This window comes from Pseudotamlana haliotis (assembly GCF_008806375.1).
Lineage (GTDB): Bacteria > Bacteroidota > Bacteroidia > Flavobacteriales > Flavobacteriaceae > Pseudotamlana > Pseudotamlana haliotis.
The window spans coordinates 215-57,885 of sequence record NZ_WAAT01000004.1 but is presented as its reverse complement, the minus strand read 5'-3'; the positions used below and the strand labels follow the sequence as shown (position 1 = coordinate 57,885).

Below are 57,671 nucleotides of genomic sequence, written 5' to 3'. Positions count from 1 at the left end.
TTGTAGAACGCTTGCTCTATAATTACTCCAAAACAATAGATTCTACACCAATTAAAATCACAGAACTACGTCTTGGCGAAAAACTTCATGAAGATATTTTATCTAATTCAGAATATTTAATTCCAACAAAATTACATGATGTATTTATGGTTAAAACTAAAACCGATCATCGAGTAAAACCAATAGATTTCAAAAGCTTAAAAACCATAACAGCAAATGATTCTCTAGAGGAGATAAAATCAATTTTGCTTGAGTGTCTATAAATATCTGCATTTTATTTGAAATTTCTTGTAAATAATATTGAACTTTCAGTTAAATATTATCACAGCTTAATTACCATTTTATCTAAAATCTCCTTAATTTCACCACCTTAAAATATAATAAACATTTATGGACTCTATTACTGCAAATGATAGTCTTATTCATTTCAATAACACTTGCTATTCCTCATTAAACGATTATTTAGCTGAACGTAATTTTTCTAAAATCTTCATTTTAGTTGATGAAAATACGCATCAGTATTGTTTACCTATTTTTTTAGAAAAATTAGAAACAGAAACAACACTTGAAATAATAGAAATTGAATCTGGAGAAATTAATAAAAACATTGATACTTGTGTTGGGGTTTGGGATACGCTATCAGAATTAGATGCAGATAGAAAAAGTTTAATGATTAATATTGGTGGCGGCGTGATCACCGATTTAGGAGGTTTCGTGGCTTGTACCTTTAAACGTGGTATTTCTTATGTCAATGTACCTACTACCCTACTTTCTATGGTTGATGCTTCTGTGGGTGGAAAAACTGGAGTGGATTTAGGGCATTTAAAAAACCAAATAGGAGTTATTAGTAATCCTGATTTAGTTTTAATTGATACCCAATATTTAAATACTTTACCCAAAAATCAAATGCGTTCTGGATTGGCTGAAATGCTGAAGCACGGACTTATTACTGGTCCTGTTTATTGGAGTAAATTTGAAGATTTATCAAAACTATCTCTAGATGATTTAGATGGCTTAATTCATGAGTCAATAGAAATTAAGAAAAATGTGGTTGAAGAAGATCCTTTTGAAGATGGACTAAGAAAAACCTTGAATTTTGGGCATACTTTGGGCCATGCTATTGAATCCTATTTTTTAAGTAGCCCAAATAAAACAACATTATTACACGGCGAAGCAGTAGTAGTAGGCATGATTTTAGCGTGCTATATTTCTAGTGAACTTACCGGATTTCCTATGGAAAAAACAAATGCTATTAAATCTTTACTTACAAGTTATTATGGCAAGGTGAGTATTGATAAAAGCGAGTATGGAACAATTACAGAATTACTTAAATACGATAAAAAAAATAACCACGGTAACATCAACTTTGTTTTATTAGAAGACATTGGAAAACACAAGATAGATTGCCTTGTTGATAACCAAATCATTATTGATGCTTTTGATTATTATGCTAAATAATTACCATAAATCTTATATAAAAAAACGGACTAAACTTAAAGTTTAGCCCGTTTTTTTTATCCCAAATTAAATATCATAATAAATTCATACTAAGCTTTCTTTTTACGCTTAAAGAACCCTTTCTTTTCTGGTGCACCGTAATAACCATATTTAGCGCCGTACCCAAAATTAGACTCCTTTACATCATTAACAATAAGCATCATATGATTTAATTTTTTGTCTTCATTTAATTCCTTCGCAAAATTTAAAATTCTTTTCTCTGTATAACCAGCACGTGTAACATAAATTGTATGTCCGGCATACTTATGCATTAATAAAGTATCAGTAACTAACATAGAAGGTGCTGTATCAACAACGACGTAATCATATTCTTCTGAAACTGTATCAAACAAAGTTTCCAACCTTGGATCCATTAATAACTCCGCAGGATTAGGTGGTATTTGACCAGATAATAACATGTCTAATTTAACTTTGTTAACTTCTTTTGTATGAATAATTTCATTTAAAGTTATATCGTAATCAGACAAGTATTCAGAAAGACCAATTTTTGACCTTTCTTCTTTCTTAGACGTATTTATAGCTGTGAAAATTTGTGGATTTCTTAAATCAGAACCGATAAGAAGGACTTTTTTACCTGTATTAGCAATGGTTAATGCCGTATTTAAACTAATAAAAGATTTACCCTCTCCGTTTATTGTAGATGTAACGAAAATAACATTACGATACTTTTCAGCTTTAACATCCCTATTGAGGAACTCAAAATTTGTTCTAATAATTCTAAAAGATTCAGATAAAATAGAACGGTCATTAAATGTAATTAACTTATCTGCATTATTTTTAATTCTTGGAACTTCACCTAAAACAGTCATGGTTCTAATCTGGTTTTCTAAATCTTCTTTGTTATGAATTTTAGTATCCATTAAATTTAGAATGTATATCACTCCAAATGGTAATAAGAAGGCAAACAACATAGATCCAAAATACAATACACTATTACTGTTTTTTACTACCCCTAAACTATAGGCAGAGTCTATAATTTTAGCACTAGGCAATGTAGTAGTTTGAGAAATCTCTGCTTCTTCTCTTTTCTGTAATAAATATAAATACAGTGATTCCTTTATACTTTGTCTTCTTTGGATTGAAATTAATTTACTTTCTTGTGCAGGTACATAAGATATTTTTGAATTTAAACTACTTAATTGACCTTGAATACTATTAACTTGAATGGTTAAGGTCCCAATATTATTATTTACACTGGCTATTAAGTTTTTCTTAATGGCGTTTAAGCTTTGATCAAGTTCCAAAACAACAGAGTTATTTTCACCTGCACTTTTAAGTAAAACACGTCTGCGTTCTAGTAGTTCATTATAGCGAATTGCTAAGGCACTTATGGAGGCATCACCAACTCCTAAATTAGACGGAATCATTTCATACGAATCGTTATCCAATAACCCTAACATATAATCTAACATATTACGTTTGGTACGTAATGTTTGCAATTCTTGTTGGCTCGACATACTATTTGTTGACAGTAAACCACTTTTGTTTGAAATATTGGTTATTTGGTTACGCACTTTAAATTTAACAATACTATCGTCAACACTTACTAAATCTGATGTTAAGGACTCAACACGATCATCGATAAAATTTGAAGTAAATTCAGCGCGCTCTTTATTCTTTTTAATCGTCGCTAAATTATATTCATCAACAAGTGTATTTATAATATCAATTGATTTATTGACATTTGGGGCACTCATAAAAATATCCACTATTTTTGATCCTTCTCCTGATTGCGCTAAAAAAACCCCACCATTTAATTGAGCAATGATATTCTCTATTGAAGTAATAGTCACTCTTATATTAGAATCAAGAGCCCCTTTTATATTACCTTTAGGGGTTATAATTATTTCTCCAAATGAAGTTGATATTGATTCTCCAAAAGCATAATTTTTAGGAACATCTTCTTCAAATATTTTAAATTCAAAATTTGAGTCTGAAATGATATGGATATAAAACTGACTATTAGTTTTTTGAATAATCGAGTCGGAAGCTAAAAAATTGATATCTATAGGGTTGTTTTTGTAAAGTTCATAGGCATTAACTCTTCCTAGAACGTGATAACTAACATTAATATTTAATTTTTTGGCAACACTACCTAATAACTTCCTAGATTTAATGACCTGTATTTCATCATTAACCATAGAGTTCTCTTCGTTAGACATTAAAGACAAGTCTTTTAGCACAGGGTTGCCTCCACTAGACTCATCATTAAGCATTATTTTTGCTGTAGCTGAATATAATGGAACTCTATTTTTAGCGGTATAAAAGGCATAAGCACCAAATATTATTATACTTAAAAGAAACCACTTCCAATGCTTGAGATAGGTTAAAGCTGCCTTTTTAAATTCAAATTTATTACTGTCGTCTTTTGAGTTAAAATCCTTCTTTTCTAAACCCATAATTAGTTCTGTATTAAAAGTCCAATAGTTATTGCTAAACCTAATAAAGATGCCACTAGTCCAATTCTGGCATCTCCAGAACCAGCACTAATTCCTTTGGTATTTGGTTCAACGTAAACAACATCATTTTGAGTTAAAAAATATACAGGCGAACTAAAAACCTCTTTATTGGTTAAATCAATTCTGGTATATGTTTTGGCACCACTGAAATCTCTAATTACCAAAATGTTATCCCTTCTACCGGTTATTGATAAATCACCAGCACTGGCAAGAGCTTCTAGGATAGTAACTCGCTCACCATCAATTGGATAAACACCAGGTTTGTTTACCTCCCCTAATACTGAGATTTTATAATTTTTAATTCTTATAATAACAACAGGGTTTTTGAGTAATTTTCCATCCTCAAATTTCTTTTTCATTACCTCTTTTGCTTCTTCAATAGTTAATCCCGCCAGTTTGACTTTTCCCAAAACAGGATAATCTATATTTCCATCTGCATCAATTAAATAATCAAGAGCAGCCCCCTCTCCTCCTTGACTGTTATTAGTAGATTCAACAAGGTTGTAAGGTTTAGTAACAGATAAGTCAAGTGTTGAAATAAAAATATTAAGGATGTCTCCTGTTTTTAGTTTAGCATTGAATGTATTGGTATCAACTATACTTTCAAATTCTTGAGCGTTTTGAAAGTAAACAACATCTTTTTTTGTTGTACAGGATGTGCTAACTACAATAATCAATAGAATAACTATCAATTTACTTAGCAAAGACGATATTTTCATAAGATCGATAATTTGGGGTTAATGAGGTTTACAGATTTCTGTATGTTTTGTTAGTTGCATTATCTAAAATATTTTTAGAACTTTTATACTGCTGAACTTGCTTATCAAATCGTTCATAATCTGAATTATTTGATTTGTACTCTGGAATTAATCGTTTCATTTTCAAAACTATATTATTGTTTTGAAACCGATTTATCATACATAATTCTTCAATTTCAGCTTTAATCTTTGTGTATTGCAACGCCCTGGTTCTACTAATCATAATCTTTTTGTGATAAGTAGATAATGTGTTTTCACCATTAGCTAATAACTCCTCATACAATTTTTCTCCTGGCCTTAGTCCCGTAATTTTTATATCTATATCATCAGGGTATTTAAGTCCTGATAATTTTATCATGTTTTTAGCTAAATCAAATATTTTCACTGATTCACCCATATCAAAGATAAATATCTCACCACCTTTTCCCATGGTACCTGCCTCGAGAACGAGTTGTGAAGCTTCAGGAATAGTCATGAAGTATCGTGTAATTTCTTGATGTGTTAAGGTTAATGGTCCGCCTTCCTCTATTTGTTTCTTAAATAATGGAATAACAGAGCCGTTAGACCCTAATACATTACCAAATCGCGTCGTAATAAATTTTGTTTTACTTTGTTTTTGTAAACAACTAATATACATTTCGGCCATACGTTTTGTTGCCCCCATAACACTAGTAGGGTTTACAGCTTTATCTGTTGAAATGAATACAAACTTTTTCACATTATAACTTGAAGCTGTATCAGCTAAAAGTTTTGTTCCATTTACATTAATCTTAATCGCTTCATATGGTGTTTGTTCCATTAATGGAACATGCTTGTAAGCAGCAGCATGAAACACCATGGTTGGTCTATATTTTTGAAATATTCCATCAAGTCTTAAACTATCTCTAATATCGGCAACGATGGCAACATAATTATATTTGCCAGCTCTTTTCAATTCCTGTTGAACGTCATATAATGGAGATTCTGCCTGATCTACCAAAATCAATTCTTTAACATTTAAATTTGATAATTGCTTCACTAATTCGCTACCAATAGACCCTGCAGCACCGGTTACGATTACCGTTTCTCCATTAAATTCCTTGATTAATTTAGGGTTATTAATCTCAATTGGTGCTCGGCCTAACAAATCTTCAATCTGTACTTGTTTAATTTGTTTTGTACTTAATTCACCATTAATCCATTGTTCTATTGGAGGTACCTTGGTGATTTTCACATTAGAATCTATTAACTTATCAACTAAATACATTAGTTTATCTGTAGTCATAGATTGTGATGCCACAACAATTTCATCGATCCTATTGGCCTCTACATAGTCATTAGTAATTTCTTCTCCTTTAACTATTGAAATACCATTAATTTTACTGCCTGATTTTTTATGATTATCATCAATAAACGCAACGACATGATATGTTGTATTAGGGTTACCTATTAACGCATTGTAAGTTACAATACCTGAGTCTGCAGCACCATAGATTAACACACGCTTTGAATCACTTAAATTAGAACATAAGTATTTAAAACTAATTTTAAACACCAATCGGCTCGCTGCTAATATTACGAAACTCAATAAAGCATGCATGACAATGATAGACAATGGTATAGTAAAACTTGGCATAACTCCAGTTGTTCTATTCAGGAAAACCAAAGTAATACAGATTCCAGCCATTATTGATATGGACTTAAATAGGTTTATGACATCAGTAAAACCAGTGTGTCTAATAATACTTTTAAAAGAGCCTATCAACATAAAGCTTAAAGAAGCAACTAAGAAAATAAAGGGCAACTGTATTAGTAGGTGTTCAATATCAAAATTTAGTGTGAAATTAAACCTAATAAAATAAGCCGCAATAAACGTCAACAATACTAATGTTAAATCTATACCAAAAACAAGCCATTTAGAAGCGTATTTATGAGAAAGGAGAGAAATGTAATTCTTAATCATAACTTTGGGGTTTTTAAAATGTTTTCCATAATTCTAGCCAAATCATCTGGACTTAAATTTGACCCACTTGGTAAGCACAGCCCTTTATTAAATAAATCTTCAGATACACCATTTGTAAAATGTAAGTTATCCTTGAAAACTGGTTGTAAATGCATGGGTTTCCATAATGGTCGTGATTCAATATCGTCTTTAAGTAAAGTTTGTCTAATAGCTTCTCTTTTTGAAAATGAATCGGTTTTTATGCATGTGATCCATCGATTGGAAAACATACCTTCAGCCTCATTTTGAAATTCAATACTTTCAAATTTTTCTAAATGCTTTTTATAGAATTTAAAATTATCACGTCGGGCTTGAACACGATCCTCAAGAACTTCCATTTGCCCCCTACCAATACCGGCAAGCACATTACTCATTCTATAATTAAATCCTATTGTTGAATGTTGATAATGAGGTGCATTATCACGAGCCTGCGTTGACAAAAAAACTGCTTTATCTTTTAACTTTAAGCTTTTAATAATCAATGCTCCACCTCCAGAGGTTGTTATTATTTTATTACCATTAAATGATAAAATACCAATATCTGAAAGTGTTCCACAAGCTTCATTATAATAAGTACTACCTAAAGCCTCTGCACTATCTTCTATTACCGGAATATCATATTTTTTAGCAATAGCATTGATTTCCTTAGCCTTGTATGGCATTCCATATAAATGAACTGCGATAATCGCTTTTGGTTTTTTGTATTTTTGAATCCTATCTTGAATAGCAATTTCTAACAACTCAGGGCACATATTCCATGAATCTTTTTCACTATCAATAAATACAGGTGACGCCCCTTGATAAATTATAGGATTTGCTGAAGCAGAAAAAGTAAAACTTTGACATAATACTTCATCACCTCTTTTAACATCAAGAAGTTCTAAAGCAAGGTGTATCGAAGCTGTTCCTGAACTTAAAACAGCTACTTCTCTATTGTTTCCTAAAAAGGATTTAATATCATTTTCAAAACCATCAACATTAGGTCCTAATGGCGCGATCCAATTCGTTTCAAAAGCCTCATTAACAAACTTTTGTTCTGTACCTCCCATGTGAGGCGACGATAAATATATTTTTGTTTTCGTTAACATGAATTGTTAATACTTCAAATTAATTTTCATTCACTTTTTTACATAAATTACCTGTCACAGTATTTTTTAAACTATGAAATTTGATAAAATAAAATAATGATTGAATCCCCATTTATATAAAATCAAATCTAAATTTCATTACTAACCTTAATTGTAATTCTCAGAATAAAATAATGTTCATAATTACTTAATACACTATGAAACTTTTGAGAGTTATTTATAAAAACTTGTAAATTACAATTAAACTAACACGCTATTAATCAATTTAATTTTGAATTATATAATGTAAATTTAGCAATTGTTTTAATGCATTAACCTTTGAAATAGTCTTATTCGCTAAAAGCATAATTATAATCGGTTAACTACCTTTTTTTAAAATTTACAACTGAAAAAATAGTTATTTAACGAAATTATCAACATTCTATAAAATTGCTTTTGATAAAATATAACCAGCAATATATTAAGTTTAGTAGAAAAAACCAGGACTGTATATAGGCTTCTTTAAACTTTTAATAAATTAGTGAAACTATTATGGAAATTTAACTTCCATTATATTTTACATGTTAAACGACTATTTTTTCATTTAGATGATGCGGTTTTAGGTCTAATTTAATGAAATATGATGGTAATTTTTCACATCTTTGAATCTTGAAACAATTAAACAAATTGTAAATGAAAATTTTAGTTACAGGTGCTGCTGGTTTTATTGGATACTACGTTTCTAAAGCCTTGATAAACAACGGACATGAGGTGGTAGGTATCGATAATATAAATGATTATTATGATATCAATTTAAAATTCGACCGACTAAAAGAACTTGGCATTGCAAAAGAAGACGCCTCTATATATAATAGGAAAGCCATCAATTGCACTGACGATAAGTTATTTTCATTTGTAAAATTGAATTTAGAAGACCGTGAAAATCTTCCTAGTTTATTTCAACTTGAAAAGTTTGATGTGGTTTGTAATTTAGCAGCACAGGCAGGTGTTAGATATAGCCTAGAAAACCCTGAAGCTTATGTCGATTCTAACCTCGTTGGGTTTCTTAATCTTTTAGAATGTTGTAGAAATTTCAGTATAAAACATTTGGTTTACGCAAGTAGCTCTAGTGTTTATGGATTAAATAAAAAAGTGCCATTCTCAATAAGCGATAACGTAGATCAACCTATAAGCTTATATGCTGCAACTAAAAAAGGAAATGAATTAATGGCACATACTTATAGTCATTTGTTTAAAATACCAACTACTGGCCTCCGTTTTTTTACCGTATATGGACCTTGGGGAAGACCTGATATGGCTATGTTTTTATTTACTGATGCTATTATAAATGATAAAGCTATTAAAGTTTTTAACCACGGAAAAATGGAAAGAGATTTTACCTATGTAGAAGATATAGCAGAAGGTGTTGTTCGTGTTCTAGAAAAATCAACTACAGAAAGAGTTCAAAACAATGCACTTTATAAGTTATATAATATCGGGAATAATAATTCGGTTAAACTAATAGATTTTATTCAAGAAATAGAATCAAACTTAAATATTAAGGCTAGCAAAGAAATGCTACCTATTCAGCCAGGAGATGTAGAACGTACCTGGGCCAATGTAGATGACTTAATTAGAGATTATGACTATCAGCCAAACACCTCAATAAAAGAAGGGGTTAAATCATTTATAGATTGGTATAAGACCTACTACAACAAATAACTTTCGATTTAATGCTATTTTAATCGATTAAAGTTCTATTTAAAATTTAATAGTCACTTTATCGTTAAAAACACCACTTAGTATAATAATATCTTGTAGTAACATATTTTTTTTCATATTTGTTCGAGTTATTAAAAAATACCCAAATTAATGTTTAAAAATCTACAAAATAAAACTGTATTAGTTACAGGTGGAGCTGGATTTATTGGATCTAATCTTTGTGAAGAACTACTCTTTAACGGAATCAAAACTGTTTGCTTAGATAATTTTTCTACCGGAAAAAAAGAAAACATTACCGCTTTCTTAGATAATAAACTATTCACATTAATTAAGGGTGATATTCGAAAGGTTGAAGATTGCCATAAAGCTTGTGAAAATGTAGACTATGTTTTGCACCAAGCCGCTTTAGGATCTGTGCCAAGGTCAATAAATGACCCTATAACCACAAACGACGTCAATGTTTCTGGTTTTTTAAATATGCTTGTTGCTGCTCGTGATGCCAAAGTTAAACGTTTCGTATATGCTGCTAGCTCTTCTACATACGGTGACCACGAAGCTTTACCTAAAGTAGAAGATGTGATTGGTAAACCGCTTTCTCCTTATGCCATTACCAAATATGTAAATGAATTATATGCTGATATTTTTCAAAAAACCTATGGCTTAGATACTATTGGTTTGCGTTATTTTAATGTATTTGGAAGAAGACAAGACCCAAACGGCGCTTATGCTGCTGTTATTCCTCTATTTGTAAAACAATTTATTAAAAACGAATCACCTATTATTAACGGGGATGGAAGTTATTCTAGAGATTTTACCTACATAGACAACGTCGTTCAAATGAATATTCTTGCAATTACTACAACTAATGAAGAAGCATTAAATACAGTATATAATGTTGCTTATGGTGACAGAACTACCCTTTTAGAATTAACAACATTATTGAAAAAACATTTGTCTAATTATGACAAATCTATTGATGATGTAGATATAAAACACCGAGAAAACAGAGTTGGAGATATTCCCCACTCGCTTGCCTCGGTTGAGAAAGCAAAACAATTATTAAAATACAACCCCAAATTCAATATCGATGAAGGCATTAAAGAAGCTATAAAATGGTATTGGAAAAACCTATAGTAACATGAAAATAAACAAAATTTGTTGCATTGGAGCTGGATATGTTGGCGGACCTACAATGGCAGTAATTGCTAAAAAAAATCCGAACATTAAAGTGACGATTGTAGACATTAATGAAGCTCGAATAGCTGCTTGGAATGATACTGATGTATCAAAACTACCAATCTATGAACCAGGACTAGCTGAAATTGTTGGAGAAACCAGAGGGAAAAATCTTTTCTTCTCTACTGAAATAGATAAGGCTATTGATGAGTCGGAAATGATCTTCATATCTGTAAATACCCCTACTAAAACCTACGGTAAGGGAAAAGGTATGGCTGCTGATTTAAAATATGTAGAACTATGTGCTAGAAACATCGCAAAAGTTGCAAAAACAGATAAAATTGTTGTTGAGAAATCTACGCTTCCGGTAAGAACTGCTCAAGCTATAAAAAGTATTTTAAGTAATACAGGTAGTGGTGTTAATTTTGACATCTTATCAAACCCAGAATTTTTAGCTGAAGGTACCGCGGTTCAAGATTTACTAAACCCTGATCGCGTTTTGATTGGAGGAGATTCAGAAGAGGCTATTGATGGTTTAGCTAACATTTACGGAAGCTGGGTACCTCAAGATAGAATTTTAAGAACCAATGTTTGGTCTTCAGAATTATCAAAACTAACAGCGAATGCTTTCCTAGCGCAAAGAGTGTCTTCTATAAATGCGATTTCTGAATTGTGTGAACATACTGAAGCTGATGTAAATGAAGTCGCTAAAGCCATTGGAATGGATTCTAGAATCGGACCTAAATTTTTACAGGCTTCAATTGGTTTTGGTGGTTCTTGTTTTCAGAAAGATATTTTAAACCTCGTTTATATCGCGAGAAGTTATGGACTACATGAAGTTGCCGACTATTGGGAACAGGTTATTATTTTAAATGATCACCAAAAGAGACGTTTCTCTGATCACCTAATTAAAACACTTTACAATACGGTATCTGGAAAGAAAATAGCCTTGCTTGGTTGGGCCTTTAAAAAAGATACCAATGATACTAGGGAGTCTGCAGCCATTTACGTTGCCGATCACTTGCTAAACGAACAAGCTGAAATTACAGTTTATGATCCAAAAGTTTCTGAAGAAAAAGTTCAATCAGATTTAAACTATTTAAACACCCGTTCTCCTGAAGAAAACAAAGCGCTCCTACAATCTACAGATTCTCCTTATGAGGCCTTAGATGATGCACATGCTGTAGCTATAATGACTGAATGGGATGAGTTTAAATCTTATGACTGGGAAAAGATTTACAAACAAATGAAGAAACCAGCTTTCATTTTTGATGGAAGAAACATTTTAGACAAGTCTGAAATGAATAAAATTGGTTTCGAATATTATTCAATAGGAAGTTAAAATATGAATAAAGATAAAATTGCAATTATTGGCTTAGGCTATGTTGGCTTACCACTAGCTCGCTTATTTGCCACTAAATACGACGTCGTTGGTTTTGATATCAACCAAAACCGTATTGATGAACTTTCTCAAGGAAATGACTTTACTTTAGAAGTAGATTCTGATACGTTAAAATCTGTTTTAAAAACAGATTTTAACGATGAGAACGGGTTGTATTTCACAGCTAATTTGGACGACCTTAAAACTTGCAATTATTATATTATCACGGTGCCAACACCTATTGACAAAAACAACAGACCAGATTTAACACCACTTTATAAATCTAGTGAAACTGTTGCTCAAGTACTAAAAAAAGGCGATATCGTTATATATGAATCAACGGTTTACCCTGGAGTAACAGAGGATGAGTGCGTTCCTGTACTTGAAAAAATTAGTGGTTTAAAATTTAATAAAGATTTTTATGCAGGTTATTCCCCAGAGCGTATTAATCCTGGGGATAAACTGCACACAGTAGATAAAATTTTAAAAGTAACGGCAGGTTCTACTCCAGAAATTGGTAAAAAAGTAGATGGACTTTATGCAAGTGTCATTACTGCTGGAACTCACCTCGCTCCTACTATCAAAGTAGCCGAAGCTGCTAAAGTTATTGAAAATTCGCAGCGTGATATCAATATCGCTTTTGTTAATGAATTGGCTAAAATATTCAACTTAATGAATATTGATACCAATTCGGTTTTAGAAGCAGCTGGAACAAAATGGAATTTCTTGCCTTTTAAACCAGGATTAGTTGGAGGACATTGTATAGGGGTTGACCCTTATTATCTGGCACAAAAAGCCCAAGAAGTTGGGTACCACCCTGAAATTATTTTAGCAGGAAGACGTGTGAATGACAGCATGGGCCAATATGTGGCTTCTGAAGTTGTCAAACTCATGGTTCAAAAAGATATTCGAATTAAAAATTCAAAGATTCTTATTCTTGGAATCACATTTAAAGAAAACTGTCCGGATGTTAGAAACACTAGAGTTGTAGATGTTATAAAACAATTAAATAGTTACGGAACAGATATTACCATTTATGATCCTTGGGCTAACCCAGAGGAAGTATATCATGAATACGGACTAAAAACAACGCAAGAATTACCATCAAATAATTTTGATGCCGTAGTGTTAACCGTTGCTCATAAAGAGTTCTTGAATAAAGATTTAAACACTTTAATCAATAAAGATGGGGTACTCTATGATGTAAAAGGGATTTTAAAGGATAAAGTAGATGGTAGATTATAATCCTAAAAATTTACAAAAACAAATAATATTTTGAGTCAACTAAAAAAAGGAGCTGCATTAAATTATATCATCATTTTTCTGACAAATGCAGTTGGACTGTTTCTTACTCCTTTTATTTTGAGTCATATTGGAAAAGAAGAATATGGTATATATACCACAATTGGTGCTTTAGTTGGCACAATTTCCATCCTAGATTTAGGACTTAATAATACAACTATTAGGTTTGTTGCTAAATATAAAGCCGAAGATGACAAAGAGAAAGAAGAAAATTTCCTTGCCATTACATTAATTATTTACGGGTTAATTTCTTCAATCATTATAATTTCAGGACTAGCATTTTATGGGCAAATTGATAGCTATTTCACCAAAATGACTTCTGAAGAGATATCTGTTGCTAAAACCATTTTCGCATTACTTATTTTTAATTTGGCTATAAGCTTACCAGGTAACACTTTTAATGGAATATGCTATGGTTATGAGTCCTTTGTTTTTCCAAAAACAATTCAAATTATACGCTATATATTAAGAAGTTTGGTTGTTGTTGGTGTACTGCTCTTAGGAGGAAAAGCCATTTCTTTGGTCATTATAGATACTATTTTTAATATCATAATAATTGCTATCAATGCTTATTATGTTTTTTTTAAGTTGAATGTTCGTATTAAACTTCATGAATTTTCAGCCAAATACCTTAAAGAAATTTTTGGTTATTCCATCTGGATTTTTGTATTCTCTTTTGTTGGCATTATTCAATGGAAGGTTGGGCACTGGATTTTAGGTAGAATTTCTGTTCCTGAAGTCCTAACAATTTATGGTATAGGAATTATGCTAGGGACTTACTATGGTGCATTTTCATCAGCCATTTCTAGCGTGTTCTTGCCTAGAGCAACAAAAATGACCGTAGGTAATGCCTCCACCGAAGAACTCACCTCCATGATGATTAAAATTGGTCGGATATCCTTTATTATCCTTATGTATATTTTGGGCGCTTTCTCCTTATTTGGTTATCAATTCGTATTACTTTGGGTTGGTGGTGAGCTCGGTCCTACTGCAAGCCGTGAAGTTTGGTTAATTGGCTTATTAATCATGATCGCTTATACTTTACCATTAATTCAAGGTTTTGGAAATTCAATTTTAGAAGCCAAAAACAAACTAGCTTTTAAAGCTATTATATATTTAGTATTTCTAATAACAGGGGCTGTATTAGGAGCTTATTTAGCAAGATCTTATGGGGCTTTAGGTATGATTATAGGTTCACTTTCTGGGTGGATCATCGTTCAAAATGTTATGAATTTCTATTACAATAACGTTATCGGTCTAAACATACCAAGATTCTTTAAAGAACTATTTAACAAGACATTACCCGCCCTTTTATTCGTTTCTGCTTTAGGTTATATCATAACTTTTATACCTGGCGAAGGCTGGATTAATTTTGTCACAAAAGCAACCTGTTACTCGTTAGTATATTTTGTTGTGATTTATAACTTAGGTATTATTGGTTTTGAAAAACAACTCTTCAAGGATGCTTTAAATCCTTTCCTTAATAAAATGAAATTAAAATGGTAAAACTTAAAGATATATCATTTGAAGAAGGAAACACAAAAATCTCTTACGATTATGAAGTTTCCAAAGGAATTTCAGAATATTTCAATTCCAAAAACCCTTATTATGTATGCTATGATAAGAGTATTGAAAATACGCCACATAGCATCGCGGTCATTCCGTTTTTAGCCAATATCATGCCTATCTCTTGGTTTGTAGGTTTTGATGTTTTTATTGATGAAATTGATGAAACCTTTTATAATTCATTATTGAAATTGAAAGAACAGTTCCAAAAATATCATCCGGAAAAAACAATTTCTGGTGAACTTCATTTCAATAAGAAAATAAAAAATACCATTCAGGGTAACGAAACTTCCTTGTTATTTAGTGGGGGTCTAGATTCTTATGACTCTCTGACGAGACATTTTCATAAAAATCCATACTTATTTTCTATTCATGGTGCTGATGTAGAAATTAATGATACTAAACGTTGGAATGCCTTTAAGAGCTTTAACAATTCTGAAGAGGTACTTAAAGCATCACGATTACACTATATTGAATCTAACTTACGTGAATTCTACACTTATAAAGTAGATTTGTTAGTTGATCACCTAGGTTGGTGGGGTGCTGTACAACATGGCATGGCATTAATAGGTGTTTTAGGACCAGTATCTTTTATCTTCGGAATTACCGATATTAATATCGCAGCTTCTGCTACACATGAGATAAAATACAGTTGGGGCTCCTCCCCTTATATTGATGAAAACATGAAATGGGCCAACACTAAAGTCACCCATGAGGGTTTTCAATTTAAAAGGACTGATAAAACAGACCATGTTGTTCAATTTGTAGAGAAAAACAAAAAAAACATCACACTACGTGTTTGTTATGCCGATGAACGTGAAGGTGCAAATTGTAATACTTGTCATAAGTGTCAACGTACAGCCCTAAGTTTAATCTTGTCTGGCGCTAATCCAAAAGATTATGGTTTTGATTTACCTGATAATTTTTATGACTTAATATTTTACAACTTTGGAGATGATTGTATCATGACTGAAGGGATTAAATACCAATGGCAATGCATTCAGGATAAAGCAAAAAGTGTTGATAGTTTTTATGTACTAAAAGATGAAGATGCTGAAAAAAAAGCTATCGAAAAATTTATCAATTTGAATTTAGATGAGATTGTTAATAAGAATCAACAAACGGTTCAGGAAAATAAAAAACGTAAATATATACTTAGAAATAAATTCCCTAACCTATACAAGGTGTACCAAAAAATAAAATCATTATAATGAAATACGGACTACTAACTTACGAAGAAGGTAAAGAAAAATACAATGTTGGCGATTATGTTCAAAGCTTAGCTGCAAAACAATTTTTACCACAAACCGATGTATTCATGAACCGAGAAAAATTGGAAGAATACAACGGTAATGACGTTAAATTAATTATGAATGGTTGGTTTACTCACAATATTCATCATTGGATTCCTGCTAAACAAATAGATCCGCTTTTTGTTTCTTTTCATATGAATTCTACCGCTGCCCCTTTTATGCTAACAGAAGAAGGCATCGCTTATTTAAAGACCCATGCCCCTATTGGTTGTAGAGACAAATACACAGTTAAAATTTTAAAAGATAAAGGAATCGAAGCTTATTTCACCGGTTGCTTAACACTTACATTAGATAACTATAAGGTAGATGACGCATTAAGAGGTGATGATGTTTATATTGTAGATCCGTTTTACAATTATCCTACTACAGACAAATTGTTTAAATCTACAAAAGATTTAGTTAAAGGCATTTTAAAAGGAGATGCCTTTCAGCTAAACCGCATTCAAAAGCAACTAAAGAAAGTAATTGACAAGGATTTACTAGAAGACGCAAAATATGTGACTCAAATACTCCCAATTGGTAAGCAAACCGATGAAGAAAAATTTGAATATGCCGAAGATTGCTTAAAAAAATACGCAAAAGCAAAATTAGTCATAACATCTCGAATTCATTGTGCACTACCGTGCCTAGCAATGGGGACACCTGTAATATTTCTAAATTCATTTAACACCTTTGTAGACACTTGTAGATTTAACGGTATCATAGATTTGTTCAATCGTATTGATATTGCTGATGATGGTTCTTTTACAAACAACTTTGGATGGAAAGGTAAAATCACTAAAGACACCATGGTTACCAATTTAGGTTTACATCATGAGTTAGCTGAACCTCTAAAGGAAAAATGTAAAGCATTTATTATTAAATAAAATGATATCAAAAAAAATCCATTATTGTTGGCTTAGCGGCGATGAATATCCAGAACTCATTGAGAACTGTATAAAATCGTGGAAGAAATATCTTCCTGATTATGAGCTTGTTTTATGGGACTTAAATAGGTTTCCTTTAGATAAAAATATATGGGTTAAACAAGCTTTTGAAGCAAAAAAGTATGCGTTTGCAGCAGATTATATAAGGTTGTATGCGGTTTACACTGAAGGTGGTATTTACCTTGATGGAGATATAGAGGTACTAAAAAGTTTTAATGAACTCTTACATTTACCATATTTTATTGGCTCAGAAGGACACGGTATCATTGAAGCAGGCGTATTTGGTGCAGAAAAAGGTACAAAATGGGTTAAAGACTGTTTAGACTACTACGATAACAAATCATTTGTTAGAAAAGGTGGGGCTCTAAACACATTGACTCTACCTAAAATAATGATGCAACAAATACATAAAAATCATAGCGTTATTGAGCTCGAAAAACCTATTATTAATGATCTTTCATATAGCAAATATGACCTTTCTTTACCAATGTTTCCAAAGGATTATTTCTGTGCTAAAGATCATGGAACCGGGGTTATTGAAAAAACAGTCAACACCTTTTGTATACATCATTTTGCAATGTCATGGGTTCCAAAAGAAAGAACACGTCTACCAAATATAAAAAGAAAAATGATGAGTATTTTTGGTGTAAAAACCATTGATAATTTTATCAAATTGTTCCAATTAAAAAAAATCAACTCGTTTTTTTCAAAAAAACAAAATCAATAATTAAGAATGCTATTTAATTCATTTGAATATTTATTTTTTCTTCCAACAGTATTTATACTCTACTGGTTTATTTTCAATAAAAAATTAAGCTGGCAAAATTTATTATTACTAATTGTTAGTTATGTCTTTTATGGATGGTGGGATTGGAGATTTTTATCCCTTATAATTTTTAGTTCTTTCTTAGATTATTTTGCGGGAATTCAAATAGAAAAGAGTAAAAATCACACTAGAAAAAAAGCATGGTTAAGTCTTAGTATGATAGCCAATTTAGGCTTTTTAGGATTTTTTAAATATTTCAATTTCTTTTCAGCCTCTTTATCTGAAGCTTTTTTATCTATTGGATATGAATTAGATGCCATAACTTTAGACGTTATACTTCCGGTTGGTATTAGTTTTTACACATTCCAAACCATGAGCTATACCATAGATGTTTATAGAGGAAAATTAGAACCTACAAAAAAAATCATTGCTTTTTTTGCATTTGTTAGCTTTTTCCCTCAACTCGTAGCAGGCCCCATTGAACGCGCCACTAATTTATTACCTCAATTCTATAAAAAAAGAAAATTTGAATATCATAAAGCAGCAGATGGTTTAAGACAAATACTTTGGGGCTTATTTAAAAAAATTGTTGTTGCAGATAACTGTGCTATAGTGGTTAATGAAGTTTTTGGAAATCATTCAGATCTCAATGCTAGCTCATTGATTATAGGTGCTGTGTTTTTTGCCTTTCAAATATATGGTGATTTTTCAGGGTATTCTGATATCGCCATAGGTACTTCGCGATTATTTGGTTTTAATCTCATGCAGAATTTTTCATTTCCTTACTTCTCTAGAGATATAGCAGAATTTTGGAGGCGTTGGCATATTTCTTTATCAACATGGTTTAGAGATTATTTATACATTCCTCTAGGTGGCAGTCGTGTAAATTTATCCAAAAAAATAAGAAATATTTTCATAATCTTCATAGTAAGTGGTTTTTGGCATGGAGCCAATTGGACCTTCATTGTTTGGGGTGCACTTAATGCAATTTATTTTATGCCATTAATGCTTCTTGATAAAAACCGTGTCAATACTAATGTAGTTGCTGAGGGTAAAATGTTTTTTAACTTTAAAGAGTTTACTCAAATACTAACAACATTTACCTTAACTATTTTAGCATGGATATTTTTTAGAGCTGACAGCCTTACTCATGCATTTAGCTATATTTCAAATATCTTTAATAAATCCATATTACAATTTCCAACTGTTGATATCAAGCCCTTCTTATACGTCTTTATTTTAATTTTTGTCGAATGGATACAAAGAGAAAAACAACATGGTCTTGAACTAAATCATGTCAAATTAACGCCAGTAAGATGGACCATATATACCATAGTATTTTGTTTGATTTTAATTTTTGGTGCGCAATCTCAATCATTTATTTATTTTCAATTCTAGAATATGAAAAAATTTATAATAAAATCTTTCGCATTTTTTACTGTTGTAATAGGAGTTGTGTCCTTTATCTTAATGAATTATGGGGGAAATGTTGATTATTTTTATGAAAAATTTACTACAAAAAAAGCCCATTCAATCATACTAGGAGACTCTCGAAGTTTTCAAGGAATTCAACCTTCAATCGTTGACTCATATTTTGAAAATTTTCCATTACAACTGCCTATTTTAAACTATAGTTTTACCTTAAAGCAAACCGCTTACGGTCCGCCATATTTAGAAAGTGTAAAACGTAAATTAAATTCAGAAACAAAAAATGGTTTGTTTATAATTTCGGTACATCCATTTTTATTAGCAAATAGATCGGGAAAGGAAGAAGAGAAACAAGGCGAGTTTTTCGAAGCAGATATGCCACCTCATAACATGAGGTTTGTAAATAATAGCCCAAATTTTGAATACCTCCTTAAAAATTTCGATTATTTTCATTTTCGTGGAATTATTAAAAAATCATCAAAAACTCATAAAGACGGTTGGCTTGAAGAAACGAACCTACCAGACGACAAAGCCCTATTAAAAACATGGAAGGATAATCAAATCACACTTTATAATGGTTTTCAAAAAAAATGGCTCAAATCTGAAATTAGACTAGAGTATTTAGAAAAATTAATTCTGTATTTAAAAAATCATGGACATGTAGTTCTTGTAAGACTCCCCATCGATAAAGAACTTATAGCAATAGAAAATGAATTTTGGAATACATTCAATATTGATATGCGAAACATGTCCAACAAAAATGACATTGAATATATAACATTCTCTGAAGTTGAAAACACCTTTAATACTTATGATGGAATTCATATTGATAAATTTGGAGGGGTTCCATTTACTAAAGCACTTTGTGATTCAATTAACGTTAAACTTGAAATCCAAAAGCATTAAACTATTATGATAAATAGTAAAAAAAATATCTTATTAATAATGCCGTACGGTAGTGTTGGCGGTATGGAGCGCCTGGCTTTAACCTTTTATGATTATTACAAAGAAAAAGGACATCAAATAAAAGTTCTTAAATTAATACAACTACAAAATGACATCATAAATTTTGGTGAAGATGAATTGTATTTAAGTACTGTTGATTTTTCCGAAATGAAGGCCTCTAAACGTTTATTATTTTATGCAAAATCACCTATACATATTAGGAAAATAATAAAAAAGTATAATATCACCCATTCGATTGCTTTTGGGGACATGGCCAATTTATTTAGTTCTTTAACACAAACCAAAGAATTTAAAATAGGAAGTATTCATGCTCTTAAAAGTGTAGAATTAATTACAAACACCTTTTTTAATAAACTTACTCGATTTGGATACAAACACCTTTACGGAAAGCTTAACAAGTTAGTTTGTATTAGCAAGGCTATTAAAGAAGATTTAATTGCTAATTGTGCTTATAAATTTTCCAACTTAGAAGTTATATATAACCCACATAACACCTCTGAAATAGTTAAACGTAGCCAAGAAACAATTAAAGACCCTTTAGAAAAAGAGTTGTTTTTAAAAAAAACAATTCTCTTTTTGGGTAGATTATCTGTTCAAAAATCACCTTGGCATTTGCTAAATGCATTTGCTGAAGTCATTTCAACAGATAAAAAAATTAATTTAATTTTAGTAGGAGATGGTGATTATGCCGTGCAACAAATTGTATATTCAAGAATAAAAGACTTAAATTTAAGTAATAATGTACATTTATTGGGAAGAAAAAGTAACCCATATAAATACATCCATGCCTCAAATGTGTTGGTCTTATCTTCACTTTACGAAGGTACACCTAATGTTATTGTAGAATCAATAGCGGTAGGTACTCCTGTAGTTAGTTCTTTTTGTACAAAAGGAATAATTGAACTCATGAGCACTAAAGATTATAACGAAACAGATTCTAATATAGAGGTTGAAGCCGGAATAGTAACTCCAAATTTTTTTAATGGAGAAATTGGAATCCCCAAATCGTTTTCATTGATTTATGAAGAAAAATTATTAGCCAAAGCCTTGCTTAAAGTCATAAACAATTCTGAAGAATACAAAGAAAAATTACACCTTAATAAACAAGAACTATTAAAAAAATTTAATTTAGAATATGTAGCAAAACAATACTTAAAACCTGTAAACTAAAACCAACCCTCTCCACAATGATTAACTTTATTCCATTAGATCTTTATTATGTTTATTTTATAAATGTATCGTTAGCTATTGTCCTGTTTACTCTCATTCATAGTTGGACATTGGAACTAGATGATCCAAAAAATCTTATCTACACAAAATCTGTGGGGTATATTTTTCTCATTTTAATTATTCTTTATATCGGATTGCGCCCCATAAGTGGAAGGTATTTTGCCGACATGCGTACATATGCTAATACTTTTTTATATTATGCTAAGGGGGGCGAGTTAAAAACAGAAAAAGATCTTTTCTTTGAGATATTCATTAAGCTTTGTACCTCAATTATGACCGTTCAAAACTTCTTTCTTGTTTGTGCTATCTTGTACATTTATCCCATGTATCGTGTTTCTAAAACATTTTTTAAAGAATATTGGTTTTATTCCTTTTTATTATTTGTTGTTTCCTTTTCGTTTTGGCCATATGCTGTTAACGGGATTCGTAATGGGATTGCTACTTCCATATTTCTATTAGCAATTTCATTTTACAAACAAAAACCAATTATGATTACATTCTTGGTTCTCTCTGCTTTGTTTCATAAAACATTATTATTACCCATTTTTGCTTTTGCTATAACATTATTGTATAGCAACCCTAAAACATACTTGATTTTATGGGTATTAGCTATTCCGCTATCTCTTGGTTTAGGTAGTTTTTGGGAGGCAATATTTACCTCTTTAGGTTTTGCTGATGATAGAATTGGTGGTTACCTTTCAAATGGAGGAGGAGGTTCTAAGTTTAGATTTGATTTCTTATTTTATAGCTCCTTTCCACTTATTTCAGGATGTTATTATGTTTTTAAAAAGGAGTTTCAAGATAAATTATATAATCAACTATTTTGTACCTACTTAATTTCTAATGCCTTTTGGATATTAGTTATTAGGGCTGCTTTTTCCAATAGATTTGCATATTTGTCGTGGTTTTTAATGTCGTTAATTATTATTTACCCACTTTTAAAGGAAAAACATCATATCAATCAACATATTGTAATTGGGCAAGTAGTTCTAGCCTATTTTGGGTTTACCTATTTAATGTATTCCTTTTATTATATCGAATAAATTATTATAAACCATGAAAGACCTTAGTGTAATCATACCAATGTACAACGTCTCCAAATATTTAAACAAATGTGTGGACTCTGTTTGTATTCAAAACTTTGATTCGGAAGCTATTGAAATTATTATGGTCAATGATGAGTCCCCTGATAATAGTCTTCAAGTTGCAGAAGAACTTGCTAAAAAACATCCTTTTATTAAGATTATTTCTCAACAAAATAAAGGTTTAGGAGGTGCTAGAAATACAGGAATAAACAATGCCCAAGGGCGCTATTTGTTATTTCTTGATGCTGACGATTGGTTTTTACCAAACCGTATTAAAGAACTCATTAAGATTGCAGATAAGGACCAATTAGATATTTTAGAGTTTGGCGCACAGATAGTCGCTGAAGATGATACTGTGATCAACACTCTTTCAGCTGATAGCTTAGGAGAAGTTTATGACGGCGTAAATTATTATTGGAATATCGCTTACGGTGGATCTGCTTGTAATAAATTATATGCTTTAGATTTTTTAAAAAACAACCAACTATTTTTCTTAGAGAAAATTTATGGTGAAGATTTTGAATTTAATACCCGTGCATTCTATTTCGCAAAACGGGTAAAAGCCATAAATAATGTGTGCACCGCATTTTTACAATCGTCAGATTCAATAACACGAAACAATGACAAGTCTAAAAAAGATAAATATCTAAATGACTTTCATATCATATTAAAAAACATCAATACGTTTCATAACAAAATAACAGGGGTTCCAAACAATCAAGTGGATTCATTTTTTAAAGAACGCTTAACTTTAGTTAATATAAACGCTTTCTATTTAATGTATAGCAATAAGTATTCATTTAAAGAAATGAATAACTTTAAAAGCAAACTGAAAGGAAGCGGCGTATATTCTGTGAATTACCCAGTTATGAATAAAAGAAAAGATTGGTTTAGAAAAGTATTACTTAAAAATTTTAATCTATTCCGATTTACTCAACCAATAAAAAACTTGTACTAATGAAAAAAGAAAACATAGTATTTTTTGATGGTGTTTGTAACCTTTGTAATGGGTTTATAAATTTTGTAATAAGTCGAGATAAAAACGGTACAATTTATTACGCAACACTACAGTCTGATTTTGCTAAATCTACATTAAAAGACGAGTTCATACAGGAGAATACTTCTGATTTTTCAACAATTTATTTTTACACAAATAATACATTATACACTAAATCATCAGCAGTTTTAAGAGTTTTTTCAAAACTTTCACCTAGCTATGCCATTTTTGCTAAAGTATTGATGATTATTCCTGAATTTATTCGTGACGGATTATACAGCTTTATTGCTAAGAATCGCTATGTGTTCTTCGGAAAAAAAAGCACTTGTAGAATTCCAACGGAAAACGAACGCAAACAGTTTATATAATCTAAATTAATTATGAAAAAATATATAAAATACGCTATCCCGTGCATCATGCTATTCTTTTTTGTTAGAAACTTGATTCTTGTTGAAACCGATCACCTAGATAGCTGGATGGGAGGTGGCATGAGAATGTTTGGTAAAATTGATAAAATGCTTTATCGCGTTTCAGGTATAAATATTAAGCATAACAACAAGGTGTATTTTGTAAACCTAAGAGATATTAAAACATTAGAAGATATTTATGTTGAAAGTAGAATCATGCCCAATGATGAACGTTTAACAGAATTTATAGAACAACTTAAAAAGTTTGATTGGTGTTACAACGCTGAAGCCGATAAAATTATGTTTAAAGAGCCAACCACTATTTACGATAATACGATATGTACTGAACCTGTGAATCCAGAAAACATTGTTGATATGGAAGTATACCGAATTGACTACAACAGAGAAAGTGATATGATACAACTAAACCGCATTAACCATGTTGAAAACAATAACCACTAACAGAAATTTTATAGATTTTTTATATCGTTCTTCTCAAAAACATACCTTAAACGAACAATCATCATTAATATTAATATTAAAAATGATTCTGTTAATTATGCTTTTGAAAATGAATGATAACGCTGTTCTGGGTATTTTTATGCCCGTTATCATTGTACCAGCATTGTTATTCCAAAAGGTACTATTAAACAAATTTTTTTGGCTGATCATGGCTTTGATTAGTGCATTTCCATATTTAATCTTTGATTTAGATGGTTATGTACCAAACCATAAGCATATCTACGCTTATGTGTTAGTTTCTATATGCTTATTGTTTTTCTTTTTTAAAGAAGATGAAATCCTATCAAAGCTCAGGGATCAGGCCAAATATATTATAGGCTTGTGTTTTTTATTTGCCGTAATTGGTAAGTTTTTAGCACCAGAATTTTTAAACGGTGGTTTTTTTGAATTCACAAATACAACCGATCCAAGGTTTTTTGGTTTCACCTCCTATGTTGCAGGAGTTAACCCTACCCTACTCCTTGAAAATGCTGCAAATATTGATCATTTACTAAATACAAATAACACCACTTTTTCGTTTAAATTAAATGGGGTTGAAAATTTAAAAACAATCGGACTCATTATATCTTATTGGACAATTTTTATTGAAGGGATGATTGCCATTTCATTTTGTTTACCTAGTAAATTTTCACTCTCAAAATACAGAAATGTTTTTCTTATTGCATTTATAATCACTACTTACCCTATTGCAACAGTTTATGGGTTTGCTATTATATTAGCAGCCTTAGGCTATATTCAGTCTACTAAAGAAAATCAAATTACAAAAGCTTCTATCTTTTACATGTTGGTGTTTATTGCTTTGCCCTTAATAGCCATTCCGTTTGTACGGATATTAGGATATTTTGTTTAACTTAGAAACTAAAGATTTTAAAATAAAAAATGTGCTCCTAAAACTTTAGGGGCACATTTTTTATAGATGAGGATCTAAATCTTTTAATTACAAGAAGTATTGGATTCTTTTATTTGACTCGCCTGAGTACTAGAATCAATACGCACGCATGTTTTCGAGCCAACTGAGATGTTATTCCCAACTAACAACATATTAGTGTTAGTATTTCTAAAACGTATACCGTCATGTCCATCTCTAGAAATTTTATTATTTGTAAAATTTAAGTCATCAGAATCATAAATATGAAGACCGTGATAAAACGTATTATTAAGGAATTCTACTCCAGAAACATCATTAATTCTAGTGTAATTAGGGGAGGTAAAAGTGTTACCTTTAACAATAAACGAATAATCTAAAGCTTCTCCTGAATTGTTACATCTTTCAATTTTAAGAGAATTAGCAAGTGCTGAAATATTATTATTTTCAAATATGACATTATTCATATCAGAACCATAAACATAAATTCCTTTACTTTTATCTCTTGAACTTTTTAATGTATTATTATAAATTTTAGAATCGGATAAATTAATAGGGTAGATTCCGTTTACAAAATCGTCTATCGCATTATCGTAAACCTCTACATCCCTATTACTAACATTTATTCCAGTCTCAAATCCTTTAATAGTGTTTCCCGCAATAATATTGTTATAAATAGATTGAGAATCTGAGTTTTTACCACCTTTTACTCCAACTCCTCCATTACCTGTTGGATCTATAATAGTGTTATTAATAATTTTGGTACCATGCGCATAAGTATAACTTAAGCCACTTTCAGAATAGTTACCTTCCAAAGTTACATCATAACCAATAAACACTATAAAGCCTCCAGCAGCGCTACCGCGTTCAGTATTATTAGTTATTCGAATATCCTCAGCCTTCTGCCAATAGATATATCCACCATTACCATCAGCTTCACGAACTGCTTCTACGTCAAGTCCGAATTTAGGAGCCGCTCCAGTAGAATTAGGAGTATCAACCCCTGCATTTATAATTAAATTATTGTCTATATCAATATTATAACCGTCAACAATAGAAATATTATTTCTTCTATTACTATCAAAAGTGCAATTACGAACCATTAAAGTGTGAGAAGCATTATAATCTGCCTCCCATGCATGCTTTAAGCTAGAAATTCTAAGTCCATCTCCAGAACCATATTTCATTGTTACATTCTCTACGATAGAATTCTTTGCTGCATGTAATTCCATAACGTTACCCCACTCATGAGAACCATGCTGTCCTCCTCCAGAATAATCATGTTGATCACGATCTCCATATAAATTCCCCCCTTTAACTGTAACATTACTAACATCTCTTAAGGCTAATAAGCAATATTGTGGGGCATTATTTGGCTGTACACGTAGGTGGGTATTCTCAGTCATCACTAAATTAAAATCAGAAGGGACATTTATAGCTTCTCTAGTCGCATAAAAATTTTGATTCGATGTGCCGCTTGTTACAAGACCAACCTCAAAGTAAGCATCCATTGCACCTATTTTAAAAGTCGTAAAACCGTTAGATTTGGCTTCCAGCATTATTGATTCTAAAATATCTCTGTTTTTAAGTGCCGTATTAGAGTCTACAACACCTTCAACAATACCCCAACGTTCTGGGATAAAGGTGAATTCCTTTTCATTCAGCTCAATGTCTCCTTTTTCTTCTTCGGTAATTTCTTCTTGATTTTCTTCAAGCGCATCTTCAACAAGTAGTTCTTCAGTATTACAAGATGTCGTGACAAAAAGTAAAATTAAAGCGAGCAACATAAGGTTATAATTTGTTTTCATAAAGGTAATGATTTGTAGTACGTAAATAATTTGGTCTAAATAATAAATAGAAAAATCATCAAAAAAATATCGTTAAAACATTCTATTTCATCGACAAAATACATAAATTAAACTAAAAAATCGGTGAAATGTAAATTAATTAGCTGAATTACACTATTTTTTGAATCTTTTCACTCTTAGAGCTACGTACTATTCTATATTTTGGATTTTATTTATTTAAAAAAAATATTTTTAACAACATATAACTCATGTAAAACACTATATATCAATAAGTAATATAAACAACCTGTATTATATGTTTTTGTTTTATTCAAATAAGCCTTCCTAAGGAGTAGATATCCATTTAATAAACTGTACATCAAACTATTAAGACAATGACATCTTCTTTTTAAAATGATCGACAAACAACAAACAGCTATAAGACAAAGAATTAAAATAATGTTTAATAAATCTTAAAATGAAACACTGTTTTACTTTTAAATATTAATTAAGTTTTATACTTTCAAACTCTGAATTTCAGGACGAAAAAACATGAAAAAAAAGTTGTTTAGAGTAACAACGGTACCCTACTCATTAAACATATTGCTTTCAGGGCAATGTCAATTTATGTCCAATCATTTTGAGGTCATTGGGGCTTCTTCACCAGACGGAAACGATATAAATGACGTAGCTAAACTAGAGGGAATTCCTATGATACCCATAGAACTCACTAGACAAATAACACCGGCAAAAGATTTAAAAAGTGTTTGGAAACTTTATAAGGTTTTAAAAAAAGAAAAACCGGATATAATACATTCACATACGCCAAAGGCTGGTATTGTTGCCATGTTGGCCGCTAAACTAGCTGGTGTTCCTCACCGTTTACATACAGTTGCAGGTATGCCTTTATTAGAGGCTACAGGTTTTAAACGTACTATTTTAAATAATGCAGAAAAACTAACCTACACTTGCGCAACTAAAGTGTATCCTAACTCTAAAGGGCTTCATGATATTATTTTGGACAATAAATTCACGTCTAAAGCAAAACTCAAGGTCATAGGCAATGGTAGCTCTAATGGGATAGACACGAAGCACTTTTCTCCTGAATTCAATAATGACTTAAAAGACTTAAGAAAGGATCTTGGTTTTACTGAGGATGATTTTGTTTTTGTTTTTGTTGGACGATTAGTAACCGATAAAGGTATCAATGAGTTGATTGCTGCTTTTTCAAAACTATCACAGAAATACCAGCATATAAAATTATTATTAGTTGGAAGTTATGAAAGTCATCTAGATCCTTTAAAACCAGAAAGTCTAAAAGCTATTAAAACAAATAAAAACATCGTTAATCCGGGTTGGAAAAATGACGTGAGACCATATCTTTCTATTTCAGACTGCTTGGTTTTCCCAAGTTACCGTGAAGGTTTTCCTAATGTAGTGCTTCAAGCAGGTGCCATGGAACTCCCTGGAATAGTGTCAGATATTAATGGTTGTAATGAAATTATTCAAGAAAATGTTTCTGGATTAATTATCCCTCCCAAAAACACGGAAGCCTTGTATATGGCTATGGAAACTATTTTAGCTAACCCAGAAAAAGCCAAAACTATGGGTGAAAAGTCCAGACAATTTATAATCAAGCATTTCGAACGCAAAGTGATTTGGGAAGCTTTATTAAAAGAATACCAGAATTTAACCTAACGAAGAAAACTTTTACTAACTATCCAACTGCTCACCATGTACGCTAAATTTATTAAACGTTTTATTGACTTCTTTAGTGCTTTTTTCGGACTTATAGTTTTATCTCCTGTTTTTATTACAGTATACTTGATTCTTCTGTTCACAAATAAATCTAATCCATTTTTTTTTCAAAAACGTCCTGGCTTAAATGAACAGATTTTTAGCATCATCAAATTCAAATCGATGACCGATAAAAAAGATGCCTCTGGAAATTTATTGCCAGACGCCGAGCGCGTTACTAAATTTGGAAATTTCATTCGAAAAACTTCTCTGGATGAGATTCCGCAACTTATAAATGTATTAAAGGGCGATATGTCACTTGTAGGGCCACGCCCATTTTTACCAATTTATCTACCATATTACACTAGCATAGAAAAGAAAAGACATCAAGTAAGACCAGGAATTACAGGTTACGCACAGGTAAATGGCAGAAATTTCTTGGACTGGGATAAAAAACTAGAGTATGACGTGTATTATGTAGATCATTTGTCTTGGCAGTTAGATTTCCAAATTCTACTAAAAACAGCTAATCGTGTACTTTCACCTAGCGATGTTTCTGTAGATTTAAACGAAATTCAGGCCCCACTTCATATTGTTAGAGCTCAAAAGGCATAAACATTAAAACATTATTTCCATAGCCACCACTCGGCTTTAAAGCCCAAATAATAACCCCATCTATTTTCACCCGTAAACTGTAAATAAGGTGAATATAAGCTTTTCATGGCATAATCATTATAACGCGCTACGGAAGCTACAAATCTTAAATGTGGCCTCGCCCAAATATCACGCAACCCTGTAGGCACTAAAACAGGTGCAATACTAAGTTTAGTCATTGAAGCATATGGGTTTGTACCATCCTTTCGTTGAGAGTAATGCAATTCTGCCATTAAATGAAAATAATCAGTAAGAAAAAATTCGTGTCTAGAACCTACCGTAAAATCCGTTTTTCTATTATAAACTTCCTGATCAAAATAAGTTGGCGCAAGATTATCTAAATCAGAGCCTCCTTTACTCTTTGTATAAATAACATAGCCATTAAAGGTATAATTACGTGATATGTTTAATACGGTATGATTTACTAAGGCTAATGAATAAGCACCTTTAAATGTTAAACTATGGTTATCAGGCGCTCCAAAAGTGAGCCAGGTTTTTGATAAACCTCCATCGCCACCATTGGCAATACCAGCACCATACCGCAAAGTAAAATCATTAAAAGAACCTGATTTTAGTTTTTTAAAATTCCTATGATAACGTACACCCAACACGTAACCATAATCAGAGGGGTAATTTACAGCATCTTCTAAATTATCTTCAGTGTCATCATTTAAAGCTTCATTTTCTCCGCTTTCCATGTGATGATATTCTGCAAGAGCTGTGAAACTGTTATTATTATCAATAGTGAAATCGTGTTCACCAATAAAAACAGTACGCTGTCTTAAGGAAGCGCTTGGTGTCCCTGTTTTAATATTAAGATAAAAATATGGTGGTAAAGTAGACGTCGTATCTACTGAAGCCACGAAAATAGTCGCTAACCTCGTTTTTTTATATTCCGCACCTACACCTTGACCTGAGTGATCATTAAAATAAAAATGATCTGCAATATGAGCATCAGCACCCCGGTACATTCTGGAACCAATCCATACATTTAAGCCTGCCCCTCTTATATTTCTCGCTTCAGCATATATTTCAGGTAAGGCCAATGTTAAGCCCCCAACACTTGATGTAGAAGTGTTTCCAATAGAAGTTAAACTTGTAGAATAGGCTGATAATCGTATTTGTACATGAATTTCGGTACTATCACCTTTTTGTGGTGTGAAAACCAAATTAGGAACCAATTCCAAGTAATCCTGTTCTTCTAATCGACCACCAATACTTCCCATGTTGTTAAGGTTAAGACGTCTTCCAACCGATCCACCATTTTCAAAAGTCCAATCAACACCTACTCTACCATAAGAGCCTAAATAGAAATTCTTGTTCTTGGCGTATTCATAATTTATTTGAGAATAACTATTGAAACTTATAATAAAAAGAAGCCCTATGAAATAAAACCTTTTAAAAAAACACTGATTATCAATGAGTAAAGAAAGGTTTTGGTTCATGGTTTGGTTGGTTTCTAACAAATATACAAGTAAAGTTTATTAGAATCAATCTCTTTTTTTGCCATTAATCTAACTTCTTTAGGAAATAAATAAACCACCTTAGCCATAACTATAGCTTATTGTATAACTAAACGAGTTGTTTGGTATCATGTTTCAAAACTGCAAAAAGATCTTCTCTACTAAAGGGTTTAGATAGGATATCATCAAATCCGAGATTTTCTAATTCAGCCACAAATTCTGTACTCGGAATATTCGCGGTAAACGCAACCACTCTAACATGAGGTCTTAATTTTTTAATATGTGTGATTGCTTTAAAACCATTCATTTTAGGCATCTCAAGATCTAAAAGCACTAAATTGATCTCGTTATTATCTTTAACTTTTTCAATAGCCTCTATACCATTTGTGGCTTCATGAATATTAAGCACATGCTTTTTCAAGAGCTTTTTAGCATACATCATGCTCACCATATTGTCTTCAACCAATAAGATGTTTAAATTTAATTTGAAATCATCATTAAACGCATCACTATCCTTTTTACTTTTTTTCTCTAAGGTTGTTAAATCGAGACTTAACGGAAAGTAAAAACGTGTTCCTCTATTAATAGCACTTTCTATTTTTATTTCAGACCCCATCGCTTTAATGATGGATTGAGAAATAGACAAACCTAAACCAGTACCGCCATACACAGGGTTCTTTTCATTTTTAATCTGCTGAAAACTTTCAAAAACTCTTTTTAAATTTTTTGGAGCAATTCCTATTCCCGTGTCTCTAACTTCAAATTCAATTTGAACCGCACGCTCATTTAAATCAATAACCTTAGCTGAAAATGTAATACCTCCTTGCTCTGTAAATTTTATAGCGTTTGATATGAGGTTATAAATCACTTGCGCAAGACGTTTTCCGTCTACATCAACTGTTAAACCATTGAGTTTTGAGTCAATATAAGATTCTAGTTCTAAATTTTTCTCTTCTGCCTTATTGATAAACGGAACCGTAATTTTATTTAAAAAAGTGTGAACCTGCTTAGGTTCATTGTCCAGTTCAAAAAGTCCTGACTCAATTTTATGCACATCTAACATGTCATTCACCAATAATAACATGTTGTTATTACAGTGATCTAAAATCTCAAAGTATTTCTTGTTTTTAACTTCTTTAGTGTCATTACCTAAAATCAACTGTGTAACCCCATTAATGCTGTTAATTTGAGTACGCAATTCATGCCCTAAATTAGATAATACCATGGTACGTCTGACCTTTTCAATTTCGGCATGCTCTTTATCAAAGGAAATCTTTTTAATTACTGATTTATTATAAGATAATGCTTGAAGTGAAAAAACCATCATAACCCCAAAATTAACTACAGAATTTAGCATGAAACGATAATGAATCTGCTCTTTAGATAAATTTGGGTAATATTCGGAATACATGGGAGAGATTAAAAACATTACCACTAAAAAAGCTAACATAATCGCATAAAGCGTGCTAGTATGTTTTTTAAAATAGACTTCTCTACGAATGACGTAGGGCAATGAAAAAAGTAATCCGAATTGGAACCAATAATACCCCGACATGATACCTTCTAAATAAGTTAATCCTGCAGTAGCAGTGCCCAAAAACAAAAAAACAATATAAGGTCCTACCAAATAATTACGCTTTACAACAAAAGCGTAAACACTAATTGTGAAACTTATTAATGGTAATAATATTAGGAGAAAAGATGCTGTCATACCTTTTTCAAAACTGATATAGGCATAATACAAGTTAAATAGTATAGCGGCTAAATAAATATTTACTGCTAACTTAAAAGAAGTTTTACGTATTAAATCTTTAAATTTAAGTGTATGGAGTGTTTGTGTCATTGAGAGATAGCAAGACTCAAAAATAAGTATAATAGACAGTTATATGCAAATTTTAACTTTAAAGTTATTCTTAAAAATGCATAGATTTTATTCTTATTTAGATTAAAAAGATCATAATTCAGTAAAAAATCTAAAAATATGACTTAAATTTCATTAGTAATAATTGGAAAACCCCTTCTATCCTCCCCATAAAACACTTCACTTTTTAACGGTATTTAACAAAAGTACCGCCAATTAAACCAGATAAATTTCAATACTTTTGTGCAACACTCAAAAATACATAAAATGAATAATACAGCTTTAACCGAAACACACATTGCTCTTGGAGCCAAAATGGTTCCATTTGCAGGATACAACATGCCCGTACAATATGAAGGGGTTAATTTAGAGCATGAAACTGTTAGAAATTCGGTGGGTGTTTTTGATGTATCTCACATGGGTGAATTTTTAGTTGAAGGGGAACATGCATTAGCTTTAATTCAAAAAGTATCAAGTAATGATGCTTCAAAATTAACTATAGGAAAAGCTCAATACAGTTGTTTACCTAATGATGATGGCGGCATTGTTGATGATTTAATCATCTATAAAATTAAAGAAGAAACGTATTTACTAGTGGTCAACGCAAGTAATATTGAAAAAGACTGGAACTGGATTCAGTCTAAAAATGATGTTGGTGCTACCATGAGGAATTTAAGTGATGACTATTCGCTTTTAGCCATTCAAGGACCAAAAGCTATTGAGGCTATGCAAAGCATTACAAGTCATGACTTAGCAGCTATTAAATTTTACAATTTTGTAGTTGGTGATTTTGCAGGTATTGAAAACGTCATTATTTCAGCAACTGGTTATACAGGTAGTGGCGGATTTGAAATTTACTGTAAAAACAGTGAAGCCCAACAAGTATGGGATAAAGTATTTGAAGCTGGTGCAGAATATGGTATCAAACCAATAGGACTAGCCGCTCGTGATACGCTTCGTTTAGAAATGGGCTATTGCTTATATGGCAATGATATTGATGACACCACCTCGCCTATTGAAGCTGGTTTAGGTTGGATTACAAAATTCACCAAAGACTTTACTAACTCTGAAGCCTTAAAAGCTCAAAAAGAAGAAGGTCCAAAACGTAAGTTAATTGCCTTTGAATTAGACGAAAGAGGTATTCCGCGTCAAGGTTATGATATTGTTGATGAAATAGGTAATAAAATCGGAAATGTGACTTCGGGAACCATGTCTCCTAGTATAGGGAAAGGCATTGGTTTAGGTTATGTTCCTACCGATTTCATAGCGGTTGATAGCAAAATAAATATTCAAATTAGAAAAAAAGCGGTTCCGGCTACTGTAGTTAAACTACCGTTTTATAAGTCATAAATATGCACGACTATCAAGCCATTCTAAATACCATTTATCAAGATACAAAAAACACTGAAGATAAAGGTGTTGTAGCTTCGTACATCCCAGAATTGGCTCATGTAAATCGTGATAATTTCGGTATACATTTAAGAACTTCCGCAGGTGAAACTTTTGGTATTGGTGATTTTGAAAAACCATTTTCAATTCAAAGTATATCAAAAGTTTTAGCCTTAGCAAAAGCCATGTCACTTATTGGCGAAGATATTTGGAAACGCGTTGATGTTGAACCTAGCGGAAACCCGTTTAATTATTTAGCCTTAATTGAAGTTGAAAATGGTATTCCTAGAAACCCTTTCATAAACGCAGGTGCTATTGTTATAGCCGATATATTAGTTTCAAATTTAAAAAACCCAAAGGCTGATTTTTTAGAATACATCCGAACTTTAACAAACGACCAAAGCATCAACTATAATAAGGAAGTTGCCAATTCAGAAAAACTTACTGGTTTTAAAAACTATGCCACTGCAAATCTTTTAAAATCTTTTAATAATCTGAATAATCCTGTTGAGGAAGTTTTAGATTTCTACTTTCACCAATGCGCCATAGAAATGACCTGTAGCCAGCTATCTAAGGCCTTTTACTTTTTTAGTAACAAAGGAAGCTGCTTACAAAATAAGGTGCAAATTACCAACCAGCAGGTCAAACGTATTAACGCATTAATGCTTACTTGCGGATTTTACGATGAGGCTGGTGAATTTGCCTTTGAGGTAGGGTTACCTGGTAAAAGTGGTGTTGGCGGTGGCATTGTAGCACTTTTACCTGAAAAATTTATAATTACCGTTTGGTCCCCTGGCTTAAATAAAAAAGGAAACTCTAAGCTAGGCATGCTCGCTTTAGAGGAATTCACCACCAAAACCAAATTATCCATTTTTTAGATGTTTAAAATGTCACGGGTTATTTATGTTAAAACGAGAGGACAAACATAGAATATTGATATTAGGAGGTAGCGGATTTTTAGGAGGCGCTATTTACAAAGAACTCTGCCCCTATTTTAGAACCTTTGGCACCTATAATATTAGTAATCGTGCTTTAGAAAAGAACAATCATTTTTTTCAATATAATTTTGAGGAAGATGATATCTACGAAATTCTTGATATCGTTAAGCCTACAGTTCTTATTTCTGCACTTCGTGGTGATTTTTCCAAACAAGTGTTACTACATCAGCATCTGGCTGAATATGTATTGCACAATCCTGTTAAGTTGCTATTTCTATCTTCAGCCAACGTATTTGACGCCTATAGTAAGTTCCCAAGTTACGAATTAGATAAAACCTACAGTCATAGTATTTTCGGACATTTTAAAATTAAAATAGAGAACCTACTATTACGATTACCTTCAGACAAAGTAGCTATTATCAGGCTTCCAATGGTTTTTGGGGCACAATCACCTAGAATTCAAGAAATACTGCATTTTTTCAAAGCCAATGAGCCCATTGAAATATTCCCTAATCTTGTGATGAATGTGACAAACGACTCTAAAGTGACACAACAAATTCATTACATCATCAACCGCGATAAATCTGGAATTTTTCACTTAGGAAGTGAAGATTTGGTACATCATGATGATTTTGTAAAGGAAATTATAGCTAGTTATGACCTGGAGCAAAAAGCAAAATTTAAGCAAGTCTACACCACTAATGACGAGCGCTATCTCGCTGTTTTACCCAAATTCAATAAACTCCCTAAACATCTTCAACTAAAAAGTGATGAAATCTTAGCTGATTTAAAATTATAGTTGATTCCCTAATTGCAATTGCGTAAATTGTACTTAATTTAAAAAGGATACCAAATTATGAGTAAACTATCAGAACAAGACATTGAAAAAAAATTACTTCGTTTACCAGATTGGGAATATTTCGATAATGCCATTCATAGTGAATTTGAATTTGAAAACTTTAAAGATTGCTTTAGCGCAATGAGTAGAATTGCTTTTGAATGTGAAGCGCTAGACCATCACCCAAATTGGACAAACGTTTACAACGTGCTTACCATTTCGTTATCTACACACAGTGCTAATGGCGTTACCAAAAAAGATTTTGAGTTAGCTAGAGCCATTGAGCAAATTGTAGAACCCGAAGAAGATTAAGACTAATTATTTGTTTTTGATTTTAAGGTTTTTAAATTTGCGAAACTTAATATCAATTTATTAAAATTAACATAATGCCAGCCTAGGCAGAATAACTTATATAATTATGGGAAGAGCTTTCGAATTTAGAAAGGCAAGAAAGATGAAACGTTGGTCGGCAATGAGTAAAGCCTTTACACGTATTGGTAAAGACATTGTAATGGCCGTAAAAGAAGGCGGTCCAGATCCAGATAGTAATGCCCGCTTACGTGCTGTAATACAAAATGCCAAGGCAGTAAACATGCCTAAAGACAATGTAGAACGCGCCATAAAAAGAGCAAGCGATAAAAATCAAGGTGATTATAAAGAAGTTATTTTTGAAGGCTATGCCCCGCATGGTATTGCGGTTTTAGTTGAAACGGCTACAGATAACAATACACGTACTGTGGCTAATGTAAGAAGCTATTTCAATAAGTGTGACGGAAGTTTAGGAACTTCAGGCTCTGTGGTTTTTATGTTCGATCATACTTGTAACTTTAGAATTAATGCCGAAGGTTTAGATCCTGAAGAGCTGGAATTAGAATTTATAGATTTTGGTGCTGAAGAAGTTTTCGCCGATGATGATGGCATCTTAATCTATGCCCCTTTTGAAAGTTTTGGTGCTATTCAAGCTGAATTGGAAAGCCGAGATATTGAGATCCTATCTTCCGGATTTGAGCGCATCCCACAAGTAACAAAACCTTTATCTACAGAACAGGCTGCCGACGTAGACAAACTACTTGAAAAACTCGAAGAGGACGACGATGTCCAAAACGTGTACCATACCATGGAAGAAACTGCTGAATAAAATATTTTTAAAAGAGAGCTTAATGGCTCTCTTTTTTTTTGACATCTATTGATAACGTTACTATTTAACTTACTCTAAATAACCATAGTAAAAAACTAAATCCACATTTTTTAAATACTTCAAATAAGCTGAGTTTTTATTAAAATCTCACAAATAGCATACTTAAAGTTTTGAATATGAATACTTACTAAATGTTTTGGTGAAATCTTCAAAAATTAACTAAAATGAATTATCTTTTTAATTCAGCTAATGCATTTTTATTAGTATTTTAGATGCACAACTAAACTAAAGTACGCTTGTATGCAATCTGATACCTTACCAGATCAGGTTGTGTGAATGTACAAACCACTACTTAAAGAACACATACTACCATGAAAGAGTTATCCAAAGACTTGAGATGGGGAATTATTGGTTGCGGTAATGTCACTGAAATTAAAAGTGGCCCTGCCTACAAGATCACCAATGGTTTTACCATTTCTGCAGTTATGCGCCGAAACGCAGACAAAGTTAAAGATTATGCAAAACGTCATAATGTTGATACCTACTACACCGATGCTGATGCCCTTATAAATGATGACAATGTAGACGCGGTTTACATTGCCACACCACCTGATTCACATAAGTACTACGCCTTAAAAGTTGCAGCCGCAGGAAAACCTTGTTGTATAGAAAAACCTCTTGCTCCTTGCTACAAGGATAGTTTAGAAATTTATAAGGCTTTTAATGAAAATAACCTTCCCCTATTTGTTGCTTATTATAGACGATCACTTCCTAGATTTTTAAAAATAAAATCATGGATTGATCAAGGGTATATAGGCGAAGTGAGACATATTACTTCACATTTAAGCAAGCCTCCAAGTGAAATTGATATGTCTAAAACATACAATTGGCGAACAGATGAAAATATTGCACCAGGAGGATACTTTGACGATTTAGCTAGTCACGAATTAGACTTGTACACTTACTTTTTCGGCAATATAAAAGAAGCTAATGGCATTAGTGTCAACCAGCAAAACTTATACACTGCAAAAGATGCTGTGAGTGCAAATTGGTTACATGAATCAGGTGTTACAGGCTCAGGAACTTGGAACTTTGGTTGTAATGAGCATATTGACAAAGTCACAATTTATGGTTCAAAAGGCACCATAAAATTTTCTGTATTTCATGAAAAGCCCATCATCCTAAAGTGTGAATCCCTGAAAAAAGAAGTTTTTATTGAAAACCCAAAACATATTCAATTCACACATGTTGAAAATATGATGTACTATTTTCAAGATCCGAGTAAAACCCATCCTTCTACAGGAGAAACAGCCTTGCATACAAGTTGGGTAATGGATAAAATACTGGGTGAACTTTAGTAAGAAACCATATTTTACTTAAATCAATAGAGGTCAGTATTTAAATACTGATCTCTATAAAATTATTCAAAACTTCGATGTTTCTTCAGTGCTTAATAATTAGCCTTTATTCTTTACATAAATCAGTTTAAAACGTCCGTTAGTTTGATCTCGCTGTTCCAATTCAAATTGATCCAAAGATTTAAAAAGCGGTGTTAATTTCTGAAAACCAAAATTACGTGAATCAAAATTAGGCTGCTTTTTAATAATTAAAGAACCTACATCACCTAAAAAAGCCCAGCCATCATCATCTGCACAATCATCTACAGCATTTTTCAAGAACTGAATAACCTTAGGCGTAATATTATATAAATTTTCTTTTGTTTTTTCTGAACCATCAACTTGTTTCGGATGGGGCGCATCTTTCTTTAGAATTTCTAAATATATAAACTTATCACAAGCCACAATAAATGGATTGGGAGTCTTTTTCTCACCCATTCCGTAAACCACTAAACCTGCCTCCCTTAATCGGGTAGCCAGTTTAGTAAAATCACTATCTGAAGATACTAAACAAAAGCCATCAACTTTTTCAGAATACAAAACATCCATAGCATCAATAATCATCGCTGAGTCTGTTGCATTTTTCCCTGTGGTATATCCGTATTGTTGAATTGGAGTAATCGCATTTTCAAGAAGAACAGTTTTCCATTTCGCTAAATAAGGCTTTGTCCAATCACCATAAATCCTTTTAATGGTAGGTGTACCGTATTTAGTAATTTCTTCCATCATTTCAGAAATGTACTTTGCTGGGATATTATCACCATCAATTAAAACTGCAATTTTTGTGTCTTTTATCATAGTTATAAATATAGCCTAATTTGAAATTCTATAAACGGAATTACTTCAATTTATTTCACAAATAAGGCTTTATAAATACTTTTAATTTTTTTTTAAAGAGAAGCTTACCTAGATTTCAGTTAATGAAGTTCATCCTGAAGTGCAAAAATGATTAAAATATAATCACTGAAAACTTAGAATTAAAACTACGCAACTAATAAACATACAAAGTGTTAATTTTAAGCAAATTAAAGATCATAACTAAACTAAATAATTTAAGAGAATTCGACAATTTTACCTTTAACATCTTTAAAGAAATCGTAGATGTATTTAAAATCATCTTCTATATTTTCGGAAGGATAAAACGGTTCGGAAACTTTAGTTTGTTTATTTTCATAATCTAAAGTAAACATGATAATAGGCACTTGTGCTTTTTTAGCGATATAGTAAAAACCTGATCTAAACGTCTCCACTTTTTGTCGTGTTCCTTCAGGTGCTAAGGCTATTCTAAATTCCTCTTTATCATCAAATAATTTGGCTATAGCATCTACCTTATTCTCGTTTGCTTGACGGTTTATAGGACTACCACCAACAGTCCGCAGAAACCACCCTAAAGGAAACACAAACAATTCTTTCTTTGCTATAAAATTACTTTTAAACTGAACTACTGCCCGAATTAGAATACCAATATAAAAATCATGCCAACTGGTATGTGGCGCCGCGATAAGAATCGCTTTTTTGACCCTGTTTTTTGAGAAGTCTGAGTTACCAACTATACGCCAGCCTAAACATTTGAAGAAAATAAATTTAGCCAGGCTTTGCATCATGTTACATCTTTTGGTAAAGCCCTCTTAATTTTTCTCTAGTAATCGTTTTCTTCCAGTTCTTACCTATGGCATTTTCCCAAAGAGGCTCTAACCCCAAAGCAACATCAATCATAATATTAAATTCATCGTCACTTAAGTGCGCACAAATACCTTGAGGCAATTCAATATTATGCTTGGCTTTCATTTCCTTAAACATCGCCACACCTTCTGAATAAAACTCCTCTAAGTGATCAAATACAATACAATTTCCTATACCATGCTTGGTTCCTAAAAGATAAGATAAACCATAACTCATGGCGTGGGCTACGCCAACTTGGGAATAGGCAATACTCATTCCACCATGCCATGAAGCCATCATTAATTTCTCTTGAGAATCAACATCAGAAGCATCATAAGTTTTTTCTAAAAAGATCTCTTTACATAAATCAAAAGATTTCTCACCATAACTTTGACTAAAAGCATTTAAATAAGAACCTTTTAAAGATTCTACACAATGAATAAAGCAATCCATTCCTGTATAAAACCATTGTGCTTTAGGCACATCTTTAGTTAATTCAGAATCTAACAAAACTTGATCAAACGGGGTATAATCAGAATTAATTCCTAATTTTTTATCCGGACCAGTTAATACTGTTGTTCTTGAAACTTCTGCGCCTGTACCAGAAATTGTAGGAATGCCAACGTGATAAATAGCAGGATTTTTAACCAAATCCCAGCCTTGATAATCTTTAGCCTCCCCTTCATTGGTTAACATGATTGAAACGGCTTTAGCTAAGTCTAAAATAGAGCCTCCTCCTATACCTATAATACCAGATGGTTGTGCTTTTGTTTTTAAAATAATATCTTCAACGAGTTCATCAACTTGATAAGTTTTAGGCTCTTCTTTTGTTGAAATAAAAACAATTCTATCCTCGTAAGACAATGGTATTCTTGAAGTTAACTCATTGTTGTTTTTAAAAACATCATCTACAAGAAAAATAAAAGGAGCATTAACACTCAAGCGTTTAGCCGCTAAAATTTCATCTAACTGATTAAAACTACCTCTACCAAAAATAACTCTTGGTACCATTGGAAAGTTCTTATAACTCATTTAACACGTTTGCTTTTAGAATTGCCAAAAATACAATTAATTTAACTTTTACAGCCGTAATTCCTGTCAAAATATCACTTTAAAACGACCTCTAAAAACTGTTCAAAAAGGTCATTATTTCTTAAGCTATTTTAAAATATTTAAAATTTCGCTTATTGAATCTATAGATTTATACGTTTTACCATTAGTTTCTTCTTCTTTCACCTGTTCGTGAGCCCATGTGGTATGAAATGGGACATGAATGGCATGTGCATTGATATTCACTAGTGGTAAAACATCAGATTTTAAAGAGTTACCTATCATTAGAAACTCTTTTGGATCTACCTTTAAATGTTTTAATAACTTTGAGTAATTATTTTCCTTTTTATCACTTAATACTTCAATGTGATGAAAATATTTCGTTAATCCAGATTTCTCTAATTTTTGCTCTTGATCTAGTAAATCCCCTTTTGTTGCTAATATCAAACGGTATTTTTTTGATAATTCCTCCAAAACATCTTCTACACCAACAAGCACTTCAACAGGCTTATTCAGCATGTCTTTCCCAATATTTAAAATGGCTTCAATAGTTTTTGACGAAACATTTTTATTGGATAATTCTAAAGCACATTCTACCATTGATAAGGTAAAGGCTTTAACACCGTAACCATATAATGGTAAGTTGCCAATTTCCATTTTAAAAAGCTCTTGATCTATTTTATTAGGAGTTTCATATTTAGACAGCAACTTTGCAAATTCTGTTTCTGCATCTCTAAAATAGGTTTCATTTACCCATAAAGTATCATCGGCATCAAAACCTATTACTTTAATATTACTATAATCTACCATATTTTTTTTGCGCGTTCTAAGTCTTCAGGAGTATCAATTTCTACACCTTCAACATCGGTTTCAACCATTTTTATACGTTTTCCGTACTCCAAATACCTGATACATTCAATCTTTTCAGAAGCTTCTAATGGCAGCATTGGTAATCTATAAAAATCTAAAATCGCCTCCTTTCTAAAAGCATAAACACCTTTGTGTTTAAAAAATTTAGCTCCAGCATCTTTATCTCTTAAGTATGGAATGGGACTACGTGAAAAATAGAGCGCAAAGTTAAATTTATCTACAATAACTTTTACGGTATTAGTATTCTGGATTTCATCTTCATTTGTAATATGAACCATTAACGAAGCTAAATCAATACTTTTGTCTTTATCCTCCTTAAAAACATCAATGAGTTTAGCAAGTGATTCTTTATCGGTAAAAGGTTCATCACCTTGCACGTTAATTACAATATCTATATCCATAAACTCAACAGCTTCCGCAATACGATCACTGCCACAGTCATGTTCCTTTTTACTCATAATGGCTTTGCCACCATTATTTACAATTTCTTGAAAAATAACATCACTATCGGTTACAACAAATACATCGTCAAAAAGTTTTGTTGCTACAGTGGCTTCATAAGTTCTTAAAATAACGGTTTTACCACCAAGATCTTGCATAAGTTTTCCTGGAAAGCGCGAAGCTGCATATCGCGCCGGAATCATTGAAATTATATTCACAGGTTTAAATTTTAAATTGATTTATGATCCTTCAATTTCACTTCAAAAGTACTTAATTTTAAAGCTATTCTTCAAAAAAATCATCTTTAAAACCAATCAAGTACAATTTTTCTTTAGCTCGAGTGACCGCGGTATACAACCAACGTAGATAATCTTTATCAATGCCGTTTGGTAAATATGGTTGCTCAACAAATACCGTGTGCCATTGACCACCTTGGGATTTATGACAGGTTATCGCATATGAAAACTTCACTTGTAGAGCATTAAAATGTTTGCTCGCTTTTACTTTTAAAAACTTTTTATAATTACTGCCTTCATTTTCAAAATCTTTTAAAACCTCTTGATAAAGTCGGTTGGAATCTTCATAAGATAAAGATGGGGTCTCGCCTTCTATAGTATCTAAAAGTAGTACGGTTTCAAAAGGTTTCATGTTCGGATAATCAACCATTCTTATTTTAACTTCAGCAAAACGAAAACCGTATAAAGCTTGTATGCTAAAGATTTCTAACACCTCAATGATATCGCCATTTGCTATAAATCCAGCTTCAGTAATAGGTTTAATCCAAAAATAATTATTCTTCACTACCATGAGATAATCACCAGCAGACAATTCATTTTCATTAAATAAAATTCTTGATCTTATTTGTTGATTATATAGATTGGCGCGTTTGTTACTTCTAACGATAATAGCTGTTTCTTCATTACCCAAGTCACTATAAGCATCATTAATAGCATCCATAATCTCATAACCATCAACAAGCCTTACGATATCTTTAAAAGGCCCTACTTCAAATTTAAACGCATCAAAAAACGAACTCGCTAGAGTTTCTCTTAAAACGGTGGCATTAACAAGTATTCCTGAATCTTGTTCCTGCCGTACTACTTCGTCTAACTCCATTCTGGTGACTTCCTTGTTATAATTAAGCCTAAGCGTGTTTTCATCTAATGCCGGACTTAGATCTAATTTTACTGGAGGTAATTGAGCGGTGTCACCAATTAAAAGTAACTTACAATGGTGTCCTGAATAAACATACTGCATTAAATCATTTAATAGCGAGCCGTTTTCTACAAATTTAGATTCGCCAGGAGTATCTGGAATCATGGAAGCTTCATCGACTATAAAAACCGTGTTTTTGTGCTTGTTAGGTTGCAAAACAAATTTGACCCCACCGCCCTTTTCTTTCTTCGGAAAATAGATTTTTTTATGGATTGTGAAGGCTTCCTTTCCTGAATAATTAGAAATAACTTTAGCTGCTCGCCCCGTTGGAGCCAATAGAACCGCGCTTTTCTTGGCCTTCCATAAATTAGAAACTATAGCCCCTACTATCGTTGTTTTTCCCGTTCCAGCATAACCTTTTAATAAATATAGTGCATTTGGTGAATCACTTAAAATAAATTCAGATAATTGCTGTAATACAATATTTTGTTTTAGGGTTGGATTAAACGGAAACTGCTGTTTTATAAGCAGATAAAATTGAGAAACATTCATCTAATGGAGTCTGGGGATTTTTTTTATTCAAAGATAGAAATGATTTTTACTCTCTTTGTTTTTACGGTTAAAAAAAAATTGTAGATTTGCTAAATACCTTTATAAATAATTTTTAATTAAAGAACATATTATGTTAACATTTATTCTTATTGCAGTTGCTGTAATACTAGTTACAATTGGCTTGGTGAAGTTAATTGACAAAGTTATTCCTCAAAAACTTAAACCTGTCTTAACTATTGCCCTATGGATTTTAATTGGCTACCTAGGTTATTTAACATATATGTCTGTTTATGAGCCAATTAAATTTAACAAATTAAAAAACAAGCGTTACGTTCAAGTTATTGAAAGTTTAAAAGATATTAGAGATTCTCAATTAGCTCACCGTCAAGTTACTGGTAAATTTGAAGGCGATTTTAATAAATTAATAAAATTTATTGATACTGCGGAGTATACTATTACGCAACGTAGAGATTCTACTGTTCTTGATGAAGAGAAGACTAAATTATACGGTGTTGACTCTTATAAAGAAATTGTAGTTATAGATACCTTAGGCTTTGTACCAGTTAAAGATTCTTTATTTAAATCTTCAAATAGATATAAAACGATGATGAATGTTCCTGTTGGAAAAGAAGGTGAAAAATTTAAAATGGAATCTGGATATATCGAACAAAATAATATTAACATCCCTGTTTTTAAAGCTTCTGTGAAAAAAGATGTTTTATTATACGACCAAAATAAAGACCTTGTAGTTCAAGAAAAGCAAGTAATCTCTGTTGATGGTGTTAATGGTGATGAATTGAGAGTAGGTTCTATGGATGAGGTTAATACAACCGGAAACTGGCCTAAAACATATGGCGCAAACGAATAACAGTTCTAACGAACTCACAAATACAGAATTGTCCATTCAAATAAGTTTGAGTGGACTTTCTTTTTGTATACTAAATCGTAATAGCAATACGATTATTAATTTGAGCGAATTTCAGTTTGAAAAGAAACTCAATCCCCTAGCCTTGTTAGATCGATTAAAAGATCTATTTAATACAGAACAGGCCTTATCATTAAACTTTTCTAAGGTTTCCGTTGTTCATGACAACGATCTTTCTGCCTTAATGCCACAGGATTTATTTAATGAAGATCATTTAGCAGATTATTTAAAATTCAATGCTAAAATTTTAAAATCAGACTACATCACTTTTGATTCGATTTTAGAAAACCATAGTGTTAATGTTTACGTTCCATATATTAATATAAACAACTTCATTTATGATAAGTTTGGGGCCTTTACGTTTAAACACAGTTCAACAGTTTTAATAGAAAACATTCTTCAAATTGAAAGAAACAAAATGAACACCCGTTTATATGTTCACGTTTGTACTGATCATTTTGAAATAGTCATTGTTGAACATGGTAAACTAAAATTATACAACAGCTTTGCTTATGGTACTGAAGCTGATTTTATTTATTACATTTTATTTACTGCCGAACAATTAAAATTAGATCCGGAAACACTTAAATTAGTTCTCTTAGGTGCCATTGATAAAGACGACCATTTATATAATATTGCATACAAATACATACGTCATATTAGTTTTGGTAACCGAAATGATCGTTTTAAATTTGACACTCAACCACAAACAAGGTATTCCAACTTCACTTTAATAAAAAATATCTAATGCGAATCATATCAGGATTATATAAAAGCAGAAAAATTATAGCACCTAAAAACTTGCCTGTACGCCCCACTACTGATATGGCAAAGGAGTCTTTATTTAACATTATAAACAACCTGTATTATTTTGATGAAATTTCTGTGTTAGATCTTTTCGCAGGAACTGGTAATATTAGTTATGAATTTGCTTCTAGAGGCACAGAATCTATCACTAGTGTTGATCAAAATTTTGGATGTATCAAATTCATAAACCAAACAGCAGAAGCTTTTGATATGCCTATTCAAACCATTAAAAGTGATGTTTTCAAATTCTTAGAAAAATCAAAACTTCAAACCAACATCATCTTTGCCGATCCGCCTTACGATTTTTCAGTAGAACAGTTTTCAAGAATTCCAGATTTGGTTTTTGAAAATAACTTATTACTTGAAGACGGCGTGCTGATTGTTGAGCATTCTAAACATACCAACCTCTCTGATGTAAGGCATTTCTCTTATTCTAAAAGTTATGGTGGCAATATGTTTAGCTTTTTTGAAATTACTGAATCATAAATTATTATAATTCACTTTTTTTCAGTACTTTAGAACTCCCCTACTAAGATAATATTATTAGTCTATCACAATCAAAACACGAGCATATTTATGTTTGGTTTAGAGTGAGAGTTTTTTGGCACTAAACTTAAAAACCATTAAGCATATTAATGTGACTTTTTAAAGATTATAATTATTAGTTAGTCACTAGTTTTTAAATGATAAACCCTTCTTTTTAAAAAGAAGGGTTTATTTATGCTTAAGTAAATCTATAAGCCGAATCCTGTATGTTTAAAAAATTAAACACCCTTATCATTTATCTGAATGTACAGTTACCTGTACACTTTAGCTGCCTACCCTCTAGCATCAAACGTGCCGCCTTCTCCCGATAAGTATCGGAGCGCTAGTTTACATGACATTGCACCACATAGAGTTTACCGGGTTTCACTACAGCATTACCTGTACATACTTTCTGTTGCACTTTTCCTAATCTCACGACTGGTGGCCATTAACCACTATGTTGCACTATGGTGTTCGGACTTTCCTCCGTTCATTTGCATGAACAGCGATAAGGCGATTTACTTGGGCGCAAAAGTACATAAATTGTTAATAACTCCTGTTAATTTTTACCTTATGAATTCAGTTTTAATCACCGAATTTTTAACTTTGTTGTTCTAAGATTTTTCAATGGAACATTTTATTGTATCGGCTCGAAAATACAGACCCCAAACGTTTAAAGACGTCGTGGGTCAGCAAGCTATTACAAATACATTATTAAATGCCATTGATAACAACCACTTAGCTCAAGCCCTATTATTCACTGGTCCGCGTGGTGTTGGTAAAACAACTTGTGCACGTATTTTGGCTAAAATGATTAATAGTGACGGACAAGAATCTGGTGATGAAGATTTTGCTTTTAATGTTTTTGAACTGGATGCTGCTTCAAACAACTCGGTTGATGACATTAGGAATTTAACTGATCAAGTTCGTATACCGCCACAAGTTGGTAAATACAAGGTCTATATTATTGATGAGGTTCATATGTTATCTCAAGCCGCTTTTAATGCTTTTCTTAAAACATTAGAAGAACCACCAAAGCACTGTATCTTTATTTTAGCAACTACAGAAAAACATAAAATAATCCCTACCATTTTATCACGTTGTCAAATATTTGACTTTAAACGTATTACTGTTAAAGATGCTAAGGAATATTTAAAATATATTGCCGAAGAACAAGGAATTACTGCTGAAGATGACGCTTTACACATCATTGCCCAAAAGGCTGATGGTGCGATGCGTGATGCGCTCTCTATTTTTGATCGTGTGGTGAGTTTCTCAGGTAAAAACTTGACGCGACAAGCGGTTACCGAAAACTTAAATGTTCTTGATTACGAAACTTACTTTAAGAGTACGGATCTTATTCTAGAAAATAAAATTCCAGAATTGTTGATTCAGTTCAATGATACGCTTTCAAAAGGTTTTGATGGTCATCATTTTATCGCTGGTTTAGCCTCACATTTTAGAGATTTACTAGTTAGCAAAAACCAAGAAACGATAGAACTTCTAGAGGTTGGTGAACAAACCAAAGAAAAATACCTAGAACAAGCTAAAAAGGCTTCACAAGAATTTTTAATGGAGGGTATTAACCTGGCTAATGATTGTGATCTCAAATACAAAACCAGTAAAAATCAGCGACTACTCGTTGAACTATGCCTCATGCAGCTTGCCTCTATCACTTTCGATGGAGAAAAAAAAAATGGTAAACCTTTCATAATACCAGCTTCCTATTTTCAAAAGAAAGGCATTACTCCTATTGCTGTTCAGGTGCCTACTAAAGAACCGTCTGAAACAACAGAAACACCCTTAAACCAAGCAAAAAATAAAGCGACGACAGCCTTTCAAGTACAGCAGCCTCCTAAAGTGGTACTAAAAAAAGATACCAAGCGTACTTCTGGACTATCACTTAGCAGTATAAGAGCTAAAAAAGATCATCAAATTAAACAAATGGAGGTCGTAGTTGATGAAGAAAACTTGCCTACTGATGCCTTTGAAGAAGCTGACTTCCACAAAGTATGGAATGAATACATCGGGATATTAAGAAAGGAAGGAAAACATAATCTCGCATCTATTTTAGCCATTGATACCCCAAAATTAAAAGGCACAACCGCTCATATAGAATTTCCTAATGCTACCAATAAAATTGAAGTAGAACGTCAACAGTATGAACTCTTATTGCATATAAGAAAATCTTTGAGTAATTATGACATTTCATTAGAAATAGCTGTTAATGAAGTTAAGGAAAAACAATACGCCTATACAACCGTTGAGAAATTTGAAAAATTAAAAGAGAAAAACCCTAGTATTGATCTTTTAAGAAGAACTTTCGATTTAGGACTTTAACCTTTTTATTAAATTTTAAAAATCTAAAATTATGCTAGGATTAAAATTACCAACCGACCCGCGTTGGGTAAATATTGTAGAAAAAAATATAGAAGAAATTTTAACCGATCACGCTTTTTGCGAACAAAAGGCAACTAGCACAGCAATTTCTTTAATTGTAAGTTTTCCTGAGTATACCGATTTGGTTCAGGAAATGACCGCTTTAGTCAAGGAAGAAATCAGTCATTTTAAAATGGTTCATGATAAAATCATTGAACGTGGATGGGTTTTAGGTCGAGACAGACGTGATGACTACGTGTTACAGTTAATAAAGTTTTTCCCTAAAGGAGGCAGCCGAACCACACAACTCACTCATAGATTATTATATGCCGCTTTGATTGAGGCTCGTAGTTGTGAACGTTTTAGATTGCTTTCAGAGGAACTGGAAGACCAAGAATTAGCGACATTTTACAGAAACCTTATGGTAAGTGAGGCCAATCATTACACTATGTTTTTAGGGTTTGCTAGACAATATGGTGACAAAAAAGAAGTGGATACAAAATGGCAAGCACTTTTAGAATATGAAGCCGAAATTATGCGAAATTTAGGCACTTATGAATCTATTCACGGTTAAAATTTATAACCGACACCTATTTGGAAGTTCTTGTTTTTAGCACCAAGCCCTGAATCGTCATCAAATACATTCCTAAGTCCGTTAGAATGACGTACATCAACAAATAAGGCATAATTGATACGATATTCGAGCCCGAGTATGGATGAAAACCCAAAGTTAGCAGCCATATCATCAACCTCATGAACTTTTAAACCAATTTGCGGACCAAAATTTACACGAATATTTTTAAAGATATTAATACTCACTAAAATAGGCATTTGAATATAGTCAAACTGTAATTCTTCAGCTTTAGAACCTTCATAAGAAAATTGAAGTTCAGGAATAAGTGATATCGTTTTGGTTAAATATATATCTGCTAAAGCACCAAAATAGACACTATTTCTGTGCGTGTTATCCACCGGAATTTCACTGTAAAAATCTAGACTAGAAATGTTCATGCCACCACGAACACCGTATTTGACACCTTGAGTATAACCTTTTAAAGACCATAACGTAATGAATAAGAATAAATAGATATATTTCATAATAAATAGGTTATTTGGGTTAGTTAATTAATTTCGATAAGTTCTTCAAACATATGCTTCCATTTCGGAAATATTTCTTCAGGTGATAATCTTAAAATATTTTTTCGAGCAGCTGCTCCCATTGATTTACGTTTCTTAGGATTTTCTATAAGCTTCATTAATGATTTAGCAAAAGCTTCTGTATCATTAACTTCTACTAAAAAACCGTCTTCTTGATCTGTAATGAGCTCCTTTACTCCACACGGACAATTAAATGCTACAGCAGGAACACCACAGGCCATAGTTTCAATTAGAACTAAAGGAAAGCCTTCAAATCTTGAAGATAATGCGTAGATTGAAGACTCTAAGTACACATCCATAATATTAGAAACAGGCTCATGAAAATTTATATATTGAGAAATTCCGTAATCTTCAGCTAATTTAACGTACCTAGAATGTTCATCTTTCTTTCCGTAGATATCTAAAGTCCAATCTTTATGAACTTTCACCACTTCCAACCAACTTTTTAAAAGGAAATCAAAGCCTTTCTGATGGGTGTGTCTACCAACAGCTAAAACTCGTTTATTTTCTAACGGCGCATAATTTTCCGGATAAAAAATTAACGGATTACTTATTATTTCAATGTTTTTTAGGTATTTCCACTCTTCAATATGATCATCAGAAAGTAAAACAACTTTATCATAGGCTTTTCCTCCTTGGTCTAACAAAGCCTTTTTTGCTTTATTTAAAAACTTAGTTGATATAGAATTTGAATCTTGAGTATAATTGACGCTTTTAGAATTATGGCGTTCATACACATATTTATATTTATTGCTTAAAAAGTTTGGAATATAAAGTCCCGAAATATTATCAACCACCACAACCACTACATCAGGGTTTTCATCTTTAAGGATCTTATTAACTTGTTTCATTTTTGAAAGACTAGAAAATAAAGATTCTTTTGTTTTAGGTAAATTGTACTTTTTGATTTTGGGATTTACCTCAAAGAAAGGAACGTCACCTTCTTCATCAAGCGCTACAACCACAATGTCGTAATGATATTCTTTTATAAAATAATCGGTTTTTATGGCTATAATACGCTCTTGCCCAGTCGTACCATTTAGCTGATTAACAATGTATAATAATTTCATTCCTTAGTAGTATTTAAGCGATAGTTGGGGTATCGTAAATCTTAATAAAGACGAATATATATTATAATTATAAAGTCGTACAACAATAAAAGGTGAAGTGCAGAATTTTACTGTGTATTGCTAGAAACGGTATCGAAATAAATACTTTTTATAACGCCATCTGCCAATCCGATTTTCGGAACATAAATATTTTTAGCTCCACTCCACTTCATAGCAGATAGATATATGCGCATAGCTGGAATGATAACATCTGCGCGATCTTGATTAAGGTCCAGCTCTGTAATACGCTCTTCATACGAATAGCTCTGAAGCTTGTTGTAATAAGAGCTCATATAGAAATACGACAGAGGTTTTCCCATTGATTTTCCTGAAATCTTGAATATTTTATTGATATTTCCTCCAGAACCTATCACTGAAATCTTATCAAAACCTAAGGCATTTGAAGCGATCCACTCACGTAGTTCTTGCCAAGCTTCATTCTTTACCATATCATTTAAGAGTCTTACCGTACCAATTTTAAATGATTTAGAAGCTACTGATTTCCCTTGGTCGAATACCGTAAACTCAGTACTTCCTCCACCTACATCAACATATAAATAGGTTTTATTAGGGTCAATGTATGAGTTCAAATCAGTTGCCGCAATAATAGCAGCTTCTTCTTCCCCTCCTATCACATCAATACTGATTCCTGACTGCTCTAAGACTAAATCTACAATCTGCTTACCATTAGTTGACTCTCTCATAGCTGAAGTTGCACAAGCTTTATACTTAACAACTTTATGCGATTTCATTAATAGCTTAAAAGCAAGCATGGTATCAAGAATACGCTGTGTGTTTTCTTTTGAAATTTTGCCTTTTACAAATACATCTGCGCCTAAACGAATTGGAACTCTAACTAAAGAGTTCTTTTTAAACTGTACAGGACGTCCCTTTTGTTCTATGATATTCGAAATAAGTAAACGTACCGCATTGGAACCAATATCTATGGCAGCGTATTTTTTTATTGAAAGCATATAAGTTTAATCTAGTTTCTTTTGATAATACTCATAAATGGCATATTGAGAACGTATTTTCTCATCATTATTACGACGGTATTCATTTTCCTGTGAATCATTTAATATTCGAGCCTTAACATTATCTGCCCAACAAATATTATAAGTATCAATGATTTCTTGTTTAACGTCTTGATCATAAATAGGACAACTTACCTCTACTCTATTTTCAATATTTCGAGTCATCCAATCTGCTGATGAAATATAAACTTTTGGATCACCATTATTACCAAAAATATAAAGCCTAGAATGTTCTAAAAATTTATCAACAACACTAATAACTTCTATATTCTCACTCATTCCTGGAACACCTGGTATTAAACAACATAAACCACGAACAATCATTTGTATTTTTACACCAGCACGACTAGCTTCATAAAGTTTATCAACCATATCATAACTAGAGATACTGTTCATTTTTAATCTGATAAGACCTTCCTTGCCTTGGCGAACGTTTTCTATTTCTTTATCTATAAGATTAAAAACTTCCTTTTTAGTATAATGAGGTGATACAATCAGGTGTTTATACTTATTAATTTTATAATTGGTTTTAAAGAACTCAAAGATCTTATCTACATCTTTTAAAATCTTTTGATTGGCTGTAAAGAGTGTATAATCTGTATAAATTTTAGCTGTAGATTCGTTAAAATTTCCTGTACTTATAAACCCATAACGTCGTGTTTTTTTGCCTTCTTCACGTTCAATCACACACATTTTACTATGCACTTTAAGTCCTGCCACACCAAAGATCAAGTTCACTCCAACTTCTTCCATTTGTTTGGCATAATTAATATTGGCCTGTTCATCAAATCGTGCTCGAAGTTCAATTGAAACCGTAACAGACTTCCCGTTAATAGCGGCGTTTATCAATGAACTAGCGATATGTGAAATTTGAGCCAGACGATATATTGTAATTTTTATCGTCTTAACTGTTGGATCTAATGCCGCCTCTCTTAAAAACTTAACGATGTATGAAAAAGTTTGGTAAGGCGCATGAAGTAAATAATCTTTCTTAGAAATTGATTTTAGTATACTATCCTGTAAACTCAAGCCTTTTACTGGTAAAGCTTCTATTTTATCATATAAAAGATCTGTTCGTCCTAAACTTGGGAACCCCATATAATCTCTTCTATTGTGATAACGTCCGCCAGGAATAATACTATCCGTTTCATTAATACCCATTTTAGACATCAAGAATTGTAGCGTATCTTTATGAATCGTTTTATCATAAACAAATCGCACTGGTTCTCCTACCTCACGGTGCTTAACGCTATCAGATAATTTATCTATAAAACTTTTACTTAAGTCACTCTCAAAATCCAACTCACCATCACGTGTGATTTTAATCATATGTGCAGAGATACTTTTATAATCGAAAATATTAAAAATATCACTCAAACAATGACGTAGCAAATCATCTACAGCAATAATAAAGAATTTATCACCTTGTTTTGGTAGTACTACAAATCGATTAACAGATTTTGGAATCTCTATTAAAGCAAACTGCTTTTTATCACCAGGCATTAACATTCTTACGGCTAGATATGCCGCACTATCTTTTAAGTTAGGAAGAACGACCTCATCATTAAGAATAATAGTGACTAGCGCTGGACTAACTTCTTTAAGAAAATATTCTTTTATAAACTCATGCTGACCAGAATCAATTTGAGTCTCATTAATGAGATGAATATTTTCTTCTTTTAATTTATTACCTATTTCATGAAGAATATCTAAACTCTCGCTTTGCTGGTTAATTACAATTTGAGTTATAATTTCAAGCAATTCCTTTGCTTTAATACCGCCAAGTTCATTTTTCGCACCTTTTCCTGCTTCTACAATACGCTTTACGGTCGCATAACGCACTTTAAAGAATTCATCTAAGTTATTAGAAAAAATACCTAAGAACCGTAATCTCTCAATTAAAGGAACAGCCTCATCTGCTGCTTCTTGCAGCACTCTAGCATTAAATTGTAGCCAACTTATTTCTCTATTTATATAACTATTACTTACGGAAGCATCTGGTTTTGTCATTCAGCATTATTTTAATTATCCTAAACAAATATATCGTATTTACTGTAATAATGTTAAGAAAAACCCCTTGTAATCCTTAAAAATAGGTCAGAATTAATGATAATTTAAGATTGGAGGTATAAAGATCTTATTTCTTTTTTATTTTAAATCTCGAGAAAATAATGTTTTAACCGTTTTACCTTTATTTAAATCTCTCCAATGGGAGATATTAAATTGAATTTTAACAAAACCAGCAGTAGGCACATTATCAATGTTCAAATCACCATAAGTATTAACAAAATCTGTAAAGGCATGATTATGTCCAAAAACCATCAAAGTATTTATAGAATCGTCACTCGATTTAATAAATTCAAGAAGGTTATAACCTGCAAAATCATATAAGTCATAATTATAGGTCACAATTTCTTGATTTATATTCAAATTTGATATAAAAACCTCAGCTGTGTTTTTCGCACGTTTGGCGTCACTAGAAACAAGCATATCAATCTCTAACCCCTCTTTTTTAAGTGCTTTTGAAACCAAATGGGCATCTTCCACACCTCTTTGGGTAAGCGGACGTTCATGATCTATAACATCAAACTCCCAAGAAGATTTTGCATGTCTTACTAAAATTAAGTTTTTCATAATATCAGGTAAATTAAGATTATTGCACCGCTTTTAAAATTTAATGATTATACATATTTCGATTTAAAAAACCTACAAATATTAATCAAAACCAATAAAAACATGAGAATTAATTAATAAATACACTCCATACGACAAATTACTAATTATTCCGTTTAACAACTTTTAACAAACTCTTAAACGAATATTTAAGTGATTTAACATTTATTTTTGAACTTCAACGGTCATATAGCTTCATTTGTCTCACCTACAAAAGACATAGCTTATGTACCCAAACCGAACGAAAACATCCCTGTACCATGCTGACATAATTTGTCTTCCCTCATTTTTTAACGCTAAAACCTTATCAAGATTTCAACTTAATCATGTATTTCTTTCTGCTCAAGATTTAAATACAATGATTAAATGTGATCCTAATAAATATATATAACCATATTATTAAATGCAATATGAGAAATAATTACAATTGTATTTCGGTAAACATCTTGAAAAATGCTTTAATTCTTGCATTTTTTGTTATTTCCCCAATCTTCATATACGGACAAACTAATGCCAATTCTATAAAAACAGGCGTTACTTTTAGTTGGGCAGATCCACAAAGTGCCCCAAAAGATCCCGCAGTTTTAGATTATATCACTATTAACGGTACACAGTACAACACCTTTGTTGTTCCTACTAGCTATGAGTTATCTAGACTTGGAGAAGAAGGTGATACAGCTAACAAAATTTATAATGGTGATATTGAAATTGAAGGTACAAGCGCTAGCAGTTCATGGAATCTTAATGCTTTAAATGCCTTTAAAGATCAAAATTTAAATCATTATTTTACTTCAGATAAGAATGGTAAAGACATTTGTAATGACTATGGTTTAATTGTAGAGGTTAATGATAATCCTCCATTAAATTATCCCTATAGTGCGCCTCCTCAAGTACAGGCTATTTCTTATGACCCTGCAATTCCAGCTAATGAGGATGGTGTTTTAATGGTTACAGAACGTAATGCAAATAACTGTTTTCATATTGCTATTTATGGTACGCCTAAAGGAGGTGGGTCAGAAGGTTTACTCGGCCAAACATTTATCACAGCCAACAATAGTGCAATATATGGTCCTCAAGGAGGTGCAGTGCCCAACACTGGTACTGATTATTGGTTATCAGAACGCGTAAATGTAAATAATGGTACCATTGGTATTGCCTTATTTTACTTGAGTGATATTGTTCCTCTCGGATCTAACATTACAAAAATTCAATTTCGAGGAGCTACCACAGATCATGGTGATGGTAAATTTTTATTACTTCAAAAATATGCTGTTGACCAGCAACTTATTGAGTGTTTAGGTAGTAGTTATCAGGGAGATTTAACCGTGCTTAATAATGCACCAGCTAAAACCAAATATCGTGTTACAAATCAACCTTCTGTAGGTAACCTATCCCTAAATGCTGACGGAACTTATACTTACACACCTCCAAATGCTAATTTTATGGGTGATGTAGAATTTGAGTATGAATTAGAATTAGCTGCTCCAAATAATCATGTGAGAGAAACAGGTTCTGTAAAATTAAGCTACGTTGCTCGCCCTCCCGCTCCTACCTATAATGTAACCTGCAACAACCCGAATGATTTTACGGTTGAAATTACGAGTCCGATTGGCACAGACCCCGCCGAATATGAATATTCCTTCGATGGAGGTACAACCTATCAATCAACAACAACCTTCATGAGTCTAATTGAAGGTTCTTACACCATCAACGTTAGAAGCACCTTCACCAATTGTGACCTAGGAACATCTACTGCAACTTTAGATTTATTTGATTTAAAAATCGACGGAAACTCATCAGAAGACGCCTGTAGCCCAACACCTTCAGGAAAAATAGACCTAACCGTTACTGGAGGACTTCCTAATTATACCTATAGTTGGACTGGACCGAACTCTTTCACAGCGACCACTAAAGACTTGACAAATTTAGAACCAGGAAACTATACTGTCACAGTAACAGATGCTAAAGGCTGTAGTACAGATAAAAGTTTTGTTATTAATACATCTTCAGATACAACACCTCCTTCAGGAACAACCCCTCCAGGTACAACTAATATTAATGCTTGTCCTGCTGAAACTCAAATCGATGCTATTGTAACTACAGCTTCGGATATCACGGACATTGAAACCGCCTACTCTGATAACTGCGGAACGGTAACAACTACTTTCGTAAATCAAACCCTAACGGGCGATCAATGTGCATGGAGCTTAGAACGTACTTATACAATATCTGATGGTATTTCTTCTAATAACTTCAACATAACCATCACACACTCTGGTAGTGATCAAACGCCGGCTACAGGAAACACCCCTAGCGGAACTACAAATATAAATGCTTGTCCGGCAGAAGCTAATATTGATGCTTTAGTAACAACGGCTGCTGATATTTCAGCAATAGAAACAGCTTATTCTGATAACTGTGGTACCGTAACTGCGACATTTGTTAGTCAAACACTTACTGGCGATCAATGTGCGTGGAGTTTAGAGCGTACTTATACTATTTCTGATGGTTGTTCTACTAATGATTTTGACATCACAATCACACACTCTGGTAGTGATCTAGAAGCTGCTACAGGAAATACTCCTAGCGGAACTACAAATATTAATGCTTGTCCGATAGAAGCTGATATTGATACTTTAGTAACAACAGCTTCAGATATTTCAGCAATAGAAAATACTTATTCTGATAACTGCG

Annotated in this window: 50 protein-coding genes and 1 other RNA gene (1 of these 51 cut by a window edge); 32 read left to right on the top strand and 19 right to left on the bottom strand. The window is 32.2% G+C overall.

From position 1 onward, the window contains the following. Positions 1–263: the final stretch of an SDR family NAD(P)-dependent oxidoreductase gene (locus F6U93_RS00735; protein WP_150935871.1), read on the top strand. Its footprint begins 808 nt before the window's first position; only the last 263 of its 1,071 coding nucleotides appear in the window; its start codon lies off the left edge, out of view; the stop codon is at positions 261–263. Between the two features lie 127 nt (positions 264–390). Then, on the top strand, positions 391–1,458 hold the full coding sequence (gene aroB, locus F6U93_RS00730) for a 3-dehydroquinate synthase (protein WP_150935869.1): 1,068 nt from the start codon (positions 391–393) through the stop codon (positions 1,456–1,458). A gap of 89 nt (positions 1,459–1,547) precedes the next feature. Here the strand turns inward: aroB and F6U93_RS00725 are convergent, their stop codons facing one another. Genes F6U93_RS00725 through F6U93_RS00710 form a run of 4 tightly spaced genes read right to left on the bottom strand, consistent with a single transcriptional unit; the run spans position 1,548 to position 7,804 of the window. Beyond that, positions 1,548–3,917, bottom strand: coding sequence for a GumC family protein (locus F6U93_RS00725; protein WP_150935867.1), 2,370 nt, complete (start codon positions 3,915–3,917; stop codon positions 1,548–1,550). Positions 3,918–3,919: 2 nt separating this feature from the next. After that, positions 3,920–4,696, bottom strand: a complete 777-nt coding sequence (locus F6U93_RS00720) for a polysaccharide biosynthesis/export family protein (protein ID WP_150935865.1) — start codon at positions 4,694–4,696, stop codon at positions 3,920–3,922. Between the two features lie 28 nt (positions 4,697–4,724). After that, on the bottom strand, positions 4,725–6,677 hold the full coding sequence (locus F6U93_RS00715; protein WP_150935863.1) for a polysaccharide biosynthesis protein: 1,953 nt from the start codon (positions 6,675–6,677) through the stop codon (positions 4,725–4,727). Then, entirely contained in the window at positions 6,674–7,804 is a 1,131-nt protein-coding gene (locus F6U93_RS00710; protein WP_150935861.1) for a DegT/DnrJ/EryC1/StrS family aminotransferase, read from the bottom strand. The genes F6U93_RS00715 and F6U93_RS00710 overlap by 4 nt, the downstream gene beginning before the upstream one ends. Positions 7,805–8,476: 672 nt before the next feature. Here F6U93_RS00710 and F6U93_RS00705 point away from each other — a divergent pair. From F6U93_RS00705 to F6U93_RS00630, 16 genes are all read left to right on the top strand, one after another. After that, positions 8,477–9,505, top strand: a complete 1,029-nt coding sequence (locus F6U93_RS00705) for an NAD-dependent epimerase (protein WP_150935859.1) — start codon at positions 8,477–8,479, stop codon at positions 9,503–9,505. A 150-nt stretch (positions 9,506–9,655) separates the two neighbouring features. Then, positions 9,656–10,639, top strand: coding sequence for an SDR family oxidoreductase (locus tag F6U93_RS00700; RefSeq protein ID WP_150935857.1), 984 nt, complete (start codon positions 9,656–9,658; stop codon positions 10,637–10,639). 4 nt (positions 10,640–10,643) lie between these two features. Next, the gene (locus F6U93_RS00695; RefSeq protein ID WP_150935855.1) at positions 10,644–12,023 is read left to right on the top strand and encodes a nucleotide sugar dehydrogenase; all 1,380 of its coding nucleotides are present in this window, start codon (positions 10,644–10,646) and stop codon (positions 12,021–12,023) included. Between the two features lie 3 nt (positions 12,024–12,026). Continuing rightward, entirely contained in the window at positions 12,027–13,307 is a 1,281-nt protein-coding gene (locus tag F6U93_RS00690) for a nucleotide sugar dehydrogenase (protein ID WP_150935853.1), read from the top strand. A gap of 30 nt (positions 13,308–13,337) precedes the next feature. Next, positions 13,338–14,870, top strand: a complete 1,533-nt coding sequence (locus F6U93_RS00685; RefSeq protein ID WP_191963427.1) for a lipopolysaccharide biosynthesis protein — start codon at positions 13,338–13,340, stop codon at positions 14,868–14,870. Continuing rightward, positions 14,864–16,141 carry a hypothetical protein gene (locus F6U93_RS00680; RefSeq protein WP_150935850.1) on the top strand — a complete coding sequence of 426 codons (1,278 nt, stop codon included), beginning with the start codon at positions 14,864–14,866 and terminating at the stop codon, positions 16,139–16,141. The genes F6U93_RS00685 and F6U93_RS00680 overlap by 7 nt, the downstream gene beginning before the upstream one ends. Further along, positions 16,141–17,109 carry a polysaccharide pyruvyl transferase family protein gene (locus F6U93_RS00675; RefSeq protein ID WP_150935848.1) on the top strand — a complete coding sequence of 323 codons (969 nt, stop codon included), beginning with the start codon at positions 16,141–16,143 and terminating at the stop codon, positions 17,107–17,109. The genes F6U93_RS00680 and F6U93_RS00675 overlap by 1 nt, the downstream gene beginning before the upstream one ends. Position 17,110: 1 nt before the next feature. Further along, entirely contained in the window at positions 17,111–17,896 is a 786-nt protein-coding gene (locus F6U93_RS00670) for a glycosyltransferase family 32 protein (RefSeq protein WP_150935846.1), read from the top strand. Between the two features lie 6 nt (positions 17,897–17,902). Next, positions 17,903–19,333: an MBOAT family O-acyltransferase gene (locus F6U93_RS00665; protein ID WP_150935844.1), complete on the top strand. Its 1,431-nt coding sequence runs from the start codon at positions 17,903–17,905 to the stop codon at positions 19,331–19,333. A gap of 3 nt (positions 19,334–19,336) precedes the next feature. Next, a complete protein-coding gene (locus F6U93_RS00660; protein WP_150935842.1) occupies positions 19,337–20,269 on the top strand; it encodes a hypothetical protein in 933 nt (310 codons plus the stop codon). A 6-nt stretch (positions 20,270–20,275) separates the two neighbouring features. Further along, a complete protein-coding gene (locus F6U93_RS00655) occupies positions 20,276–21,499 on the top strand; it encodes a glycosyltransferase (RefSeq protein WP_150935841.1) in 1,224 nt (407 codons plus the stop codon). 17 nt (positions 21,500–21,516) lie between these two features. Next, a complete protein-coding gene (locus F6U93_RS00650) occupies positions 21,517–22,602 on the top strand; it encodes an EpsG family protein (RefSeq protein WP_150935839.1) in 1,086 nt (361 codons plus the stop codon). Positions 22,603–22,615: 13 nt separating this feature from the next. Then, complete coding sequence (locus F6U93_RS00645; protein WP_150935838.1) at positions 22,616–23,602, top strand: glycosyltransferase family 2 protein; 987 nt, start codon at positions 22,616–22,618, stop codon at positions 23,600–23,602. Beyond that, positions 23,602–24,009 (top strand): thiol-disulfide oxidoreductase DCC family protein, encoded by a 408-nt coding sequence (locus F6U93_RS00640; RefSeq protein ID WP_150935835.1) that lies wholly within the window; start codon positions 23,602–23,604, stop codon positions 24,007–24,009. Before F6U93_RS00645 ends, F6U93_RS00640 begins: the two co-directional genes overlap by 1 nt. Before the next feature lie 12 nt (positions 24,010–24,021). Continuing rightward, positions 24,022–24,510, top strand: a complete 489-nt coding sequence (locus F6U93_RS00635) for a hypothetical protein (protein ID WP_150935833.1) — start codon at positions 24,022–24,024, stop codon at positions 24,508–24,510. A 208-nt stretch (positions 24,511–24,718) separates the two neighbouring features. After that, entirely contained in the window at positions 24,719–25,420 is a 702-nt protein-coding gene (locus tag F6U93_RS00630; RefSeq protein ID WP_150935832.1) for a hypothetical protein, read from the top strand. 83 nt (positions 25,421–25,503) lie between these two features. Here F6U93_RS00630 and F6U93_RS00625 read toward each other — a convergent pair whose 3' ends face one another. Then, positions 25,504–27,243, bottom strand: a complete 1,740-nt coding sequence (locus F6U93_RS00625) for a right-handed parallel beta-helix repeat-containing protein (RefSeq protein WP_150935829.1) — start codon at positions 27,241–27,243, stop codon at positions 25,504–25,506. Positions 27,244–27,774: 531 nt separating this feature from the next. On the opposite strand from F6U93_RS00625, the gene F6U93_RS00620 reads away from it, so the two are divergent. Together F6U93_RS00620 and F6U93_RS00615 are read left to right on the top strand one after the other, a co-directional pair. Further along, positions 27,775–28,920, top strand: a complete 1,146-nt coding sequence (locus F6U93_RS00620) for a glycosyltransferase family 4 protein (RefSeq protein WP_150935827.1) — start codon at positions 27,775–27,777, stop codon at positions 28,918–28,920. A 36-nt stretch (positions 28,921–28,956) separates the two neighbouring features. Continuing rightward, on the top strand, positions 28,957–29,574 hold the full coding sequence (locus F6U93_RS00615; protein ID WP_150935825.1) for a sugar transferase: 618 nt from the start codon (positions 28,957–28,959) through the stop codon (positions 29,572–29,574). A gap of 11 nt (positions 29,575–29,585) precedes the next feature. On the opposite strand, the gene F6U93_RS00610 is transcribed toward F6U93_RS00615, so the two are convergent. Together F6U93_RS00610 and F6U93_RS00605 are read right to left on the bottom strand one after the other, a co-directional pair. Beyond that, complete coding sequence (locus tag F6U93_RS00610; protein ID WP_150935823.1) at positions 29,586–31,058, bottom strand: carbohydrate porin; 1,473 nt, start codon at positions 31,056–31,058, stop codon at positions 29,586–29,588. 127 nt (positions 31,059–31,185) lie between these two features. After that, positions 31,186–32,919 carry an ATP-binding response regulator gene (locus tag F6U93_RS00605; RefSeq protein ID WP_150935821.1) on the bottom strand — a complete coding sequence of 578 codons (1,734 nt, stop codon included), beginning with the start codon at positions 32,917–32,919 and terminating at the stop codon, positions 31,186–31,188. A gap of 285 nt (positions 32,920–33,204) precedes the next feature. Between F6U93_RS00605 and gcvT the strand changes: the two genes are divergently transcribed. The 6 genes from gcvT to F6U93_RS00575 all read left to right on the top strand — a co-directional run bounded on the left by gcvT (position 33,205) and on the right by F6U93_RS00575 (position 38,598). Next, entirely contained in the window at positions 33,205–34,287 is a 1,083-nt protein-coding gene (gcvT, locus tag F6U93_RS00600; RefSeq protein WP_150935818.1) for a glycine cleavage system aminomethyltransferase GcvT, read from the top strand. 2 nt (positions 34,288–34,289) lie between these two features. Then, a complete protein-coding gene (locus F6U93_RS00595) occupies positions 34,290–35,204 on the top strand; it encodes a glutaminase (protein WP_150935817.1) in 915 nt (304 codons plus the stop codon). Positions 35,205–35,229: 25 nt separating this feature from the next. Continuing rightward, entirely contained in the window at positions 35,230–36,063 is an 834-nt protein-coding gene (locus tag F6U93_RS00590; RefSeq protein ID WP_150935815.1) for a sugar nucleotide-binding protein, read from the top strand. A 57-nt stretch (positions 36,064–36,120) separates the two neighbouring features. Beyond that, positions 36,121–36,414 (top strand): 4a-hydroxytetrahydrobiopterin dehydratase, encoded by a 294-nt coding sequence (locus tag F6U93_RS00585; RefSeq protein WP_150935813.1) that lies wholly within the window; start codon positions 36,121–36,123, stop codon positions 36,412–36,414. Positions 36,415–36,520: 106 nt separating this feature from the next. Next, positions 36,521–37,240 carry a YebC/PmpR family DNA-binding transcriptional regulator gene (locus F6U93_RS00580; RefSeq protein ID WP_150935811.1) on the top strand — a complete coding sequence of 240 codons (720 nt, stop codon included), beginning with the start codon at positions 36,521–36,523 and terminating at the stop codon, positions 37,238–37,240. 371 nt (positions 37,241–37,611) lie between these two features. Next, positions 37,612–38,598, top strand: a complete 987-nt coding sequence (locus F6U93_RS00575; protein ID WP_150935809.1) for a Gfo/Idh/MocA family protein — start codon at positions 37,612–37,614, stop codon at positions 38,596–38,598. A 99-nt stretch (positions 38,599–38,697) separates the two neighbouring features. Here F6U93_RS00575 and F6U93_RS00570 read toward each other — a convergent pair whose 3' ends face one another. The 6 genes from F6U93_RS00570 to F6U93_RS00545 all read right to left on the bottom strand — a co-directional run bounded on the left by F6U93_RS00570 (position 38,698) and on the right by F6U93_RS00545 (position 44,367). Further along, entirely contained in the window at positions 38,698–39,435 is a 738-nt protein-coding gene (locus tag F6U93_RS00570; RefSeq protein WP_150935807.1) for an NYN domain-containing protein, read from the bottom strand. Between the two features lie 254 nt (positions 39,436–39,689). Beyond that, positions 39,690–40,241: a 1-acyl-sn-glycerol-3-phosphate acyltransferase gene (locus tag F6U93_RS00565; RefSeq protein ID WP_317132813.1), complete on the bottom strand. Its 552-nt coding sequence runs from the start codon at positions 40,239–40,241 to the stop codon at positions 39,690–39,692. Between the two features lies 1 nt (position 40,242). Then, positions 40,243–41,331, bottom strand: a complete 1,089-nt coding sequence (locus F6U93_RS00560; RefSeq protein ID WP_150935804.1) for an iron-containing alcohol dehydrogenase family protein — start codon at positions 41,329–41,331, stop codon at positions 40,243–40,245. Positions 41,332–41,457: 126 nt separating this feature from the next. Then, positions 41,458–42,159, bottom strand: coding sequence for an HAD family hydrolase (locus tag F6U93_RS00555; RefSeq protein WP_150935802.1), 702 nt, complete (start codon positions 42,157–42,159; stop codon positions 41,458–41,460). Next, complete coding sequence (gene kdsB, locus F6U93_RS00550) at positions 42,153–42,863, bottom strand: 3-deoxy-manno-octulosonate cytidylyltransferase (protein WP_191963433.1); 711 nt, start codon at positions 42,861–42,863, stop codon at positions 42,153–42,155. The genes F6U93_RS00555 and kdsB overlap by 7 nt, the downstream gene beginning before the upstream one ends. A 79-nt stretch (positions 42,864–42,942) precedes the next feature. Then, positions 42,943–44,367 carry an ATP-dependent DNA helicase gene (locus F6U93_RS00545; protein WP_150935798.1) on the bottom strand — a complete coding sequence of 475 codons (1,425 nt, stop codon included), beginning with the start codon at positions 44,365–44,367 and terminating at the stop codon, positions 42,943–42,945. Positions 44,368–44,497: 130 nt separating this feature from the next. On the opposite strand from F6U93_RS00545, the gene F6U93_RS00540 reads away from it, so the two are divergent. Genes F6U93_RS00540 through F6U93_RS00530 form a run of 3 tightly spaced genes read left to right on the top strand, consistent with a single transcriptional unit; the run spans position 44,498 to position 46,585 of the window. Next, positions 44,498–45,235, top strand: coding sequence for a hypothetical protein (locus F6U93_RS00540; RefSeq protein WP_191963425.1), 738 nt, complete (start codon positions 44,498–44,500; stop codon positions 45,233–45,235). Beyond that, a complete protein-coding gene (locus F6U93_RS00535) occupies positions 45,219–46,040 on the top strand; it encodes a DUF3822 family protein (protein WP_150935796.1) in 822 nt (273 codons plus the stop codon). Before F6U93_RS00540 ends, F6U93_RS00535 begins: the two co-directional genes overlap by 17 nt. Beyond that, positions 46,040–46,585 (top strand): RsmD family RNA methyltransferase, encoded by a 546-nt coding sequence (locus tag F6U93_RS00530; protein ID WP_150935794.1) that lies wholly within the window; start codon positions 46,040–46,042, stop codon positions 46,583–46,585. Before F6U93_RS00535 ends, F6U93_RS00530 begins: the two co-directional genes overlap by 1 nt. 235 nt (positions 46,586–46,820) lie before the next feature. On the opposite strand, the gene rnpB is transcribed toward F6U93_RS00530, so the two are convergent. Further along, positions 46,821–47,149, bottom strand: an RNA gene (gene rnpB / locus F6U93_RS00525) — RNase P RNA component class A. Between the two features lie 102 nt (positions 47,150–47,251). Between rnpB and dnaX the strand changes: the two genes are divergently transcribed. Together dnaX and miaE are read left to right on the top strand one after the other, a co-directional pair. Next, on the top strand, positions 47,252–48,964 hold the full coding sequence (dnaX, locus tag F6U93_RS00520) for a DNA polymerase III subunit gamma/tau (protein WP_150935791.1): 1,713 nt from the start codon (positions 47,252–47,254) through the stop codon (positions 48,962–48,964). A gap of 31 nt (positions 48,965–48,995) precedes the next feature. Then, entirely contained in the window at positions 48,996–49,577 is a 582-nt protein-coding gene (miaE, locus tag F6U93_RS00515; RefSeq protein WP_150935789.1) for a tRNA-(ms[2]io[6]A)-hydroxylase, read from the top strand. Here the strand turns inward: miaE and F6U93_RS00510 are convergent. The 5 genes from F6U93_RS00510 to F6U93_RS00490 all read right to left on the bottom strand — a co-directional run bounded on the left by F6U93_RS00510 (position 49,574) and on the right by F6U93_RS00490 (position 54,938). Next, positions 49,574–50,101, bottom strand: coding sequence for an outer membrane beta-barrel protein (locus F6U93_RS00510; protein WP_150935787.1), 528 nt, complete (start codon positions 50,099–50,101; stop codon positions 49,574–49,576). The two genes, miaE and F6U93_RS00510, sit on opposite strands and share 4 nt — an antisense overlap. A gap of 23 nt (positions 50,102–50,124) precedes the next feature. Further along, positions 50,125–51,231: a glycosyltransferase family 4 protein gene (locus F6U93_RS00505; RefSeq protein WP_150935785.1), complete on the bottom strand. Its 1,107-nt coding sequence runs from the start codon at positions 51,229–51,231 to the stop codon at positions 50,125–50,127. A 107-nt stretch (positions 51,232–51,338) separates the two neighbouring features. Further along, positions 51,339–52,244, bottom strand: a complete 906-nt coding sequence (locus tag F6U93_RS00500) for a Ppx/GppA phosphatase family protein (RefSeq protein WP_150935783.1) — start codon at positions 52,242–52,244, stop codon at positions 51,339–51,341. Positions 52,245–52,250: 6 nt separating this feature from the next. Next, positions 52,251–54,314 (bottom strand): polyphosphate kinase 1, encoded by a 2,064-nt coding sequence (ppk1, locus tag F6U93_RS00495; protein ID WP_150935781.1) that lies wholly within the window; start codon positions 54,312–54,314, stop codon positions 52,251–52,253. A gap of 138 nt (positions 54,315–54,452) precedes the next feature. After that, positions 54,453–54,938, bottom strand: a complete 486-nt coding sequence (locus F6U93_RS00490) for a SixA phosphatase family protein (protein ID WP_150935779.1) — start codon at positions 54,936–54,938, stop codon at positions 54,453–54,455. Between the two features lie 449 nt (positions 54,939–55,387). Here F6U93_RS00490 and F6U93_RS00485 point away from each other — a divergent pair. Next, the coding region (locus F6U93_RS00485; protein WP_225312479.1) for a hypothetical protein at positions 55,388–57,671 on the top strand (2,284 nt) is incomplete at its 3' end.

Coding starts and splice junctions, on each gene's coding strand:
- aroB (WP_150935869.1), top strand. CDS start 391: ATGGACTCTATTACTGCAAATGATAGTCTTATTCATTTCAATAACACT.
- F6U93_RS00725 (WP_150935867.1), bottom strand. CDS start 3,917: ATGGGTTTAGAAAAGAAGGATTTTAACTCAAAAGACGACAGTAATAAA.
- F6U93_RS00720 (WP_150935865.1), bottom strand. CDS start 4,696: ATGAAAATATCGTCTTTGCTAAGTAAATTGATAGTTATTCTATTGATT.
- F6U93_RS00715 (WP_150935863.1), bottom strand. CDS start 6,677: ATGATTAAGAATTACATTTCTCTCCTTTCTCATAAATACGCTTCTAAA.
- F6U93_RS00710 (WP_150935861.1), bottom strand. CDS start 7,804: ATGTTAACGAAAACAAAAATATATTTATCGTCGCCTCACATGGGAGGT.
- F6U93_RS00705 (WP_150935859.1), top strand. CDS start 8,477: ATGAAAATTTTAGTTACAGGTGCTGCTGGTTTTATTGGATACTACGTT.
- F6U93_RS00700 (WP_150935857.1), top strand. CDS start 9,656: ATGTTTAAAAATCTACAAAATAAAACTGTATTAGTTACAGGTGGAGCT.
- F6U93_RS00695 (WP_150935855.1), top strand. CDS start 10,644: ATGAAAATAAACAAAATTTGTTGCATTGGAGCTGGATATGTTGGCGGA.
- F6U93_RS00690 (WP_150935853.1), top strand. CDS start 12,027: ATGAATAAAGATAAAATTGCAATTATTGGCTTAGGCTATGTTGGCTTA.
- F6U93_RS00680 (WP_150935850.1), top strand. CDS start 14,864: ATGGTAAAACTTAAAGATATATCATTTGAAGAAGGAAACACAAAAATC.
- F6U93_RS00675 (WP_150935848.1), top strand. CDS start 16,141: ATGAAATACGGACTACTAACTTACGAAGAAGGTAAAGAAAAATACAAT.
- F6U93_RS00670 (WP_150935846.1), top strand. CDS start 17,111: ATGATATCAAAAAAAATCCATTATTGTTGGCTTAGCGGCGATGAATAT.
- F6U93_RS00665 (WP_150935844.1), top strand. CDS start 17,903: ATGCTATTTAATTCATTTGAATATTTATTTTTTCTTCCAACAGTATTT.
- F6U93_RS00660 (WP_150935842.1), top strand. CDS start 19,337: ATGAAAAAATTTATAATAAAATCTTTCGCATTTTTTACTGTTGTAATA.
- F6U93_RS00655 (WP_150935841.1), top strand. CDS start 20,276: ATGATAAATAGTAAAAAAAATATCTTATTAATAATGCCGTACGGTAGT.
- F6U93_RS00650 (WP_150935839.1), top strand. CDS start 21,517: ATGATTAACTTTATTCCATTAGATCTTTATTATGTTTATTTTATAAAT.
- F6U93_RS00645 (WP_150935838.1), top strand. CDS start 22,616: ATGAAAGACCTTAGTGTAATCATACCAATGTACAACGTCTCCAAATAT.
- F6U93_RS00640 (WP_150935835.1), top strand. CDS start 23,602: ATGAAAAAAGAAAACATAGTATTTTTTGATGGTGTTTGTAACCTTTGT.
- F6U93_RS00635 (WP_150935833.1), top strand. CDS start 24,022: ATGAAAAAATATATAAAATACGCTATCCCGTGCATCATGCTATTCTTT.
- F6U93_RS00630 (WP_150935832.1), top strand. CDS start 24,719: ATGGCTTTGATTAGTGCATTTCCATATTTAATCTTTGATTTAGATGGT.
- F6U93_RS00625 (WP_150935829.1), bottom strand. CDS start 27,243: ATGAAAACAAATTATAACCTTATGTTGCTCGCTTTAATTTTACTTTTT.
- F6U93_RS00620 (WP_150935827.1), top strand. CDS start 27,775: ATGAAAAAAAAGTTGTTTAGAGTAACAACGGTACCCTACTCATTAAAC.
- F6U93_RS00615 (WP_150935825.1), top strand. CDS start 28,957: ATGTACGCTAAATTTATTAAACGTTTTATTGACTTCTTTAGTGCTTTT.
- F6U93_RS00610 (WP_150935823.1), bottom strand. CDS start 31,058: ATGAACCAAAACCTTTCTTTACTCATTGATAATCAGTGTTTTTTTAAA.
- F6U93_RS00605 (WP_150935821.1), bottom strand. CDS start 32,919: ATGACACAAACACTCCATACACTTAAATTTAAAGATTTAATACGTAAA.
- gcvT (WP_150935818.1), top strand. CDS start 33,205: ATGAATAATACAGCTTTAACCGAAACACACATTGCTCTTGGAGCCAAA.
- F6U93_RS00595 (WP_150935817.1), top strand. CDS start 34,290: ATGCACGACTATCAAGCCATTCTAAATACCATTTATCAAGATACAAAA.
- F6U93_RS00590 (WP_150935815.1), top strand. CDS start 35,230: ATGTTAAAACGAGAGGACAAACATAGAATATTGATATTAGGAGGTAGC.
- F6U93_RS00585 (WP_150935813.1), top strand. CDS start 36,121: ATGAGTAAACTATCAGAACAAGACATTGAAAAAAAATTACTTCGTTTA.
- F6U93_RS00580 (WP_150935811.1), top strand. CDS start 36,521: ATGGGAAGAGCTTTCGAATTTAGAAAGGCAAGAAAGATGAAACGTTGG.
- F6U93_RS00575 (WP_150935809.1), top strand. CDS start 37,612: ATGAAAGAGTTATCCAAAGACTTGAGATGGGGAATTATTGGTTGCGGT.
- F6U93_RS00570 (WP_150935807.1), bottom strand. CDS start 39,435: ATGATAAAAGACACAAAAATTGCAGTTTTAATTGATGGTGATAATATC.
- F6U93_RS00565 (WP_317132813.1), bottom strand. CDS start 40,241: ATGATGCAAAGCCTGGCTAAATTTATTTTCTTCAAATGTTTAGGCTGG.
- F6U93_RS00560 (WP_150935804.1), bottom strand. CDS start 41,331: ATGAGTTATAAGAACTTTCCAATGGTACCAAGAGTTATTTTTGGTAGA.
- F6U93_RS00555 (WP_150935802.1), bottom strand. CDS start 42,159: ATGGTAGATTATAGTAATATTAAAGTAATAGGTTTTGATGCCGATGAT.
- kdsB (WP_191963433.1), bottom strand. CDS start 42,863: ATGATTCCGGCGCGATATGCAGCTTCGCGCTTTCCAGGAAAACTTATG.
- F6U93_RS00545 (WP_150935798.1), bottom strand. CDS start 44,367: ATGAATGTTTCTCAATTTTATCTGCTTATAAAACAGCAGTTTCCGTTT.
- F6U93_RS00540 (WP_191963425.1), top strand. CDS start 44,498: ATGTTAACATTTATTCTTATTGCAGTTGCTGTAATACTAGTTACAATT.
- F6U93_RS00535 (WP_150935796.1), top strand. CDS start 45,219: ATGGCGCAAACGAATAACAGTTCTAACGAACTCACAAATACAGAATTG.
- F6U93_RS00530 (WP_150935794.1), top strand. CDS start 46,040: ATGCGAATCATATCAGGATTATATAAAAGCAGAAAAATTATAGCACCT.
- dnaX (WP_150935791.1), top strand. CDS start 47,252: ATGGAACATTTTATTGTATCGGCTCGAAAATACAGACCCCAAACGTTT.
- miaE (WP_150935789.1), top strand. CDS start 48,996: ATGCTAGGATTAAAATTACCAACCGACCCGCGTTGGGTAAATATTGTA.
- F6U93_RS00510 (WP_150935787.1), bottom strand. CDS start 50,101: ATGAAATATATCTATTTATTCTTATTCATTACGTTATGGTCTTTAAAA.
- F6U93_RS00505 (WP_150935785.1), bottom strand. CDS start 51,231: ATGAAATTATTATACATTGTTAATCAGCTAAATGGTACGACTGGGCAA.
- F6U93_RS00500 (WP_150935783.1), bottom strand. CDS start 52,244: ATGCTTTCAATAAAAAAATACGCTGCCATAGATATTGGTTCCAATGCG.
- ppk1 (WP_150935781.1), bottom strand. CDS start 54,314: ATGACAAAACCAGATGCTTCCGTAAGTAATAGTTATATAAATAGAGAA.
- F6U93_RS00490 (WP_150935779.1), bottom strand. CDS start 54,938: ATGAAAAACTTAATTTTAGTAAGACATGCAAAATCTTCTTGGGAGTTT.